This window comes from Streptomyces albireticuli (assembly GCF_002192455.1).
Classification (GTDB): domain Bacteria; phylum Actinomycetota; class Actinomycetes; order Streptomycetales; family Streptomycetaceae; genus Streptomyces; species Streptomyces albireticuli_B.
In genome coordinates this window covers 1,315,962-1,371,533 of record NZ_CP021744.1, presented here as the reverse complement: position 1 = coordinate 1,371,533, position 55,572 = coordinate 1,315,962, and the positions used below count along the sequence as shown (strand labels likewise).

Sequence of the window (55,572 nt, the reverse complement as noted above, 5' to 3'; positions counted from 1 at the left end):
TCCGCTCCGACCTGAAGTTTTTCGCTCAGGCCGTGGACCAGGCCGCCGTCGAGTACGCCAACGAGCTGCGCATCCCCGTACCGGTCAAGAAGCGCGTGATCGCCCCCACCGGCACCACGAGCAAGCTGGCCTCCGCCTCGGGGGAGGGTATCCACGCTCCGTTCGCCGGATACTTCCTGCGCCGAATTCGCTTCTCGGATCTGGAGCCCTCGGAGAAGGCCCAAGTCGAGGAGTACCGGAACAAGGGCTATCGGGTCGAGCCGTGCGTCTACGGCGCGAACACGTCCGTGGTTGAGATCCCGACCGTGGACCCGCTCCTGGTCGAGTACCCGGAGCACGCGGCTGCGTTCGAGCACGCAGGCGAGCTGACGCTTGAACAGATGCTTGCCGTGCAGCGGCTCTATCAGGAGTTGTGGGCAGACCAGGCCGTCTCCTATACGGCGTCGGTTGACCCGGAGAAGTATGACCTGAACGACGTTGCCCGCGTGATGGAGTCCTTCATGCCGGACCTGAAGGGGACCACCATCTTCCCGGAGACGTCCCGCCCCCAGACTCCGTACGAGCGCATCTCGGAGGATCACTACCTTGCTCGAATGGCTGAGCTGGAAGGCGCGTCGATGATTTCGGATACGGGTTACGACGAGGTTTGCGCTTCTGGCGCTTGCCCCATCTGAGACTCTACTCACAGCATCTCAAGTTGAGATGTGACACTCAAATCTGAGAGGATTTACTTATGAGCGAGAACCCCTTCGGAAACTCCCCCTGGGACACGCCGAATAACGGGAACACCACTACCGCCGAGACCCCCAAGGAGTCGCCCATGACCACTCCCACCGCCACCACTCAGGAAGGCGTCACGCTGAGCTTCAAGGGTGGCGAGGGGTACGACGCCTCGCTCCTGGTCCTGCGCGCCGCGACCATCGCCGACATGGATGCCATGCTCGATGAAGAGGCCGGCGCCCTCGCCTCCCTCATGAAGCGCATGGCGAAGATTCAGACCTTCAACACGGAGCTGAACTTCAAGGACAAGGGGGCGAAGGTTAAGCCCGCAGGCAAGGCCAGCTTCTCCGGCGGCAAGGTTCAGAATGCCGGTGACGGCGACCATCAGGGCGTCACCGACTGCGAGCATGGCCGGACTCACGTCGCTAAGAACGGCTGGGAGGCGTACTTCTGCAACGCCGACGAGCGTAAGGGCGAGGACAAGTGCCCGCCAGCCTTCTTCAACAAGAAGTCTGGCAAGTTTGAGCTGAAGAACTAGTTAGTTCGTTCGCTTCCCAAGTTGGGATGTGACATACGGGGCCGGGTGGCAGGCCCGGCCCCCGGCATCAAGGAGAACGGTGTTCTGCACCTAATGCGAGGAGATCCAGTGGTTCAGCTCCGATCCGACATGAAGGTGGATCTCATTGACCACCTTGGCGGAGACCACAGCATTGTCCGAGCGGCACGAGTTTCCTCCGGAACCTCTAGCGACCCGGTCAAGGACCGCGGCCTCCTCAACATGTTGGTTCGCGACCGACACGGCAGCCCGTTCGAGAGCGTCACGCTGCAATTCAAGGTAGAGGCCCCGGTCTTTGTGGCCCGCGAATGGTTCCGGCACAGGGTTAGTTCATTCAACGAGACCTCGGGGCGTTACAAGGTGATGGAGCCCGTCTTCTACAAGCCGAAGACTGGCCGACCGCTGCGCCAGATCGGCAAGCCAGGCGCGTACACGTTCGAGGCCGGCGACTACGAGCAGAACGCAGTCGTGGCCGGTGAGCACTACCGCATGGCCAAGGAAGCCTGGAACTCCTATCAGCGAATGCTCGACAAGGGTATTGCGCGAGAGGTGGCCCGAAACATCCTCCCCTTCAGCCTGTATACGTCCTTCTATTGGGCCGTCAACCTCCGTTCGGCAATGAACTTCCTCAGTCTGCGGTGGGCGCACGAGAACTCGACGGTGCCAACCTTCCTCTGTACGAGATCGAGCAGGCCGCTAAGCAGATCGAGAAGTACGCCACCGAAGTAGCCCCCGTGGCCATGGAGATGTTCAACAAGCACGGCCGTGTCGCCCCCTGATGGCCGGACTGGTTGACGTGCTCGCCTACTGCGAATGCGGATGCGGATTCTCGTTCGTGGACCAGTACGCCAAAGATGAAGAACTTCCCCTCCAGGCCGAATGCCCGGCCTGTGAAACACCTGGAGTAAACGAATGAGCTACATCTGGACCTCGAACGCCTACGAGGCCGGCAACTCTGAGATGGACCTCAAGAACGTACCGCTAGCCAAGGTGACGATCGAGGTCAAGGAAGAGAACAAGGCTCTCATCGAGACCCTGCGGAAGGACCTCGCCGAGAAGGCCCGGCAGCTCCGAGAGGTCAGGGACGCCAAGAAGTACTGGGTGCAGCGCTTCGAGGGCGAGCGCGCCGCGGTCCTCGAAGCTCAGGAGGGAATCAAGGTGCTCAAGGATCGACTTACGGCTAAGGCCATCGAAGCCGACACGCAGCGCTCCAAGGCTACGGCACTGCGACAGAAGGTCACCGACCAGGCCAGCCAGCTCCGTGAAGCCGAGAAGCAGGCATCAGCTGGTGATGGACACCGGTACGTGCGCCTGGTGAAGCATCTGACGGACCGGGAGTACCACCTGAAGGCCATCAAGTCTGATGCGGCCCGAGAGATGGCTTGGGAAGAGGGCCTGGGTGCCGAGGCGCGACTGAACGAGGTCGAAGCGGCCCTTGGAGCAGCCGGTGTTCGATAACTGGAACGAAGTCCCGATCTGGGTCTACGACCACAACAACATGACGGTCGAAAGGCGGGTCGGCCCCGCCGCTCCTGAGCCGGAGTTCCCTTCGATCCTTGAAGGAACTTACTGATGTTCAGGCGGAAGACAGAGCAGATCCGCCTCCTCCGCCTGGAGGTCGAGTTGGCCAATCAGCGGTCAGGTCACTGGCAGAAGGCGAACGGGCGGCTCAACGACTACATCGACGGTCTAGAAGCCGAGCTGGACATAGCTGTCCAGGAATACACGGAGCTGGAAGGCAAGTACACCGCTCTCATTGCAGAGCGCGAGGCTACGCAAGCCGCGGAGCCTCCTTTTTGAGCCCACGAAGTTGGGATGTGACACGGAGGAAGTGAATGAAGGCCATCAACTACGACATCAACGGCTCCGAGGTCCGCATCAACGTAGTTGAGAGTGAAGACGACCTTCCCGAGTTTCGCCGCTTCGTGGTCAACAACCGTCGAGCCCTGGGATTCGACACCGAGACCGACGGCCTCTCCTGGTGGGAGGACGGATTCCGAATCAGGCTCGCCCAGTTCGGGAACGCTCACGAGAGCTACGTCCTCCCCGTGGAGCGGGGCGGCCTCTTCCAAGAAGACGCCATCAAGGCCGTGGGCTGGGTCGAAACGCTGGCCATGCAGAACGGGACTTTTGACGTGCTCTGCATGGATCGAGTCTGGGGGGTGCCAGCCGAGACGGTCTTCCCCCGGCTCATTGACTCCCGCATCGTCGCCCACCTCGTAGACAGCCGGGGCCGCAAGGACGGCGGGATAGGTCACTCGCTCGAAGAACTCACCCGCCACTACGTCTCCGCGACTGTGGCCGATGAGGTGAAGGCGAGCATGACCGTCATCGCCAAGGAATTGGGAGTCAGGAAGTCCGAGATCTGGCCGGTGATCCCGCTGGAGCACGAGGGCTTCAACCTCTACGCCGGCATGGACCCGATCCTCGCCTACCGCCTGGTGAAGCTCCTCCAGCCCAAGATTCCGACCACGGCCCGCAAGATCCTCCGCTACGAACATGATCTGGCTGCCGCCTGCGCCTACATGGTGCGCCGCGGCATCAAGGCCGACGTGCCGTACATCGAGGAGTGCGCAGCCGAGCTGGCTTCGACGGAGCACCAGTACAAGAACATCGCGGCGAAGCTCGGACTGGAGAACATCAACAGCCCCAAGCAGGTCGGAGCGGCAGTCATCAGCCGGGGCATCATCCCGACTGAGACGACGCCAACCGGACAGCCCAAGGTGGACGACCACCTTCTCAAGGCCCACCTGGACGACCCGCTGTGCGAGGCCATCTACCGAGGTAAGAAGGCGGCAAAGGCCCGCGCCACATGGTTCGACAACGCTTTGGCCAACCGAGATGCGGAAGACCGGCTGCACGCCGATATCCGCTCGATGGGCGCAAGGACGGCTCGGATGGCGATTTCTGGAGCTATACCGGCGCAGACTTTTCCCTCCGGAGACTCGTTGGTCAGGCGCGGGTTCATAGCCGATCCGGGAATGGTCATCTGCGCGGTGGACTACAAGGCGCAGGAGCTTCGAGTTCTGGCAGCCCTGTCAGGAGACAAGGCGATGAAGAAGGCTTTCCGCGAGGAAGCCGACTTGCATCAGATCACCGCGGATGCCGCCGAGGTGGACCGTAAGACGGGGAAGATGACCAACTTCCTCACGGTGTACGGGGGAGGGCCGGCCGCGCTGATGAGCCAGGCTGGCGTCACCCGGGAAGTCGCTGAACGAGCCATCAAGGGCTTCTTCAAGGTCTTCCCCGGCGTCGAGCAGTACTCCGAGGAACTCCAACGTGAAGCGCGCCGGAAGGGCTACATCACCACGAACACGGGCCGACGCCTGTACGTAGACAAGCGGCGCCCATATGCGGCCCTGAATTATGCCGTGCAAAGCGCTTCAAGGGATGTCACCGGTCGAGCCATCCTCCGACTTATGGAAGCCGGGTTCGGAGAATTCATGCTCCTCCCGGTTCACGATGAGGTGATCTTCCAGTTCCCGGAGGAGCACGCACTGAGGGCCACAGAAAAGGCCGCTCAGATTATGAAGGAAACCCTGAGCGGCGTACTCATCGACACGGATGTGTCGGTGTACGGAAAGAGCTGGGGTTGCGGATATATGGCCGTAGGTCAGGTCTGCGACCTCTGCGGAGTCATCCACAACGAAATGGAGTTGGCGGCATGAGCGAGATGGACGGCTTCGAGGAACTGATCGGCGATTTCGCCAAGGAGATGGAGAACAAGGCCCTGGAGCAGGTTGCGAGCACGGCCTTCAAGGCTGCCCGCCTCTGCGGCCTGGTCATGAAGGAAGCCAAGGAATGGGGGGTCCCGAAGGGTCTAGCCGAAGGCATGGCCGCCGACCTGTGGCAGATCGTCATGATTCCGGCCGAGTCCGAGAGCGTGGAGGCCGGCGAGTGAGCTACGCGGACTACTACGTTGAAGGCGATGAGTGTGGATACACCGCCCTCATTCATGACCCCTCCGGAGAAACCGTGGCCGAAGGCGGCTGCACCTGCTGTGCGGGCAACGAGGTCACTCTTCAGGCGCTAATCGACTCTGCTGACTACGACCAGAAGAAGCGGGAGGCCACCAAGTGATCCGATACCTGCGTTTCACGTCTCCGGTCTGCGTCACCTGTAAACGCATGAAGCTTCTGGTAGCGCAGGAAGCGATTACGGCCGATCTGCATAACCAGGTCAGCTTGTAAAGACTGCCTGAAGCTCATCAAGTCTGCTGGGGTCCGTCGGATCGTGCACCCGGGTCGCGAAAAGGTTGTCGAGGTTCATCTTCGGTCGGTAGGCTAGGCCCTAGTTGGGCTGTGACACTACAGCTATGGTCTGCCTCATCGCTTGGAGCGCTCGTGGAAATCGTGCAGGTCGTCCGGCTTACAGTCGAGGGTGACACCTACGAGGGCGAGGTCGATGACCTCGAAAAGGTGAAGCGCCTCACCGAGCTGGAAGAGGCATACAGCCAGAGTAGGGAGGCCCTCTTGGAAGCCCTCCAGGAGTACGGGATCGGCGTGGCGAGCTCCGCAGGCCCCTCGTTCACCGCTAGGCCGGCCTCCCCGAAGAAGGGCGGAGCATCATCCGGCCCTGACGCCGCAGACGTGAGGGCCTGGGCCGCGACGCTTACCAACCCGGTGCTCCCCCTGTCTGCGCAGGGCCGCATCCCCGCTTGGGTCAACGTGGCGTACGAGCAGAAGCTCAAGGGCGCTGTGCTCGAAGAGGCCGTTCAGCAGCACGCCTCCCCTGACTTCCTGAAGAAGTACCAGGAGGCGAACAAGAAGAAGAAGTGATCTTGGCAGTTCGAAGGCCCCCTCTCCGGAGGGGGCCTTCGCCATGTCCAGCATGACTTACAGGACCCTCAGCGCCGGGCGTACTCTGCGGATATGAGTACCGCAGGCGAGCGTTTGAAGGCTGCCCGCAAGTGGCGGGGGCTGGGACAGGAAGCGTTGGCGCGAGAGTCCGGTGTCAGCGTTTCAGTGATTCGACAACTCGAACAGGGGGCGCGAGAGACGGCCCGCACGGAGACGTGGCGCAAGCTGGCTTTTGTGCTGCAAGTGCCCACCATGCGTCTGTCTGACGGACTAGACGAGCAGGGTCCGCACGAGGACACCGTGGAAGAGTGGACGGCCGTTAGCGAGGCCCTGCACGCCCCTCCAGGTCGTCTGACTGCCGAGGAAGGCGAGCCGCCGACGGTCGCCGGCGTCAGGGCCGTCGTAGACGAGGCTCTGCCCTATTTCTCTGGTCAGTTCGGGAAGCTGGCCCGAGTCCTGCCCGGGATCCTTCGCGACGCGGCGGACCTTGGGGAGGAGGGCCAGGCGCTACGTATCCGAGTGCTCCAGCTTGCTGGCTGGTCCTTGACGGCAACCCGGCAGTGGGACTTGGCCGAGGACGCGCTAGAGAGGTCCCTGGACCTGGCGACGGACCGCATCCAGGCCGCTGAGACGGTTGACTGCCTGACGTGGCTATACCTTCGCAGGGGCGAGCTGGACCGATCGCGGGACGTCGCGATCCGGTGGGCCGATGACCTGGAACCGGTAAAGATGCGGAAGGCGACACCGGACGAACTCTGTGCTTGGGGCCGGATGTTGCTGCGGGTATCAGCGTCGGCGATCCGGGACAACCGGGGTGGCGAAGCATCGTCGGCCATGAAGTGGGCGGGGGTCGCAGCCAAGGCCCTGGGCGAGGAGCACAAGCCGTCGCCCTATGTCTCGCTGAAGACCTTCGGCCCAACGACGGTGGCGTTGAAGGTGATCGAGAACGCTGCGGTCACCGACCATCCGGACCAGGTGCTGCGGATGGCCAAGCGAGTGCCCCGCGGCGCTGTCATGCCGACTGCGAGCAACATGAACCGTCATCAGCTCGACGTGGTGGACGCGCAGGCTAAGACCGGCGACTACTCGGGCGCGGTACAACGCTTGCTGAAGGTCAAGAAGAAGTACCCGGAGTGGCTAGGGAACCAGCGCTACGCGAGTGACGTGGTGACACGCATCGCGGAGAACCGGCGACTGATTACCCCAGAGCTGCGAGAGGTCGCGACCGTCGTCCGTGTGAACCTCTAAACGATCACTCGTGGTAGTTCCGCGCGGCGGGGTGCGGAACTACCACAGACACGCAACTCCCACCTCCCTAACCTCGTGGCCACGCTGACGATTCGAGGGACGGCGAGGCGTCATGAACGGCACGACTAGCACTGCCGAGTACAAGGTGGACCGCGCGGGGAACGTCGGGGCGGTCAAGCGCCACGACGATGGGACGCTGTGGATGCGCCCGCCGCAGGGCGGGGTCGAGTGGCACGTGGAGGCCGGGGAGCTGCGCGACCCGACGCCCAGGGAACTGCACCGCGCTCGTGTGCTCGGTTCCCCGGTCGGGACGGTGCAGCCGTGATGGGTTTCCCGCCCGCAATCGACTTAGGGCTTCGGCCGGCACCCGTGCACGGCTGCCAGATCTGCATACGTGCCGCCGCGTGGCGGGCCGCGTATGAGACCGGCCGGGGGGCACCCCACGGGTACGCGGACCTGGCGGCGGCCTCCGGCTGCTCCCAGGAGATCCGCAACCACCCCCACGAGCCTCGTGTGTTCGCGCTGCCGATCGCACCCCCTACGGCGGTGACGGAATGAGCGTGCGCGCACAGGTGCGTCGGGTCTGGTACAAGATCACGTCTCACCCGGACGTGCCGGCCCGCGTGTCGGGGTCCTGCCTCGGGGAGAACTGTAAGTGGTCGCTGGCACCGACCGCCGAGACTATGGCGGCCGGTGAGGAAATGATGAAGCATACCGCCGCGACCGGTCACAACCGGTTTCAGCGCTTCATCGAGGACGAGGCGGTTGTCTCCCTCACGGAAACGGGCGAGAGGATGCGCCGCACTCTGCGCAACGACCGCGAGCTGGTGGAGAAGCCCTACGCGAAGTCGGTCCTGGCGGCCAGGGCCAGAACCCAGCAGCGGGCCGCGGAAGTGGCCGCCGAGCACGCGAGGGCCGAGTGATGAAGGTCGCCGCCGCAATGCTGTGGGTGACGTTGTGGGCCTTCCTGGCCCTGTGGGCGATCATGCCGAGGCGCAACGGCCCCTGATCTCCTGGCCCCCGGTGAGGCCCGCGTGGGCCCGCCTCTGCTTCGGAGTGCAGGCGGGTGCGACAGCGGTCCCGTCCCAGCCGGGGGTCAGGTGCAAGTCTCTGCTCCGCAGCGCATCTATGACTTCCTGCTCCCGGCCGGTGAAGCGGCCCGGTAAGGAGCGGGAGACAACGGCCCGGCCGGCCGCACGCCCCGTGAAGCGGAGACGGTCGGTCGGGTCCACCACCGCTCTTCCGGCTGCACGAGGGACAGCCGGAAGGCCCCAAGACTCCGCCCGGTCGGATGGGACGTCACAATCTCGGCCGGGCGGGCCAAGAAAGGACGCAAGTGCACCACCTGATCTCGATCATCACCGGCAGCTGCGAGCGGTGCGGGGCCGACATCCTCAGCCCCGAGCCGGGGCAACGCTTCTGTGGCGGGTCGTACTGCCTCACCCCTGGCGGCGCCCACCCCTACTAGCCCCCAGCAAGGCACCTACTAGTGAGAAGGGACCACACGCGGGCGCCCGTTGCGGAACGATGCCTCATCAAGAGCGGGCGTGACGGACGGAGAAGGTGACCATGACGGAGTACGAGTACGAGATCCCCCGAAGGGGCCAGGTGCCCAACAAGATCGACGCACGCGCAAGGGCCCACCTGGGGGCGCAAGGCAAGCTGATCTGCAAGGTGTGCCACTCACGGCGGGTGTCCGTCCATGACCAGGGCACGTTGGGTGTGCTGATCATGTGCGAGGAAGATTCCTGCCAAGCGGCGCACACGATCTTTCGATCGTGAGGAGAAGGCATGACCTGCACTGCCTGCAACAGTAGCAACGTGACTGTCTACCCGCAGGAAGACGGCTCGGCATACTGCGAGTGTGGCGACTGCGGTGTTTCGTTCACGATCAACCCGTAAAGACGGCCCCGGTCGGCGTTCAGGAGAACGCCGACCGGGGCTTCGTCTAGGGGGTTAGTTCATTTCACGCAAGTTGGGATGTGACTTGCACGCCCTTCGGGGCGGGCTGCTGGATGATGCCAGTCTCGTAGAGCGACTTCGGGATCTTGGTTGAGCCGAACTGGGCCTCGACGACCTTGGCCATGTCCGGATCATCGAGCAACGCAGGCTTGGTCCAGTGCGGTGGGACGTTGTACGAGACCGTCACCCAATCGTCTGTGTCGGCGCCCGCGACGCCAGCCGTCTTCGCCAGCTCTTGCAAGTTTCCGAGGTGGACCACGACTCCCATCTCTTCCATGCCGGTCAGGGCAGGATGGAAGACCAGGATCTTGACATGGTTGTCCAAGAGGTACTGACGTCGTTCACCCTGCTTCATGCCATTCCACACGTCCAGCCATCCTCGGCCGGTCTCTCGGATCTCGACCTTGGCCGGGACAGAGGGCTTCTCGCCCAGGGCCTTCTTGCGGGCCTTGAGCGTCTTCAGGCGCTCGCGGTACTCGTCCTCTTCGTCATCCCAGTCGCCTGCCTCGAACTGCCGACGGAGGCGCGTGATGCGCTTCTCCACGTCGGCTATCTCTGCCGCGTGGTCCTCGCCAGCGATGGTTACCTTCTCGTACTCCTTGTGGTCTGCGAACCGGTCCTTGATCGTGTCCGTGAAGAACTCCTCGAAGAACTCGGAGTCGATCTTCGACTTGTACTCGCACTTCTCGCCGTAGTGCTGCGTCTTGCCTCGGCACCGGTAGTGGTCGTACCGATAGACCTTGCCCCGGCTGTGAACCGTGTCCCGGTTCCGGTACTGAGGCCCGAGGCAGTTTCCGCAGGCGGAGACGGTGGACAGCAGGGCGGCATCACCCCGCTCCCGCGTCGTCTTCTTCTCCTTGCCCTTCAGGATCTCCAGGACGGCCGACCATTCCCCGTAGGACAGGTGAGCCGTGTCCGTGAATAGCTTGTACTCGCCCGTGTCGTGGTCTTCCACAGGTTTACCTTTGTGTATCTGAATGCCAGCCATGGTCGGGCTCATCAGCATCCGCTTGAGCGGCGTGACATGCCAGGCCGAAGATTCCTGGTCGGCCCGCATGGAAACCGAGCCGAGCTGGTTCTCACGTACGTAGGCGGACCAGGACGGGATCTCCTGCTCACGCAGCTCACGAACCGCCTGGGAAATTGAGTACCGGGGAGCGCCAAGGAAGTTCATCGCCACGTTCCGCAGGATCGGGCTGAAGTAACCCTCCCCTTGCAGCGTCTTGTGTGCCGATGCCGCGTCCAGGACGGGTATGTACCCGGCCGGCAGCCAGCCACCCCCGTAGAAACCCTTCTCGCGGAGGTACTGCTGAGAGTCCATGATCCGCTTCGTGATCCTCTCCAGTTCCTTGGTCGCCATCGTCGCCTTCGCGTAGGCGATCATGCGGCCTTCAGGGGAGAGGATGTCGAACGAGGGGTCATCAATGATGATGAGGTTCTTGCCCCAGTCCATGATCTTCTGCACGAAGGCCATGAACTGAAGATCGTTACGGGACATGCGGTCCTGCGTCGAGACTGCTATTAGGTCCCACTGCTCGATGGCCTCCGGCTTGAGCCACTGTCCGAGCTTCGGTCGCTTCCAGGGTGCCATGCCACCGGAAACGGACCGATCCTCCACCTCTGCTACGACGTGATGGTTGCAATCGATGGCCCAGGTCCGGAGAACGTTCAGCTGTCGCTCGATGGAGGTGGACTTGTCTCCATCACGGCTCAGGCGCGCTGACAAGATCACGCGCTGTGGGGCAGGTGGTGTTGCATGGAACATGCTGACCATCTTCCTGCCCAAACCTCCATGACCAGGAGGTTCGGGCCTTAGTGACAGTAGGTGTGTTCCGAAACACGTTGGCTAGGTCCGGCGCCGAATCTCCGTTCGGGACCATCCGTGGAGCGAATGATCTAGCGCTCGCGCGGTGTCACGCGAGAGGATTCACGGCAACTTGAGCCAGGAGCGCGAGTCACGGACCATGTGCAGGCGTCCGGCACCTATCGGACGATCGGCACCACGAGAGGCACCACCCCGCCATGCTCACGAGGCGATCCACGACGCCCGAAACGGCCCCTGACCTGCAAGTTTCCAAGCCGCACACGTTTCGGATGTCCCTCCCAGTGGCGACAGCCCTGGTCATGGGCAACATCATCGGCGGCGGCATCTTTCTGCTGCCGGCTTCCGTCGCGCCCTTCGGCACGGTGAGCCTGCTGGCGTTCGGCGTCCTCACGGTCGGCGCCATCGCCCTGGCGCTGGTCTTCGGCCGGCTCGCCGAGCGCCATCCGCGCACCGGCGGCCCGTACGTCTACGCCCGTGAGGCCTTCGGCGACTTCGCCGGCTTCCTCTCCGCGTGGTCGTTCTGGACCATGACCTGGGTCAGCAACGCCGCCCTCGCCGTCGCGGGCGTCGGCTACTTCCACGTGCTGACCGGCGGCGGCTCGAAGTCCCAGGACCTGCTGGTGGCGCTGGCCATGCTCTGGCTGCCGGCCCTGGCGAACCTGGCGGGCACGCGCTGGGTGGGCGCCGTGCAGATGGTCTCCACGGTGATGAAGTTCGTCCCGCTGCTGTTCGTCGCGGTCATCGGGCTGTTCTTCTTCGACCCCGGCAACCTCGGCTCCTTCACCACCGGCGACGGCAACTGGACCGGCGGGCTGACCGCCTCCGCGGCGATCCTGCTGTACAGCTACGTGGGCGTCGAGTCCGCCGCGATGAGCGCCGGCGAGGTCCGCGACCCGGAGCGCAACGTCGGACGGGCCAGCGTGCTCGGCACCATCGGCGCGGCCGTCGTCTACCTCCTGGGCACCCTCTCGGTCTTCGGTTCCGTCCCGCACGACAAGCTGGTCACGTCCACCGCCCCGTTCTCCGACGCGGTCAACGTGATGTTCGGTGGCGAGTGGGGCGGCACGCTGATCGCCGCCTGCGCCGTGATCTCCATCGTGGGCGCGCTCAACGGCTGGACGCTGATGAGCGCCCAGGCCCCGTACGCCGCCGCCGAGGACGGGCTGTTCCCGGCCGTCTTCGCCAGGAAGCGGCGCGGGGTGCCGACGTTCGGCGTGCTGACCGCCACGGTCCTCGCCACGCTGCTGACGGTCTTCAACTACACCACCGGGGTGGCCGGGGTCTTCGAGATCCTCGTCCTGATCACGACCTTCTCGGCGACCGTCCCGTACCTGCTGGCCGCCGCCGCGCAGATGTACTTCCTGCTGACCGGCCGGCGCGACAAGGTCCGCCCGGCCCGGTTCACCCGGGACATGGTGCTCGCGCTCGGCGCGTTCGCCTTCTCCTTCTGGCTGGTCGCCGGTGCCGGTTACGCGGCGGTCTACCAGGGCGTGCTCTTCCTCTTCACCGGCATCATCGTCTACGTCTGGCTGGCGGCCCGCCGCCCGGCGGGGGAGACCGCCGGGGCTGCGGAGACCGCCGGGGCTGCGGAGACCGCCGGGGCGGCGGAGCCCGGAGCGCCGGCCGCGGCCGCCGTGACCGCCGCCGAAACCGCCGAGCCCGCCGGGGCCGTCAAGCGGTGATGCCACCGTCGAGGACGAGGTCGGCGCCCACGGTGTAGCCGGCCTCGTCCGAGGCGAGGTGGAGCACGGCCGCGGCGATCTCGTCCGGCGTGCCCGCCCGGCCGACCGGCACCTCTCGGCTCATCCGGTCGGCCTTGTCCAGGGAGGACTCGCCGGGCCGGGTGGACATCGGGGTCTCCACGGGCCCGGGGCTGACGGCGTTGATCCGGACCCCGTCGCCGATGTGGTCCAGCGCGGCGTTGCGGGTGAGCGCGGAGACCGCGGCCTTGCTGGTCGCGTACGCGCCGAGCCGGCTCAGCCGCATGTGCGCGCCGAGGTTCGACGAGATGTTCACGATCGCCCCGCCGCCGTGCTCCCGCATGTGGCCGATCTCGTACTTCATGGACAGCCAGATCCCCTTGAGGTTGGTGCCCATGAGCAGGTCCCAGTCCTCCTCGTCCATGTCGGCGACCTTGGCCGGGGTGGTGAGCATGCCGACGTTGTTGACCGCCACGTCGAGCCCGCCGAAGCGCGCGACGGTCCGCTCGACGAGGTTCCGTACGTCCTCCGCCCGCGTCACGTCCGCGGTGATCGCGACGGCCTCGCCGCCCTCGGCCTCCACGTGAGCGACGGTCTCCTTCAGGGGCCCTTCCCGGCGGCCGGCGACGACGACCTTGGCGCCCTCGCGGGCGAAGGCGAGCGCGATGGCCTGGCCGATGCCGGTGCCGCCGCCGGTGACGAGGACGGTCTTGCCGGTGAAGCGTGCGGTCATGGGGACGACTCCTCGAAGATGACGAAAACGATGAATAAAAAGAACAGTCGTTCTTGAATAAGGGCATGGAGAGTCCGGCCGATGACGAGCGTCGGTGGACGCCGGTCGTCGCCGGCCGCTCCCGCCCCGGGTGGGTCAGTCCAGCAGGGACAGCGCCTGGTCGGCCGCGTCCCGCAGCCGGGGGGATCCGGCGGGCGCCGCCTTCCCCACGACCCGCATGCCCTGCATGAGTACGAACAGCATCCGCGCGAGCCCCGCGGGGTCCCGCCCGGCGGGCAGCTCGCCCTGGGCCCGGGCCCGCAGCAGCGCCGAGGTCAGCGCCGTCTCCATGCCGTCCCAGCTCCGCTCCACACGCCGGCCCGCGTCCGGGTCGCGCGGCGCCAGCTCCACCGCCGTGTTGGTGATGAAGCAGCCGCGCCGCAGCTCGTCGCAGGCCGACTCGTCGGCGAAGCGGCGGATCAGCGCCCGTACCGCGGGCAGCGCCGGGCCGGGCCGCGACAGCTCCTCCAGGACGGTGGACTGCTCGCCGTAACGCTCCAGCGCCTTCAGGTACAGCTCGTGCTTGTTCCCGAACGTCGCGTAGAGGCTCGCCCGCGCCACGCCGAGGTGTTCGACGAGGTCCGCCATGGACGTCGCCTCGTAGCCGCGCTCCCAGAACAGCTCCAGGGCCGACTGAAGGGCGGCGTCGGGGTCGAATTCCTTTGTCCTGGCCACGTGATCAAGGTAGCGGTATCTGGAACGGTCGGTCAAGAAAGAATCCGCCGAGAGGCCGAGAGGGATCCTGGTCATGTGTGGTGAATCCACTCGAACAGGCTCATGTGGTCAATGCGTGTATGGGGAATGAATCCGGGCAGGAGCCCGTTGTTCCCCCGAGTAAGGCGAATGAGCGCACGCATCGCGTCATGACGGCCGTAAGGCGACGTGACGTCCGTAAGAACCGCAAGAATCGAGTGTTCGTGAGCATGGTCCCCACCATCACCCTCAACAACGGCGTCGAGATGCCCCAGCTCGGCTTCGGCGTCTGGCAGGTCCCGGACGCCGAGGCGACCGCGGCCGTCGCGACCGCCCTGGAAGCCGGATACCGCAGCATCGACACGGCGGCCGTGTACGGGAACGAGGAGGGCACGGGCAAGGCCCTCGCCGCGTCGGGCATCCCCCGCGCCGAACTGTTCGTCACGACGAAGCTGTGGAACAGCGCCTCCGAGACCTGGACGCGCGACAACGTCCTGCGGGAGTTCGACGCCTCGCTGGACAAGCTCGGCCTCGACCAGGTCGACCTCTACCTGCTGCACTGGCCGCGCGCCTTCCGCGACGACTACCTGACGATCCTGCGGACCTTCGCGGAGATCGCCGCGAGCGGCCGGGCCCGGGCGATCGGCGTCTCCAACTTCCAGGTCCCGCACCTGGAGCGGCTGCTGGACGAGACCTCCGTCGTCCCCGCGGTCAACCAGATCGAGCTGCACCCCAACCTCGCCCAGGCCGAGCTGCGCGCCTTCCACGCGCGCCACGGCATCACCACCGAGGCGTGGTCGCCCCTCGGCCAGGGCAAGGGCCTGCTGGAGGACGCCACGATCGCGGGCATCGCCGCCAAGCACGGCCGGACGCCCGCACAGATCGTGCTCCGCTGGCACCTCCAGCTCGGGAACGTGGCCATCCCGAAGTCCGTGACCCCCTCGCGGATCCGCGAGAACCTCGACGTCTTCGGCTTCGAGCTGGACGCCGACGACCTCCGGGTGATCGCCGGTCTCGACAACGGCACCCGGCTGGGCCCGGACCCGGACGAGTTCGACCAGTACTGATCCGCTCCGGCGGTGGATCCGCCGGGCCGTCACCGGTCCGGCGGGTCCGTCATGGGCCCGCCCGGGGCACGCGGTGATCCGGCGGGTCCGCCATGAGACCGGCGCGCCTGCCACGGGTCCACCCCGTCCACCCTCTCCGTCACATCCGTCACGGATCCGCCAGGTTCCGTCGAACGGGCGCGTACCGGCCGCGGGTACCCCGGGCCCAGAGCCCCGGGCCCCGCGACCGACGCCGCACCGCCCCCTCCCTAGACTCCAGGTCATGCAGTTCGCACCTCCCTGGACACCGCCGACCGACATCGAGCGGAGGCTCTACGAGTCGACGGCGCGCGGGGACTGGGACGGCCAGATCGGCGCGCTCGCCGAGGCCGGCCTGTTCGTGGGAGTGGCGAGGGCCGAGGCGGACGGCCTCGTACCGCCCGCGCCGCTCGCCCCCTACCGCGACCCGGTCAGCGGCAAGCGCGCGCTGCCGGTGCTGACCCGCGGCGCGCTGCCGCCCTGGCGCCCCGACTGGGTCTTCCAGCGGACCTCGCTGGCCGAGCTCGCCCAGGAGTGGCCCCACGACAAATGGTGGCTGGCCGTGAACCCCGGCCTGCCCGGCGGCACGGCCGTACCGGCCACCCCGCTGGACCGCGAGGCCTGGCTGGAGGTGTGCGCGGAGACCCCGCGCCCCGCCGGGGGACGGCTGGTGACGAGCCTCGCCGGGCCCCTGCACGGACCGCTCGCCCGGGGCCTGGCCTGCGGCGCGCCCCTCGCCGTGGCCGAGGCGGTGCCCTGGAACGTCCTCGGCGCGGTCCACCACGACTACGACGCCGACCGCGCGGCCCTGCGCGACACCTGGGGCGTCACCGACCCCACCGGCTGGCGATGGCTGACGGACCGTCTGCTCGCCGGGGAGGGCCCGGGGCGCGAGGCGGAGTTCGCGCTGCGGGCTCGCGAAGGCATGGCGGAGCACGAGGGCCGGGTGCCGGACACGGACCGGTGGCGGCAGTCCGTCACGCACGTCCTGCTGCACCGCGCCGCCTCCCGCGAGGAGGTACGCGCCCTGGACGACGTCGTCGTCCGCGTCGCCGGGTTCGAGGAGCGCCTCCGCCGGGACGGGCTGCTGCCGCCGGACGGCCGGGCCTGTTCGGCGGTGGCGTACGACCACGGGTGCGCGGTCGCCGTCGCCCGGCTGGGCCTGGCCGCCCGCTACTGCGACCCGGCGGAGGCCGAACGGATCGTCGTGGAGGCGGGCGTCCGCAGCGCTGCGGCGTACCCGTCGTGGCAGGCGTTCTCCGCCGGCTTCCTGCTGGGCCGGGCGCTGCGCTCCGGCGAGGAGGAGCCCGGCCGGACGGCGCTGCTCGCCCACCGGGCGCTCGCCGCCGACCCGGGCAGCCCCTGGCTCAACATCACCTGGTCGTGACGGCCCCGCGAACGGGCGCGCGGGCCGGCGGGCGCGCACAATCGGCGGGTGGATGCAGCGATCGCCCTGTTCACCGCGGATCTGCGGCTGCGTGACAACCCCGTACTGCGCGGCGCCGTGCGCGCCGGGCGGCGGGTCGTGCCCCTCTTCGTCGTCGACGACTACCTCGCCGCGACGGGCTTCGCCGTGCCCAACCGCGCCGCGTTCCTGGCCGGCTGCCTCGCCGACCTGGACGCGGGGCTGCGCGAACGGGGCGGCCGGCTGGTGGTGCGGCGCGGGGACGTGGCCGAGGAGACCTGCCGGGTGGCCGCCGAGACGGGCGCCGGGGAGGTGCACCTCGCGGGCGGCGTCAGCGGCTTCGCCCTGCGCCGCGAGGAGCGGCTGCGGGCCGCGCTGGAGGCGGACGGGCGCGGGCTGCGCGTGCACGACGCCGTGATCACGGCGGTCGCCCCGGGCGCCGTGCTGCCCGCGGGCCGGGACCACTTCGCCGTGTTCACCCCGTACTTCCGCCGCTGGTCCGCCGAGGCGCTGCGGCCGGTGGCCGACGCCCCGCGCGCCCTGCGGGTGCCCGAGGTGCGCTCGGACCCGCTGCCCTCGGCGGCCGCCCTGACCGGCCGGGAGGGCCCGCGCTCACCTGCCCTGCCCGAGGGCGGCGAGCGGGCGGGCCGCCGCCGCTTCGACGCCTGGCGGCGTGGCGGGATGGCGCGCTACGCCGACCGCCACGACGATCTGGCGGGCGACGCCACGTCCCGGCTCTCGCCGTACCTCCACTTCGGCTGCCTGTCGCCGGTGGAGCTGGTCACCCGGGCGCGGGCGGCGGCTCCGGGGGAGGGCGCCGAGGCGTTCGTACGGCAGCTGGCCTGGCGCGACTTCCACCACCAGCTGCTGGCCGCCCGCCCGGACGCGTCCTGGCACGACTACCGCCCCCGGCACGACCGCTGGCACGAGGACGCCCGCGAGCTCGCGGCGTGGCGGGAGGGCCGTACCGGCTACCCGGTGGTCGACGCGGCGATGCGGCAGCTGGCCCACGAGGGCTGGATGCACAACCGGGCCCGGCTGCTCGCGGCGAGCTTCCTCACCAAGACCCTGTACCTCGACTGGCGCGCCGGCGCCCGCCACTTCCTCGACCTCCTCGTCGACGGGGACGTGGCGAACAACCAGCTCAACTGGCAGTGGGTGGCCGGCACCGGCAGCGACACCCGGCCCAACCGTGTCCTCAACCCACTGACCCAGGCGAAGAGGTTCGACCCGCGGGGGGAGTACGTGCGCCGGTGGGTGCCGGAGCTCCGCGGGGTGGAGGGCCGGGCGGTCCACGAGCCGTGGCGGCTGCCGGACGGGGGTGGCGGCGGATACCCGGGGCCGGTGGTGGATCCGGGGGAGGGGGCGGGGCGGTTCCGGAGGGGGCGGGGGCTGGTGTGAGGGGGGTTGTTCCCCGCCCCGCCCCTTCCCGAATGTCCTCAAACGCCGGACGGGCTGAAATCAGCCCGTCCGGCGTTTGAGGACACCGCGCGGAGCGCGGAAAGAGGGGGCCCGGGGGCTTGCCCCCGGTTACGGGAAGGGGCGGGTAGGGGACTAGGCCCCGCGCGGCGGCACCCCCGTCAGGGATAAGCCGCCCCCACGCGGACAGAAGTCGAGAAGCGCGCGCCCGACCATCCGTACAGCCGAAGGAGACGGCGATGACGACGGAAACGACGAACCCATCCCTCCCCGCCGGACCGGCCGGCAAGAGCGACAGCACCACCGGCGTGGGCACAGGGACAGGCACAGGCACACGCACCGGCACCACCGTCCAAGCCAGCACCCCCGGCGTGCACACCCCCGCCGCCACCCGCGGCCGGACCACCATCGCCGACGGCGTCGTGGAGAAGATCGCCGGCCTGGCCGCCCGCGAGGTGCCCGGCGTGTACGCGCTCGGCGGCGGCTTCGCCCGCACGCTGGGCGCGGTGCGGGAGCGGGTGCCGGGCGGCCGGTCGAACGTCACGCGCGGGGTGAAGGTCGAGGTGGGGGAGCGGCAGACGGCCGTGGACCTCGACCTGGTGGTGGCCTACGGGGTGCCGATCACGGAGGTCGCGGGCGAGGTGCGGGAGAACGTGATCTCGGCCGTGGAGCGGATGACGGGCCTGGAGGTGGTGGAGGTCAACGTCGCGGTGGTGGACGTGCGCCTGCCGGACGACGAGGAGCCGCAGGAGAGCGAGGCGCGCGTGCGGTAGGTGGGCCCGTAACCGGGGGCTCCGCCCCCGGGCCCCCTTCCGCGCTGACGCACGGTGTCCTCAAGCGCCGGACGGGCTGAAATTCAGCCCGTCCGGGGGCACCTCCCAGCGGTAGCCGGGGCAGCTTGAGGGCCGGGCCCGGGGCGACGCCCCGTCGCGCGGCGCGGCCGCACGTCGGCCGCGGCGGAAGGGGCGGGGCCGGGGAGAGCCCCGCCCGGCCGCCGCCTCACCTCACGGCCGAGCGCTCAGCGCCCTCCATGCCCCGCCGCGATCGCCTCGATCCGCCGCGCCAGTTCCACGTCCAGACCGGTCACCTTGCCGCCCGCGCTGTGCGTGTTCACCGTCAGCCGCACCGTGTTGTAACCGAGCATCAGATCCGAGTGGTGCCCCAACTCCTCCTGGATCTGGGCGATATGGATCACCATGGCCGCCGCCTGGAAGTGGCCCTCGAAGGAGTACGCACGGCTGATGGCGTCGCCGTCCGTGGTCCAGCCGGGCAGTTCCTGGAGGCGGTCCTCCACGTCCTTCTGGGAGAGCGGTTCGACGGCCATGGGTGTCCCCTTCGTCGTGGATGCCGGTGGCTCCAGCGTCCCACGCGGCGGGGGCGCTTTCGCGCCATTGTGCGCGGCGCCGGGTCGCGCGTCGGATGCGCTCTTCCGGGCTCAGGGTGACACTCCTATGCTCCTGCGGCCGGAAGGGCAGGCGTTACCGACGGTAGGGGTTGGTATGAGCGGTACGGGCAGCACGCGCAGAGGATTCATCGGCGGGGCCGCGGCCGTCGCGGGCACGACCGCGCTCGGCACGACGGCACTCGGCGGCAGGGCCGCCGCCGCACCCCGCGGAGCGTCCGGCGGCCGGACCGTCGCGGTGCTCGGCGGCGGCGTCGCGGGGCTCACGGCAGCGCACGAACTGGCCGAGCGCGGCTTCCAGGTGACGGTGTACGAGAAGAAGTCGCCGGGCGGCAAGGCCCGCAGCATGGACGTGCCCGGCAGCGCCCGGGGCGGCCGCAGACCGCTGCCCGGCGAGCACGGCTTCCGCTTCATCCCCGGCTTCTACCGCAACCTGCCGGACACCCTGCGCCGCATCCCGTTCCCCGGCAACCCCAACGGCTGCCACGACAACCTCGTGGCCTCCAGCGAGGTCCTGTTCTCCCGCATCGGCCACGAGGACATCCGCCTGCCCTTCCGCAGCATCGGCAAGCCGCCGCCCGTCCTCACCCCGGACGCCCTGCTCCGCGCGCTGACCGGTTTCCTCGACGCCTTCGGGAACATCCCGGCCCACGAGGTCGCCTACTTCGCGAACCGGCTGCTCGTCTGGTTCACCAGCTGCGACGCGCGCCGGCTCGACCGCTGGGAGCGGGTTCCCTGGTGGGACTTCATCAAGGCCGCCCGGATGTCACCGAACTACCAGCGGCTGCTCGCGATCGGCATCACCCGCAACATCGTGGCGACCAAGGCGGAGGTGGCCAGCACCAGGACGGTCTGCAACGTCACCGAGGCGTTCCTCTACAACATCCTGGGCCGCGGCGCCGACGGCGAACCCGACCGGGTGCTCAACGCCCCCACCAACGAGGCCTGGATCGACCCCTGGGTCACCCACCTGAAGTCGCTGGGCGTCACCTTCCGCGTCGGCTGGCCCGTACGGGACCTGGGGATCGACGGCGGCCGGATCACCGCGGCCGTCGTCCAGGACCCCTCCGGCGCCCGCCACTCGGTGACCGCCGACCACTTCGTCTCGGCGATGCCGGTCGAGCACGCCCGTACGACCTGGAACGCGTCCGTACGGGCCGCGGACCCACGCCTGGCCCGCTGCGACGACCTCCAGACGGACTGGATGACGGGCATCCAGTTCTATCTGACCGAGCCCACGCCCATCGTCCACGGGCACATCAACCACATCGACTCGCCCTGGTCGCTCACCGCCGTGGGACAGGCCCAGTACTGGTCCGGGCGGAACTTCCGCGCGGACTACGGCGACGGCGCGGCCGCCGACTGCCTCTCGGTGGACGTCTCCGAGTGGGACAAGCCCGGCATCCTCTACGGCAAGAAGGCCAAGGACTGCACCCGCGAGGAGGTCGCCCGCGAGGTGTGGGCGCAGCTGAAGGCCGGCTTCAACGACACGGGCCGGACGGTCATCAGCGACTCCAAGCTGCACTCCTGGTTCCTGGACCCGGCGGTCGAGATCGGCGTCCCCCGGCCGACCAACGACGAGCAACTGCTCATCCACCCCGTGGGAACCTGGTTCAACCGCCCCGACGCCGCCACCGCGATCCCCAACCTCTTCCTCTGCGGCGACTACGTGACCACGGACGTCGACCTGGCGACCATGGAAGGCGCCAACGCCTCGGCCCGCGCCGCCGTGAACGCCCTCCTGGACGCCGTGGGCTCGCGGGCCGAACGGTGCACGGTCACCCCGCTCTACCGCGCCCCGGAGCTGGAGGCGGTCAAGGCGCAGGACGCCGTGCGGTACAGGTTGGGGCTGCGGAACGCGTTCGATCTGGGGTAGACGCTCTACTGTCCAGGCGTCGAGAAGGCGGTCTGGGCGTCCAGAAAGAGGCGTACGACCTTGGCTTCGGGGTCGTCCTCGGAACCGTAGAGGGACAGTGCCTCCTGCCAGACGATCCGGGCGCGGCCCGTCTCGCCCATGCCGTCCAGGGCGCGGCCGAGGAGGGCGAGCACGTCGGCTCGGCGCCGGTCACCGCTGGTGAGGGTGCCGAGCGCCTGTTCCGCGAGGTCGGCCGCGTCCGCCGGACACTTCTGCGCGAGCCGGATCCTGGTCATCCGGAACAGCGCCAGGCCCTCCCGCAGCCGCTGGTGCCATGTCTGAAAGAGGACCCGGGCCTCGTTGAGCGCGCGGAAGGCGTGCTCGGCGTCCCCGGCCCGTTCCAGGGCCAGCCCCAGGGCGTTGAGGGCGCTGCCCAGCTCCGGAGTGCCGCCTGGCTCCCGCAGGAGCACCACGCTGCGCCGGGCCTCCTCCACCGCGCGGTCGACCGTGCCCCCGGCAAGCAGCAGCCGGGAGAGGCTCGCTAGGGTGACGGCCTCACCCATCCGGTTCTCGTCGCGGCGGAACGCGTCGGCGGCCCTGCCGAGGAATTTCCCGGCCCGGTCCCGGTTGTGGTCGCGGCGGGCCAGCGAGCCCATCAGACGCAGAGTGTGCCCCAGCGAGAAGAGGTCCTGGACCGAGGCGGCGCACTTCTCGGCGCGTGCCGCCTCGACCGCCGCCCGCTCGATCCGCCCGGCGATCTCGTGCCCCCTGGCGAACAGATACCGCGCCCGCGCCTCGACGAGCTCCGCACCGCGCTCACCGGCGACGGTCGCGACGCTCCCGGCAGCCTCCGTGTGCCGCTCGGTGAACTCCCCGCCCTCCAGGACGTCACTGATCGCCCACAGCGTGTCCACCGCCCGGCGCAGGTCCGCGTCGGAGACCCCCGACGGGTCCGCCATGACGTCCTCCACGGCGGCGAGCACGTTCCCCGCCTCGGAGAAGAGCCACTCCAGAGCCTCCGCGCCGTCGTCGAAGGACAGCCCGAACCCGACCCCCGACGCCAAATGCTTCGGGCTCCGGTCCCCCGGACGCAACGTCATCTGTGCGACGGTCGCCGTGCACAGCTGGAAGCCGAGCAGCCGGGTGGCGGCCGCCCGCCGCTCCTCCGGGGGCTCGTCGCGCTCGGCGCAGGCACGGGCGTAGAGCCGGACCAGGTCGTGGAACCGGTAGCGGAGAGGCGCGGGGGACTCCAGGAGGCTGCTGTCGACCAGTGATTCGAGCAGGTCCTCGGTCTCGGCCAGGTCGTCCTCGGCCGACCCGGAGCCGAGCAGGGCAGCCGCTGCGTGCAGGGAGACGTCCGCCCCGGACGTGGTGCCCAGCAGCCGGAACGCGCGCGCCTGCGACGGCGTCAGCCGGCCGTACCCCAGCTCGAACGTGGCCTTCACGGCCGCATCGCCGGCCCGCAGTTCGTCGAGGCGCCTGCGCTCGTTCACCAGCTTCGCGGCCAGGGTGTCCACGGACCAGGAGGGGCGGGCCGCGAGTCGTGCCCCGGCGATCCGGACGGCCAGCGGCAGCCCGCCGCACGCCTCCACCACCTCCAGGGCCTCCTCGCGCTCGGCCGCCACCCGTTCCTCGCCCACGATCCAGGTGAAGAGGCCCAGTCCCTCCTCACGGTCCATCACCGGCACGTCGATCTGACGCGCCCCCGAGAGGCCGCCGAGCCGCGCCCGGCTCGTCACGATCGCGGCGCTGCCGGGCGCTCCCGGCAGCAGCGGCCGGACCTGCCGGTCGTCGCGGGCGTTGTCCAGGACGACGAGCGTGCGCTTACGGTCCAGCAGTGACCGGTACAGCGCGGACCGGGCGGCGAGTCCGCCGGGGACGCGGGCGGGGGCCACCCCCAGGGCCGGCAGGAAGTCGCCCAGCACCGCCGCCGGGTCCAGCGGGTCGGGGCCCGCGCCCTGGAGGTCGACGTACAGCTGCCCGTCGGGGAAGTGCTCGCCCACGGCGTGGGCGACGTGCAGGGCGAGCGTGGTCTTGCCCACCCCGCCGACGCCCGCCAGCACCGAGACGGCCGTCGCCGGGCGCTCCTCCGCCACCAGGACCCGGGTCAGCTCGCCGACCAGGTCGCCCCGCCCGCTGAAGTCCGGTACGTCCGCCGGGAGCTGCGCGGGGCGCACGGGGACGGGGCCGGGCTCGGGGGCGGCGGCCTCCTCGGCGGGCGGGTCGTGGTCCAGCCGGGTGTCGGCGTGCAGGATCCGCTGCTGGAGCTCCGACAGCGCGGGGCCCGGGTCCACGCCCAGCTCGTCGGCCAGCAGCCGCCGTGTGTCCGCGTAGACGGCGAGCGCCTCGGCCTGCCGCCCGCTCCGGTACAGGGCGAGCATGAGCAGCTCGCGCAGCCGCTCGCGCAAGGGGTGCTGGGCGGTGAGGGCCGTCAGCTCGGAGACGACCTCCGCGTGCCGGCCCAGCTCCATCCGCAGCTCGACGCGGGACTCGGTCAGCTGGAGCCGCCACTCCTCCAGACGGCTGCGCTGCGTCTCGGCGAACGGGCCGGGCAGGCCGGCGAGCGGCTCGCCGTCCCAGACGGCCAGCGCCTCGTCGAGCCGGGCCAGGGCCCGGACGGGGTCGCCCGAGGCGCGGGCGCGCTCGGAGTCCGCGACGAGGCCCTCCACGATGTCGAGGTCGAACCAGGCGTCCTGGAGGTGCAGGGCGTAGCCGCCGGACTCGCTGACGAGGATGTCCCCGTCGGCCCCGAAGGCCTTGCGCAGCCGTGAGGCGTAGGTGCGCAGGGCCGCCAGCGCCGCGTGCGGGGGTTCGTCCCCCCAGAGGTCCTCCAGTAACTCGGCGGCGGTGGCCGTGCGGTGGCCGCGCAGCAGCAGCGCGGCGAGCAGGCCGCGCTGCTGGGGGGACCCGGTGTGCAGGGGCTCCTCGCCGCGCCAGGCCCGCACGGGGCCGAGCACCGAGAAGCGCAGGCGGTCCCCGGCCGGCGGACGGCGGTGCGCCGGGACGCGCGCGGCGGCCGGGTGGCCTTCCCCGGTGCCGCCCGCGCCCTGCCGCACCGGGCCCGCGACCTCGCGGCCGACGCTCCGCAACGAGCTGTGGAGTGCCGCCCGCGCCCCCGGCGGCAGCTCCGCGGACGCCTCCAGGGCCTCCGCCGTACGGCCCGCGTGGTACAGGGCGAAGGACAGCTGGGTGCGGAAGCCCTCGTGCTCCGGGTACTCCTGGACCAGGGCGCGGAGTTCGGGGACGACCTCGGTGTGCCGGCCCAGGCGCAGGCGCGCGTCGATGCGCAGGGCCAGGGCCGCGCACCGGTGCCCCTCGATGTCCCGCAGCCGGTCCGCCATGCGGCGGCTGTGGCGCGGCACCCCGGCGAAGGCGGGCCCCCGGTACAGCAGCAGCGCCTGCCCGACCGCTTCCTGGCAGCGCTCGTACGCGCCGGCGTGGAGCTCCTCGCGGGCCGTGCCGAGCAGGTCGACGAACCGCTCGTGGTCGGTCGTCGTCACGTGCAGCACATAGCCGACCGGGTGCCGCTCCAGCGTGGCCATGCCCGAGCCGGGGCCGCCGGCCCGCTCGATCCTCTTGCGCAGCAGATGGACGTAGTTCTGCAACTGGGCACCGGCGTTGGCCGGCGGGCTGTCCCCCCACATGTCCTCGACGAGGGTCTCCGGAGGGACGACCCTGTGCGGCTCCAGCAGGAGGGCGGCGAGCAGGCTGCGCTGCCGGCCCGCCGAGGGCGTGACGTCGACCGCGTCGACGGTCAGGACGGGCGGGCCGAGGATGCTCGCCTCAGTCCTCATCGTGCCACCCGCCGCCGGTGACGAGCCGCTCCCGCTGCCTCAGCAGGGCGGGTGGCCGGAGGCCGTAGTCGCTCTGCCAGCGGTCGAGTTCGCCCGTGACCAGGTCGAGGGCGCGGGCGCGGGCGCCGGAGCGGCAGAGCGCCGTCGCCAGCAGGACGACGAGCGCCTCGTCGCCCGGGTGCTCGGCGTGCAGGTCCAGCAGATCGGCCGTCACCCGCGCCGTGGACCCCGCCGCCAGCAGGGCGCTCGCCCGGCGTTTGCCCGCGTCCAGGCGGAGGTCGGCGAGGCCGCGCCGGGCGCTCGTGAAGTACGCGGAGGGCGGGAGGTCCATGAACGGCTCACCCCGCCACAGGGACAGCGCGGTGTCGAAGAGCGCGGCCGCGCCCGCCGGGTCGCCGTCCGCCGCCGCGGCCTCCGCCCGCCGGCAGAGCTCCTGGAAGCGGGTGGCGTCGACGGCTTCGGGGTCCGTGTGCAGGACGTAGCTGACGCGGTCGGAGGGCTGTCCCGGATGGGTGACCAGGCGGGGCTCGGGTCCGTACGCGCCGAACAGCCGCCGGAGGTGGTGCACATGGACCTGGATGGCGGCGACGGCGGACGCCGGCGGTGGTCCCGTCCAGATCCGGTCGCGCAGGGCCGCGACCGTCACCGCCCGGCCCCGGGCGAGCAGCAGGGCGGCGAGGACCGCGCGCCGCTGGGGCGGGCCGAGGGGGACGGGACGGCCCGCGTGCTCCGCCGTCACCGGACCCAGCAGCCCGAACCGAAGTTCCGTCACTTTCGCCCCCCTTGGCCCTCGGCCCCCTGGCCGGCCGTCCGGCGCGCGGACGCGCCCGGCCCGCTCCCAAGGTAGCAGTCCGTTCAGCCGCCGTTAAGTGAGCGCAGAGCAAAGACAGAGCGCCGGGCGATCGCGCGTTTCTCAAGTGTTTATCGCGGCGTGGCACCATCACGGGAAAGCCTTCCGTGACGTGCCAGTCCGCGATGGCTCGGGCAGGGACCTTCCGGGGGTGGTAGCCCGGGGTCCCGCCTGTCCGTATGGGAATCGCACATCCACGCGCAAGAACTCCCGTTCGGGGCCGTGGTGTTGTGTGCGCTCTTTACGTACTGCCAACTCTGGTCCGCAGGTGCCCATTTGAGCTACCGTCGAATCACTCGCCGCGTCGTGGTGCGTGGATCCGGGACCTCCTACCAAGGCCCCTCCACGGATGCGCGCGCCTCTCGCGCCGAGTCGCAGGAAACCCGTCGGACTGGCACCGTCGCAAGGAGAGCGCTGACATGCATCCGAATCCAACCGTGTGGTGGCTGATGGCCGGGGTCGTCGTGGCCCTGGCCTTCTTCGTACTCGTGGGCTATCTGGCCAGGGTGCTGCGGGCGACACGTCGCCTGCCCGTCGTGATCGCCGCCATCGGCGGACTGATCGCGGCCCTGCCCGGAGTGCTGTACGCCCTGTACTACGTGGTGAACGCGACCACGGTGTGAGGCTGTAGCGCCTGGCGGCCGGCCGGGCCCCGTGCCCGGCCGGCCCGCCCTTGGGCGTCGTCGCTCCCGCCGCCGTCGTAGGCTCCGCGAGGCCGAAGTGGGCGCCGGCCACCCGGCGTTCGACGGCATCGCACGGGCGGTGCGTCCGGGACCGACGCCGATCGGACGGGTCAGCCGTTCGCCCCGCCCGGCGGCACGCCCTCGACCGACACCTCGTTCGCGCAGAGGACCCTGAAGTCCAGCCCGCCGAACGCCACATGCTGGCAGGCGCCGTCCGCCACCGCGTCCGTCAGGTCCAGCGGCCGCTCGTCGGCCACCGCCGCGGGCACGGCCGTCAGGACGACCGATCCGGCGAGCACACAACCTGCCATCACCTTGGCCCAAGGCTTCACGGTGCTTCCTCACGTCGAAGTCCAAGAGTGTCGGCCACCCTAACGACCGACCCGGGCGGTGGTTCCGCGAACGCGTGCGGACGGGGGAACGGCCCGGTGCGACGCCCTACCCCCGGCTCCGGTACAGCTCCTCCACCTCCCGCGCGTACACCTCCTCGACCACCTTCCGCCGCAGCTTCAGCGACGGCGTCAGCAGTCCCCGCCCCTCCGTGAACTGCCCGCCCAGTATCCGGAAGGCCCGGATCGACTCCGCCTGCGAGACCATCGTGTTGGCGGCCACCACGGCCCGCCGCACCTCGGCCTCCACGTCCGGGTCGCGGACCAGCGCCGACCACTCCGGCGCGGGCCTGCCGCGCATCCGCATCCAGTGCGTGACCGCCTCCTGGTCCAGGGTGATCAGCGCGCCGACGTACGGGCGGTCGTTGCCGACGACCACGCAGTGCGAGACCAGGGGGTGCGCCCGTACCCGCTCCTCCAGCGGGAGCGGGGAGACGCTCTTGCCGCCGGAGGTCACCAGGATCTCCTTCTTCCGCCCGGTGATGGTCAGATAGCCCTCCGCGTCCAGCGCGCCGAGGTCACCGGTGGCGAGCCAGCCGTCCCGCAGGACCGCCTCCGTCGCCTTCGGGTCGTCGAGGTAGCCGGCGAAGACCTGCCCGCCGCGCAGCCACACCTCGCCGTCGTCCGCCAGCCGCACGGACGTGCCCGGCACGGGCTGTCCGACGGTCCCGAAGCGGGTCCGCCCGGGCGGGTTGGCGACCGCGGCCCCGGTGGTCTCCGTCAGGCCGTACCCCTCCAGGACGGTGACCCCGGCGCCCGCGAAGAACAGCCCCAGCCGCCGGTCCATCGCCGAGCCGCCCGACATCGCGTGCCGCACCCGGCCCCCCAGCGCCTCGCGCACCTTCGCGTAGACGATCCGGTCGTAGAGCCGGTGCCGGCCGCGCAGCGCGGCGCCCGGCCCGGGGCCCAGGCCGAAGGCGCGCCGCTCCCGGGCCTCCGCGTAGCGCACCGCGACGTCGACGGCCTTCTCGAACGGCTCGCCGCGGCCCGCGCTCTCGGCCGTCCGCCGGGCCTCGGCGAACAGCCTCTCGAAGACGTACGGCACGGCGAGGACGAACGTGGGCCGGAACCCCCGCAGGGCCGGCAGCAGCTCGGCGGCCGTGAGCTCCGGCTGGTGACCCAGCTTCACCCGGCCGCGCACCGCCGCCACCTGCACCATCCGCCCGAAGACATGGGCCAGCGGCAGGAACAGCAGCGTGCCGGCCTCGTCGCCGGGACGGGAGCGGAAGACGGACCCGTAGCGCGCGACGACGTTGTCCGCCTCGGCCATGAAGTTGGCGTGCGTGAGCACACAGCCCCTCGGGCGGCCCGTGGTGCCCGAGGTGTGCACGACCGTGGCCGGGGACGCGGGCGTCACCGCCCTCCGGTGCCGGTGCACGACCTCGTCGCCGATCCGCTCGCCCGCGGCGGTCAGCGCCGCGACGGCCCCCGCGTCCAGCTGCCACAGCCGGGTCAGCCGCGGCAGCCGGTCGACGACCGAGCCGACGGTCATGGCGTGGTCCTCGTGCTCGACCACACAGGCGGTGACGCCCGCGTCGCGCAGGATCCAGAAGACCTGCTCGGCGGAGGCCGTCGGGTACAGCGGCACCGGCTGCGCGCCGATCGACCAGAGCGCGAAGTCGAAGAGGGTCCACTCGTAGCGCGTACGGGACATGACGGCGACCCGGTCGCCGAACCGCACACCCTCCGCGAGCAGGCCCTTGGCCAGCGCCAGGACCTCGTCCCGGAAGGCCGCCGCGGTCACGTCACGCCAGGCGCCGCCGGCGTCCCGGCGGCCCAGCGCGACCCCGCCGGGGTCCCGCTCCGCGCGCTCGAAGACGGTGTCCGCCAGGCCGCCGACGTGGGGGGACGTCACCAGGGGTGGGACGGTGAACTCGCGCAACTGGCCGCTCCTCCGTGCTCCTGGCGGCGTTCCGCACACGCCGCTCCGCACAGCGCGGTGACCGTACCCGATCCGGAACCACCCCGAACCCTTTTCGGCACCGCGCCCGTTCCGCTTCCGTGCGGATCCGGTGCCGCTCCCGCGTCGATTCCGTGCCGCTCCCGGCCCGGCCCCGCCGCTCGCGGCTCCTCGGCTCCTTCCGTCCCCCTTCCTACCCGCGTTCCGGCTCCGCCCCGCGTCCGTCCGGGAACTCCGGGCTCCCGGACCCGGCGGCCCCGGCCGCGGGGACGTGCAGCCGGTCGCCCGCGGCCAGGATCGCCTCCGCGAGCGCCTCGGCCGGTCCCCGCGCGGCGCCGTCGGGCGCGGCGCCGTGCAGCAGCACGACATCGACGGCGCCCAGGTCCGGCAGACCGGCCCGGGCCGGGACCCGCACCAGGCCCGGAGGGATCATGCCCCGGGTGTGGGCCATCACGCCCAGCCCGGCGCGGGCGGCCGCCACCAGGCCGTTGAGGCTGCCGCTGGTGCACGTCACCCGCCAGGCGCGGCCGTGCCGCTCCAGCACCTCCAGGGCGCGGGCCCGGGTCACCGCGGGCGGCGGGAAGACGACCAGCGGCAGCGGACGGTGGGGCTCCAGGCGCAGCCGCTCGCTCCCGATCCACACCAGCCTGTCCCGCCAGACCAGGCGCCCGTGCGGCTGGTCCGGGTGGCGCTTGGCGAGGACGAGGTCGAGGCGGCCGGCCGTGAGCTGCTGCTGGAGCGTCTCGGAGAGGTCGACGGTGAGCTCCAGGTCCACCTCCGGGTGCTCGCGCCGGAAGCCCTCCAGGATCTCCGGCAGCCGCGTCAGCACGAAGTCCTCGGAGGCGCCGAACCGCAGTCTGCCGCGCAGCCGGGTGCCCGCGAACCAGCCGGCCGCCCGCTCGTTCGCCTCCAGGATCGTCCGGGCGAAGCCGAGCATCGCCTCGCCGTCCTCCGTCAGCGCCACGCCGTGCGTGTCGCGCGCGAAGAGCTGCCGCCCGGCGGCCTCCTCCAGCCTGCGGACCTGCTGGCTCACGGTCGACTGCCGGAGCCCCAGCCGGTGCGCGGCCTGGGTGAAGCTCAGGGTCTGGGCGACGGCCAGGAAGGTGCGCAGCTGCGTCGGATCGAACACATGTCGAGCCTAACGTCATATCGTCATACGTGATAACAGTCAGTGTGGTGAACGGGGTTCCCGATGTGCCTGGTCAGAGGGAGGCTGGAGCCATGCGACGCCCCTTCCTCCCCGGCTTCCTCGCGCGCGTACGCGTGCCGCGCGTGCCCTTCGACCCCTACATAGCCGCCCTGCTCGGCACGGTGCTGCTGGCCGCGCTGCTGCCCGCGCGGGGCGCCGCCGCGCCCGTGGCGAACGGCGCCTCCACCGGTGCGGTCGCCCTGCTGTTCTTCCTCTACGGTGCCCGGCTCTCCACCCGCGAGGCGATGGACGGCGTCCGCCACTGGCGGCTGCACCTGACGGTCCTCGCCTGTACCTTCGTCCTCTTCCCCCTCCTCGGCCTCGCCGCCCGCGGCCTCGTCCCGTACGTCCTGACGCCCCAGCTCCACGCCGGCCTGCTGTTCCTGTGCCTGGTGCCGTCGACGATCCAGTCCTCGATCGCCTTCACCTCCATCGCGCGCGGCAACGTCGCGGCGGCGGTCTGCGCGGGCTCCTTCTCCAGCGTCGTCGGCATCGTCCTCACCCCGCTGCTCGTGGCGCTGCTGCTGGGCGGACACGGGGGAGGCTTCTCCGCGCACTCGCTGGTCTCGATCGTCACCCAGCTGCTGGTGCCCTTCGCCGCGGGCCAGCTGCTGCGCCGCTGGGTCGGCGGCTTCCTCACCCGGCACAAGAAGGTGCTGGGTTACGTGGACCGGGGCTCGATCCTCCTCGTCGTCTACGCCGCCTTCAGCCAGGGCGTCGTCCGCGGCATCTGGCACCAGGTCACGCCCCTGAGGCTGCTGGCCCTGGTCGGCGTCGAGGCGGTGCTCCTGGGTCTGATGCTCACCCTCACCACGTACGGCGCGCGCCGGCTGGGCTTCGGCCGGGAGGACCGCATCACGATCGTCTTCTGCGGGTCGAAGAAGAGCCTGGCCGGCGGCCTGCCGATGGCGGGGGTCCTCTTCGGCGCCCAGGCGAGCCTGGCGGTCCTGCCGCTGATGCTCTTCCACCAGATGCAGCTGATGGTCTGCGCGGTCCTGGCGAAGAGGTACGCGCGGCGGGCGCCGGAGGCGGTGGAGGCGCCCGGGGCGGTGCCCGCGCCCGCGGCTGCCGGGACGGCGCCCCGGCAGGGGCAGGTCCGGCCGGCCTTGGAGGACACCGCGAGGTAGCGCGGACGGGGGCCCGCGGCGTCGGCCCCGGTCACGGCAACGGCCGGGTGGAGGAGGACGCCCGCACCCCGTCCAGCGGCAGCCACACCACCGCCCGCCCCGCTCCCCGCCCGGCCCGGACCGCCGCGACCTCCCCTTCCGGCAGCCCCCGCCCGAACACCCGCACGTCGTCGAGCTCCCCGGCGAGATACGCCCGGCCGTCCGGCTTCTGCCCCAGATACGCCCCGAACGTCGACCCGCGGCTCACCGACCCCGGCACGTCGGCCACCCACGAGGCGGCGTCGTCGACGGTGAGCGTCAGCCGCCCGCCCGCGCGCCGCAGGGCCACGAAGTGCCACCGGCCGTCGCCCGGCGGGGCGACAGCGGTCCGGAGGGTCGCCGTCCGGGCGGGGCCCGGCCCGGACACGGCCGTGACCTGCGCGGACACCCTTCGCACGGCCGCCTCCCAGCGCACGGCCACCTGTGGCGCGCCGCCTACCCCGCCCAGCCACAGCAGGGGCTGCTCGCCACGCGGCGTGCCGCCGCCGCGGAACCACAAGGTCGCCGTGAAGTCCTTCTCGCCGAGCGGCAGCGAGTCGCGGTAGGGGAGCCGTACGGCGTCGTCCACGCCGTCGAAGGCGAGCGCGCCGCCCCACCGGCCGGCGACCGGCCGGGCGCCCCCGAGGACGTACGCGCCCGGCGCGGCCTGCCCGTCGGCCCCGTTCCGGCCGCCCGTCCCGCGGTCCGCTGTGGTGGTGCCGGGCCCGGTGCGCGGCCCCAGCCACTCCTCGGTGAAGCGGGCGAAGCGGATCTCGTCGCGGGCGTTGCCCTTGCCGGCCTCGTAGAGCAGGCCGGCCGTGCCCGGGGAGACGACCGCGAGGTCGGAGTAACCGGACCAGTCGGTGGTGACGCGCGCGCCGTGCTCGGCGCTCTCCCAGGTGTGCCCCTGGTCGTAGGAGGAGCGGATCGTCATCGTGCGGCGCCGGTCGGGGTCGGCGGGCACGGAGAGCAGCCAGCGGCCGGGGCGCAGCGCCGTGACCGAGCCCTGGACCATGGGTGCGGCGAGGTCGGGGAGGGCGCGGAAGGGTGCGGTGAAGCTCTCGCCGCCGTCGCGGCTGACCGCGTCGTCGCGGTGGCCGAGGTCGGTGCCGTTCTGCTCGCGCCCGTTGACGTAGACCGTGCCGTCGGTGCGCTCGGCGAGGGTCAGTTCGGAGGGCATCTGGCGGAAGGTGCCGTCGGGGGCGATGGGGTGGGTGTCGACGGCGCCGAGCCGCCAGTGCCGGCCGCCGTCGTCGCTGAGGGCGAGGGCGGCGTGGTTGGCGGTGCCGCGCGTGCCGTCGTGGCTCTCGGCGTTGACGCCGACGACCAGCCGGCCGCTGTCGGGTCCGCGGGTGAGCTGGATGCCGTGGCCGGGTCCGGTGGCGTACCAGGAGTTCCAGCCGGGCGGGCGCAGCGACCTGGTGAGGTCGCGCGGCCGGGACCAGCGGCCGCCGGCGTCGTCGCTGTACTGCACGTGCGGGGTGCGGTCGCAGGGCACGTCGCAGTTGGCGGCGTCCTGCCGGCCCTTGTTGTAGGTGGTGACCAGCACGACCCGGCCGGTGGCGCGGTCGACGACGGGGGCGGGGTTGCCGTGGGTGTCGCCGTCGCCCTCGTCGACCAGCTGGAGCGGCCCCCAGGTGCGGCCGCCGTCGGCGGACCGCTTGAGGACGACGTCGATGTCGGTGGCGTCGCCGCAGTTGCCCTTCCGGCCCTCGGCGAAGGCGAGCACCGTGCCGGGGGCGGGCCCGGCCACGAGGGCCGGGATCCGGAAGCAGGAGTACTCGCCGGGCGGGCCGTCCTGCGCCGCGCTGAACAGGACCCGCTCCTCGAAGCCGGTACGGGCCGGGGGAGCGGGGTCCGCCGTGGCGCGGGCGGGTACGGGGTGGGCGGCGAGGGCCAGCGCGGCGGCGGTGACGCCGGCGGCGGTGAGGGCGCGGGCGTAAGGGACCCTGACGGTGCGTCGGGGACCCGGGAGCCCGGGGGCGTGGCGGAGGGGAGGAGCCGGGACAGCCCGGGCGGGAGCCGGCGGGATCGGTGGTGTCGGGGACCCGGTGGGGGGTGCGGCGCCATGGCCCGGCCCTTTCGCGTCGAGGCACGTGGTGGCATGTCGTGACACGTAAAAACCGGACGCTCTGACTCCAGGCCCGGCGAGGCCGAACGTACGGTGCCCCCGGCAACCCCACAAGGCGGGTTCCGCCAAAGAGCTCACACGGGTCGCAGCACCACCTTGCCCAGGTTGACGCGGGACTCGATGATCTCGTGCGCCCGCGCGGCCTGCTCCAGCGGCAGCTCGGCGTGCACGCGCGGGCGCAGCCGCCCGGCGGCGAACTCCTCCCACAGCTCCCGTCGCCACCGTTCCATCAGCGCGGGGTGGTGACGGGCTATCAGGGCCATCTGGAAGCCGATGACGGACTTGGCCCCGACGAGCAGGTCGTACGCCTCGAAGGTGCCGCCGCCCGAGCTGTAGGCCACCAGGCGGCCCCCGGGTGCGAGGGCGGCCAGGGCGGGGGAGAGGAGCTCGCCGCCGACGGCGTCGAGGATGATGTCGACGGGGGCGAAGGGCAGCGGCGCCGGGCCGGCCAGCTCCTCGTACGTCACGACCTCGTCCGCGCCCAGCGACCGTACGAAGTCCGCCTTCGCGGCCGAGCCGACCGCGGCGACGACCCGGCTCGCGCCGCGCGCCGCGGCGAGTTGCACGGCGAGGTGCCCCACGCCGCTCGCCGCGGCCGTCACCAGCACGGACTCGCCCTCGGCGGGGCGGGCGGCCGCGTAGGCGCCGCGGGCGACCAGGCCGGAGCGCACCAGTGCGACGGCGGCGGTGGCGCTCGCGCCCTCGGGGACGTGCGAGGCCATGGAGGAGAGCAGGAGGGAGTGGTCGGCGTAGCCGTCGCCGAAGCACAGCCCCGTGACGCGGTCGCCGGCCGCGAAGCCCGTCACGTCCGGCCCGACCGCGACGATCCGGCCGGCCACCTCGCCCCCGAGGCCGGCGGGCAGCGGCAGCCCGCCCTCCCGCACCTTCCGGACGGCCGGCAGGGTCACGCCCACGGCCTCGGTGCGCAGCAGCAGTTCGCCGGGGCCGGGGGCGGGCACGTCGGCCTCCTCGACCCGCAGGACCTCGGGGCCGCCGTTCTCGAAATACCGGACGCGACGCACGCGCACCTCCCAGATGTCGTTGGTGGTCCCAACGGTATGTGAATTTCATTGGGAGGTCCAATGGTTTTGTGGGTAGGGTCGGGGCATGGAGAACGAGACCGCCGGGGCCGCACCCGTTTCCCGGACCGGGGCTGCCCGTACTTCCCAGGCCGCAGTTGCCCGTACTTCCCAGGCCGGGGCCGACCCCGCTTCCCAGGCCGGGGCCGACCCCGCTTCCCAGGCCGGGGCCGACCCCGCTTCCCCGGCCGGGGCCGACCGGGACGCACCGGCGCTGACCCGGATCCGCGCCCTCCCCAGCTGGCAGCTCAACCGCGCCTCCGCGCGCGGCCGCCGCCTGGTGAGCGAGGCCCTCGCCCGGGAGGGCATGCGGATGCCGCACCACGCGGTGCTGTCGGCCGTGTCGGACCTGGGCCCCGTCGCCCAGGCCGAGCTGGGCCGTACGACCGGCTTCGACCCCAAGGACATGGTCGGCATCCTCAACGACCTCCAGGCCGCGGGGCTGATCACGCGCGCGCCGGACCCGGCGGACCGGCGCAAGAACGCCATCTCGCTCACGGACGAGGGCGGGCGGCGGCTGGTACGGCTGGCGGAGCTGGGGGACGAGGCGAACGAGGAACTGCTGGCGGGGCTGACGCCGGGGGAGCGGGAGCGGTTCCTGGAGCTGCTGGGGAAGGTGGCGGAGGGGTGAGGGCCGGGCCGGGGCGGCCGCCCCGGGCCTGAGCGGCCGGGGTGGCCGGGACTAGGCGCCGTCGTCCGCCGCGCCCCCGTCCAGCACCACCCGCTCCTCCCCCGCGTAGACGTTCATCGACGCGCCGCGCAGGAACCCCACCAGCGTCAGCCCCGTCTCCGCCGCCAGGTCCACCGCCAGCGAGGACGGCGCCGACACCGCCGCGAGCACCGGGATCCCGGCCATCACGGCCTTCTGCGCCAGCTCGAACGACGCGCGCCCCGACACCAGCAGCACCGTGCCCGACAGCGGCAGCAGCCCCTGTTGCAGGGCCCGTCCGACGATCTTGTCGACCGCGTTGTGCCGCCCCACGTCCTCGCGGACGTCCAGCAGCTCGCCGTCCGCCGAGAACAGCGCGGCGCCGTGCAGCCCGCCCGTGGTCTCGAAGACGCGCTGCGCCTCCCGCAGCCGGTCGGGGAGGGTGGCCAGCAGTTCCGGGGTGAGCCGCATCGGTGACGGGCCGTCGGAGACCGGGTGCCGCGCGGTGGTCCGTACGGCGTCCAGGCTGGCCTTGCCGCACAGGCCGCAGGACGAGGTGGTGTAGACGTTGCGTTCGAGCGCGATGTCGGGGAGCGGCACGCCGGGGGCGAGGCGCACGTCGACGACGTTGTACGTGTTCGAGCCGTCCTCCGTGGCGCCCGCGCAGTAGACGATGCGTTCGAGCTCGTCGGCGGTGGCCAGGACGCCCTCGCTGACCAGGAAGCCGGCCGCGAGCGCGAAGTCGTCGCCCGGGGTGCGCATGGTGATGGCGAGCGGCTTGCCGTTGAGCCGGATCTCCATCGGCTCCTCGGCCACGAGGGTGTCCGGGCGCGTGCCGACCGCTCCGTCGCGGATGCGGATGACGCGGCGTCGTGAGGTGACCCGTCCCATGGCGATCAGTCCCGTGGTGGTGAGGAGAGCGGACAAAGCGAACGAAGCGGAGCGAACGGCCGGGGCGGACCGCTCGGGCCCTCGGACGGTCTGCCCGCAAACGGTCTCACGTGACGTGGGCCTCATCGCAGCCGGGCACCCCTCCGGCGGCCCCGCACCCTGGCTACTGTTCGGTAGCAGTACGCGACAGTCGTACGTGTGAGCACCGCGCGCCACCTCCTTGCCTCGACCGTGCACCGAGAGCGGAGACCTGCGATGGCACCGAGCACCGACCTCACCCGCACCGACCTCACCCTCAAGCCCGGCACCGAATGGGCCACGGCCTGGCAGCGCTGCCTCGCCGCGGCACCCGAGGCGTTCCGGGGCGAGCGCGTCCTCAACCTCTGGAACGGCACCTGGCGGCCCGACGGCCGCCCGCTCCCCGCCACGACCCCGGTCGACGGCACCCCGATCGCGGGCCCGCCCCGCCTCGACGCCGCCACCGCCCACCGGGCCGTACGGGCCTCCCTGGACCAGCACCGCGCCTGGCGGAACGTACCGCTCGCCGACCGCAAGGCGCGCGTGCGCGCCACCCTCGACGCGCTCGCCGGGCACCGCGACCTCCTCGCCCTCCTCCTCGTCTGGGAGATCGGCAAGCCCTGGCGGGCGGCGCGGGCGGACGTGGACCGGGCGATCGACGGCGTGCGCTGGTACGCCGGGGAGATCGACCGCATGACGGAGGGCCGCGGGCCGCTGCCCGGCCCGGTCAGCAACATCGCCAGCTGGAACTACCCGATGAGCGTGCTCGTCCACGCCATGCTCGTCCAGGTGCTGGCCGGCAACGCCGTCGTGGCGAAGACGCCGACGGACGGCGGCCTGGCCTGCCTGACCCTGGCGAGCGCCCTCGCCGCCCGCGAGGGGCTGCCGGTGACGCTCGTCAGCGGCAGTGGCGGCGAGCTCTCCGAGGCCCTGGTACGCGCCCCCGAGATCGGCTGTGTGTCCTTCGTGGGCGGCCGGGACACCGGCGCGCGGGTCGCCACGGCCGTCGCGGACCTGGGCAAGCGCCACATCCTGGAGCAGGAGGGCCTTAATACCTGGGGCGTGTGGGACTTCACGGACTGGGAGGCGTTCGGCTCGCGGATCCGCAAGACCTTCGAGTACGGGAAGCAGCGCTGCACGGCGTACCCGCGGTTCGTGGTGCAGCGGTCGGCCTTCGCGGACTTCCTGGCCGTCTACCTGCCGGCCGTGCGGGCGCTGACCCTGGGGCACCCGCTGGCCGTGGCGTCACCGGACGACGACCTCCCCGAGCTGGACCTCGGCCCGCTGATCAACGCGGCCAAGGCCAAGGAGCTGACGGACCAGGTGGCGGAGGCGATGAACCGCGGCGCGATACCCCTGCACCGCGGCGAGCTCGCCGCCGGCCGCTTCCTGCCGGGCCAGGACACGAGCGCGTACGTGGCACCGGTCGCGCTCCTCAGCCCGCCGCCGGCGTCACCGCTGCACCACGCGGAGCCGTTCGGCCCGGTGGACACGATCGTCCTGGTGGACACGGAGGCCGAGCTGCTCGCGGCGATGAACGCGAGCAACGGCGCGCTGGTGGCCACGCTGTCCTGTGATGACCGGGCGACGTACGAACGCCTGGCGCCGCAGATCCGGGCGTTCAAGGTGGGCCACGGCGTACCGCGCTCGCGCGGGGACCGGGAGGAGCTGTTCGGAGGCTTCGGGGCGTCGTGGCGCGGGGCGTTCGTGGGCGGGGAGCTGCTGGTGAGGGCGGTGACGGAGGGGGAGTCGGCGGAGGAGCGGGTGCCGGGGAACTTCCCGGACTACCACTTGATGCCGTAGGAGACCGGGGGCCGGGGCCTCATCCGATGCCCTGCCGGTCGGGAAGCAGGGCGAACTCCCGGTCGGCGGGCTCGGGCACCGCGAGGTCGACGGCCTGCCGCAGGAGCGTCCGGTGCCGTACGAGCGGTGGGTGCCGGTCTTCGGGGGCGAGCCGCAGCAGGTCGTCGAGGGCGGCCATGAGCCGGCGGGTCACCTGCGGGGCGCCGATGGCGCAGCCGCGGATCTCGGCGAGGCCGAGGTCGACGAGGTCCTCCCAGCCGGGCAGGTCCTGCACCAGCCGGACCGCGCCCTTCCGGTCGTAGTGGCGCAGGGCGCCGAGCGGCCGGCCGGCGACCGCCGCGAGGATCTGCACGATGCGGTCCAGGCACTGCACGGCGGTCGTCGGATCGTTGACGGCGGGGGAGAGGGCCCGCTGGGCGATGTCGGAGAGCTGCCGCAGGCCGAAGCCCAGGTCCTGGTGGAAGGTCCGCTCCACCCCGACGGAGACGGTGTACCGCAGGGCCCGCCGGCCGGGCGCGGGCCCGCCGTGCACGGCCAGCACGGGCGTGCCGGGGACGACGAAGTCCCCGATGCGCGGGATCAGCCGCAGCACCAGGCCGTGCCGCCGCGCGACGCGCACCAGCCGGGCGATGTGCACGTCGCGCAGCACCCCGGCCCGCCCCCGGTGCGCCACCTCGCCCGTGACCTCACCCGGCACGACGGACTCGTCGTCCGCCCGCCCTCCGGCTTTCTCCAGCATCCGGAAGGTCTCGCGGGTGATCCGGTCGATGACGTGGCTGACCCGCATCAGGCGCAGCGTGGAGTTCACATACACGACGAACAGCACCAGGCTCACCAGCACCATGACCACACAGGTCACGCTGGAGAACACCGGCACCGTCTCGACGGTCCGCGGGTCGGTGTCCCCCTGGTAGGAGGCCTGCACCAGCAGCGCGAACAGGAAGGTCGCCAGGAAGACGGCGAACGTGCACTTGGTGATCCGGCTGCGCACGTAGAGCCGCACCACGCGCGGTGAGAACTGCCCGCTGGCCATCTGGAGCGCGACGAGCGAGATCGAGAACACCACACCGATGAAGGTCAGCATCGCCGAGCCCACGGTCGTGATGATCGTCTTGGTGTCGTCCGCGAGCTCGATCAGCGTGGAGACCGCGCCGTAGTCCCCGTCGTCCTGAAGCGTCCGGATCAACAACCCGTCGAGCTCCAGCACCCCCACCGCCGCCACCGCGGCCCCCACCAGCCCCACGGTCGGCGTGAACCAGAAGGTGTCCCGCAGGTGCTCCCGCAGCGGCGACAACGCCCGCGGCCGCCACCGCGCCCCACCCGGCGCTCCGAGATGTCCGTCATTGCCCATAAGAAGACCTTATGTCCGGCGCAGATACCCAGGTGAAAGGCACTCCGAAACCTTGGTATTGTTGTCCATGTCGCCGCGGGGAACGCCCCGCTGAGACAAACACCTGGTCCGGGTGGCGGAATGGCAGACGCGCTAGCTTGAGGTGCTAGTGCCCTTTATCGGGCGTGGGGGTTCAAGTCCCCCCTCGGACACAAGATGAAACCCCACTTCACGTGGGGTTTTTCTGCTTTTCCGGGTGATGGCGCGGCCGGCCGCGTGACCTACGGCGCGGTGACGGGCCGGGCGCCCGGCGATCTTGCCGACCGGCCCCTGCGCGGGCCGTGATCCCGGACGAAAGCCCTGGTCAACGGTGCTCCGAACCCTTGATAGAGTTGTCCATGTCGCCGCGGGGAACGCCCCGCAGAGTCAGACACCTGGTCCGGGTGGCGGAATGGCAGACGCGCTAGCTTGAGGTGCTAGTGCCCTTTATCGGGCGTGGGGGTTCAAGTCCCCCCTCGGACACCAGCAGGAACCCCAGTTGACCTGGGGTTTTTCTGTTTTTCCGGGCTGGATCGCACGTCCGCGTGACCAGTGCGTGACCAGTAGGATTCGGGTTTTTCTGCGACCGGCAGCGTGACCAACCACGAGACGACCGGCCGGGAATCTTGGATCAGGCCGCGAGGCGAGCCAGGCCGATCCGGCCGGCGCTACGTCCGGCCAGCGCCTTCGCCGCGTCCGGTCGACGCTTGCCGTAGCGTTCCATCGTGTAGCCGGGGCTGTGGTGCCGGGCGTTCGCGGAGACCTCGACCGGGCTTTCCTTGGCGTTGAGGTCGTTCGTGATCTTGCTTGCCCGCAAGTCGTGCAGCCGGAAGTCCTCGGGCAGGTGGAGCCGGTTTCGAAGGGTGCGCCACCGCGCCGTTACCTTCTCGGGGTCCTGGGGGGCCGCCGGCCTCGCCCCGGTACAGCTTGAAGCCGTCCCGGGCGTACACGAGGTCGTGATCGACCCAGAGGTCACCGAGTCTCTCCTTCTCGTACTGCTGGCGCTCCCACTGCCACCGCAGCACCCTCATGAAGGCTTGATCCACGTAGATGATCGCGCCCTTGTCGCCGTCCTTGGTCAGCTTCCGCAGTCGGTAGGTGTTGCCTTCCTCGACCACGACCCACGCCAGCTCGATGGAGCACTCTTCCCAGTTGATGAGTGACCACTTCCACCCCAGGATTTCGCCGCGGCAGCATCCCGTGACGGCGTACGACGTCCACAGCGGGGCATCGCGGAGGCAGTGGTGCGTCAGGCCCCCGTCACACTTCGAGTTCCCGCATGGCGTCCAAATGTCGTCGAGAAACTTGCTCGTCTCGCTGTCGGACAGTGTGGGGAAATCCGGTTCCGCTGCTCGGATCATCCGCTCCGTCGGAGGGTGAGCCTCCTTGCAAGGGTTGTGCTGGAGCAGCTTCCGCGGCCCCGTGACCGAGTCGAAGGCAGCACTTAGGATGTTGTGGACATGGCGGGCGCCCTTGACCCCGAGCGGCTTGCCCTTGTTGGTAGGGCGGGGTTCGCTCTGGAGGTAGGCGTACAGCGCGTCCAGGCCCTCGTCAGTCACCTGCGCCACCAGCGCATCACCGAGGAGAGGCTTGATGTGCAGCCTGATCTTCGGCTCATAGCCTTGCTTGGTGGTGCCCTCGACCTGATGCTTCTTCAGCCACCGGTCCAGCAGCTCCCCGACCGTGAGATCGGGGCGGTAGAGGGTCTCAGCGGCCTTGATCGGGAGCTTGGGAGCTCCCCGAGGGAGGGTCTCGGAGTTGCCCGCGCGGGGGTGGCCAGCTAACAGGGCCCCTGCTGTCGCGCAGGATTCCGCACCGAGTGCCGACCCGCCTTGAATGTGCGTTCACCTGCTTGAGGGGCAGCCAAGAAGCCGGGTGACATCAAGTCACGCCTTGAGCAGGGCGATGTCAGCAATGCGTGCAGACATCCTTCGCACAGCCTGGGAACTCTTGAACGGCTTCAGCCGGAGCCGCATCGTGTCAAAGTGCGCGTCCCCCCTGGCAGATGAGACATGTTCATAGTCCTCCAGGAAACGTGTCCACGATTCGCAGGCTGCTTCGAGGTGGCCGTACTCAAGCTGGCGTTGTGCGAGCACTCCGTAGAAATGAACCCGACCTTGCCGCTCTTGGGGAGGTTGTACCTTTAGGGCCTGTTGCAGCGCTTTGATCGAGCCTGGTAGATCCTTACTCTCGTACAGCACATGAGAGACGTGAAAGGCGTAAGAAGACTGGTCGTATCCACCGATTGACTCGCGCCGATTGTCAGCCTTCATCAGGGCGGTTTCAGTGGCGGCCAGCAGCCGCCGCGCGCGGCGGTGGTCGCCCACCATCGCAGTGGCATGGGCCTGTTGCCCTGCGAGGAAGGCCTGAAGTCGCGGCCCAGTTTTCGGGGCGGCTTCAGCCGCCGAATCAGCAAACTTTAGGGCTAGGGGCCCGTACCCAAGGTTGGAAGCCTGAAGGCTCATACCGCGTAGGGTGCGGCAGTACGTCACGTGATCCTCTGCACGGTTCGCCAGCTTCAATGCCTTGACGTAGTAGTTCTGGGCAGTTCCGTGGTCCCGCTCGTACATGGCCATCCAGCCAGTCAGATAGACGAGGTCCGAGGCCGCTGCCCAGAAGTCTTTCCTCACTGCATCTGTGGCTTCGGCTCGAAGCCACGGAACCACCGTGTTGACGAGGAATGCCGCCGCCATTGGCCTTGCGTGTGCCCCGCCAAGCTCGTCCAGAATATCCGCGATTTTGTCAGTCATCTTCCGAACAGCCGCGACCTGCCCAGCGCCGATCCTCACAGTCTGCTTCCCTGGGACCGCAGGGAGGGCTTCCACAGCGCGCGCAGGCCCCGCGAACGACGGCACCACTAAAGCCGCGGAGAACAAGCCGGCTGTGGCTACGAGCCCTCGGCGAGATGGATCCATGTCGGCCCTCCCGAGGTCGACGATTTCTTCCACAGTGTCAAGGCCAGCCGGCACCTCGTCCTCAGCGGCGCGCGGCAATCCAGCCTCCGCGTGAGTCACAGTACGACGTAGCTTGCGCGAGAGAGCTTCAACGATCAGCCGTCTGACCGGGGGCTTGGGGACAGTTCCCCCAATCCAGTGTGAAACAGCCGATTGGTCGTAGTGCAACGTCAACCCTGCCTCAGCGCCCATGCGGTTGATGATCAGCGCGAACTGCGAGCGGGACCATTTGGCCTGCACAAGCAGCCGTCCCAGGCCCTCATTGGGTGTACGCGCGGAGGTCGCCATGCCTCTGACTCCCCACAGATTGCGTTGCGTTCATGGCTTTCATGCTCTGGCCGTCTCTTCACAGTACCGCCGTGCGTAGCTGTGCGGTTGCGTAGTGCGCAGGTCGGACAACCCACGGAAGCAGCTCGCTGGGAGCGGTGCAGTTGGCTGAAGCGCCGGGATGGCTGAGGCAGTACGCGACCGTCCGACGCGGGATACGCGGAGGCTCGAACAGATGATGAACGCAGCGCAGGAACCCCCCGTTTGGGTGGTGGACACGCGAAAGGGGTGCTTGGGGCAGCGCATGGACAAGGTGGGCCCGTACGTGCAACTGCGAGCGCCCGGAGGCGGCCGGGAGTGGGACGCCGACCCGGAGGCACTCAGGCCGGCCAGCGCAAGGGAAATGCGGCAGGCAGGCGTGACGGAAGCGCCGACGAACGGGGCCGGCACGGCGACGAGACGTGCGTTTACGACCGGAAGCGGCGGCATCATCCAGCGGCCGGAGGGCGAGCCCATTCCGTACCCGCTGGTGGGTGACACGTCGATAAAGGCGCTGGAGCCGGTACGCAGAAGGGGCCGGTTGTGCTGATGCTTCGGCGGATCTTCGGGCTGCCGGTGGTTCCCGTAGCACACACCAGCGGACGCCCGTCCATGCCGCGTGAGCCGGAGAAGCCGCCCTGCTCGGAATGCATCGAGCTGGGCATCGCCCTCACCGCGGCACGCGGGCTTGGCGACCGCGTGGCGGAAAAGCGCATTCAGGAGCAGATCGTCAGCCACTTCGACGAGGCGCACTGCACCTAGACCGCCTGCCCCTCTGCCGGATGGACCCATCGGATTCCTATGGGTTGCCCTTCCTCCCCCCTACTGGCACAGGGGCGGGCTCCAAGCCCCCGTCCAGACGTCAGATGTCGCGTCCAGCGCCCGGACGGGGTTCCAGACGGAACTACGAAGAGGGTGATGCCCCTATGGGTGGTTGGGCAAGTGGCTCCGGACATCCGGCCGACCAGGAAGAGGGCGACGGTATCGAGCACGACATCAACAATGGTGACGGGAACAACGAGGACCCCACCAAGTGGGGGAAGTAGCCATGTCGAGAACGACGACGCAGAAGCGACAGGCGCGCGAACGAGCCCGAGCCGCTCAGGCGGACATCATCAAGCGGTACCGCGCCGGCGAGTCCATGAACAGGCTGGCCACGCAATACGAGGTCAGCGAGCCGTGGCTGTGCGACCGGTTGGACGAGTGGAAGGAACCGCGCCGCGACAGGGCCGCAGCTCTTGAACTGCGCCGTGATCCCTCCTTGGGTAAGCCCACCGGCCAGTAAGCCTCACACTTCCGCCATCGGCGGGGACGTCCCGGGGCGTCGGCATCTCCATCAGCCGGTGGCCCACCCGATGACGGGTGCTCGTCCCGACGTAGGGAAGCGGACGAGCAACCCCGCGCCCAGCCGGGCCGGGACCTGACGAGAGAGAGGAGGCCGCGGAATGCCCGCGACCACCAACCCCAACACCGAGACCGCCGACCCCGAGGTCATCGGAAGCGACACCGAAACCGCCGACAACGAGCCCACCGTTCCCGACGACCAGAGCGAGCAGCCCGAGGCCATCGACCTGGTAGGCGCGGTGCTCGCCAACTAAGTCGGAGCTCCGCGCACACGGTACCGGCGGGGAAGTGCCACCTTCCCCGCCGGGCCGAACACCCAGTAACCCCCAGACAGAGGAGAGGATCACCCATGGGCGATCCCAGGTTACGCACGTGTCCGAGCCCGCGGAAGCTCGGATTCGCCTGGCTCGAAGTGACGGGATTCTGCAACGAGTCCTGTGACCACTGCTATGCCGATTCGGGTCCCAAAGGGACTCACGGCATCATGACCGTTTCGGACTGGCAGCGCGTCATCGATGAGTTCGCCGCAATCGGCGGACGCGACGTTCAGTTCATCGGCGGGGAGCCGACCCTGTACCCCCACCTGGCCAGGCTGATCGGTCACGCGCACGGCGCGGGACTCGGCATCGAAGTGTTTTCCAACATGACCGTCATCCGAGACCCGCTCTGGGAGGCGTTCAAGTCCTACGGCGTCAAGCTGGCGACGTCGTACTACTCCGACGATGCAACCGAGCACGACAAAGTGACGAACCTTCGCGGCGCGCACAAGATGACCCGGGCGAACATCCGCAAGGCCGTGGAGCTCGGCATCCCCATTCGCGGGGGCGTCGTCGCGGTGAGCACACAACAGCGCGTCCGCGAGGCGGTCACCGACCTTCAGGAGATCGGGGTTGACCACGTCGGCGGTGACAGGACACGAGCCTTCGGGCGGGCCAGCAAGGGAGCCACCCCTTCAGTCAACGATCTCTGCGGACACTGCGCACTCGGACAGGTGGCCATCGGCCCCGACGGGGCAGTGTGGCCGTGCGTGCTGGGACGCTTCATCACCCTGGGCAACGTGCGCACGACCCCGCTTACCGAGGTGTGGAACAGCCCTCGGACGATCGATGCTCGCGCAGAGATCGCGGCAGCTCACGGGCTGAAGCCAGCCCAAAGCTGTACCCCGCCGCAGTTCCTCCCGAGCTGCGGCCCCTGCGGCCCCTGTGTCCCCTCTGTGGCGCACTGTGACCCGAGGGAGGCCGACAGCCAGCTGGCCACAGCTACGATCGGCGCACCCGCGTGAAGCTGATCCAGTAGGAGCACGCCATGGTTGATCACGGAGACGACTTCGGTGCCTGGCTCGGGCAGAGCCATGGCCGTGCCGTCGAGCGTTCGGACGAGGAATGGCTCACCGTCGCCCGATACGTGCGGCACGCCGCCAACAAGCTCAGCCGCACCGATCTCCCCCTCTGCCTTCCCGGGGAGCCTCAGGAGTGCGGGCGCCCTGCCCAGCAACACGTAGTGGCCTGGTCAGCGCATCTCAAAGCGTTGGCGCACCACCTCATCGAGGAGGCCGCGCCCACACCCGCAGAGGTGTCGTTCTCCACGGGACCCCTCTACCAGCGACGGCTCTCGGAATTGCGGACTGCGTCCGTACCGCGGCCAACTGGTTCCTGAGAACTACCCCGGCCGGCCCCGCCTGCGCCTCCCGCAAGGAGGCACAGGCGGGGCCGTTCTTCTTAGGGCTGCTCACGCTGACGCACATAGGTCCCGCGCTTCGGGACCGTGTAGACGTACCCCCGCTCCCGGAGGTGAGCCACGACGTTCCGCACCGTGTTCCGGGCCACGCCGCACCTCACCACCAGCTCGTTTTCGGATGGCAGAGGGCTGCCCACTTCCAGCGAGCCAGCCTCGATGTCCCGAATGAGATCCGCAGCGATCTGCCGGTAGGGCGGCTCCGGGGCCCGGTGATTGATCTTGCTCGCTGTCATGCAGCCAGAGTAGTTGGCTGGTCATGCCTGACTGAATCTGAGTAAGGGTGGATGAGCCTATACAAGACCGCCAGCGTCAGGACACAGAAAAACCCCGACAGTCGGGCCAACGACCGTTGGGGTTCTGACGCCACCAGCTATTCAGGAGCTGAGACGCATGCGTGACCTTATCGCGCGCATCCACATGTGGGTGCTTCGAGCTGGACCGGTACGTAGAGCGGCCCAGCGGGGTCGGGGTCATCGTCCCCGTCCGGCACTACTGCCCCATGAAGATCGGTGACGACACGGGCCCTGAGGCCCGCTGAGCCCCCCCAACCGCCCCGTCCGGCCTACGCCGGGCGGGGCTTCGCTATGCCCCGACTCGCTGCCCGAAGCGCAGGTTCCTCACGGCCTGGACGGCCATCGGTGACAGCGCGATGACAGTGTTCTGCCTGTCGATGAGGACCCATCCCTTGTCACGTAGCGAGGCAACGTCAGGGTGGGCGTCGTGCCCCGCTTCGGCGGACAGCTCCTCGACCGTCGGTGCGCTGCCGGAGTCCAGGTGAGCGACGATCACGAAGAGTAGCTGTTCTTCCCCGGCTGTGATCCGGAAGTCCACGGTTCGACCGTAGGACGACCCTGGCCTCCGCGCTTCTCCGAGCGTGGCGCCCAAGGCGTTGCGCTGTCGTCCGTTCCTGGATGTTAGTGGGCCTGAAGTGGCCCTGGATGCAGTGCAGCGCGCCCAATCGGGTGAAGCACTTGCAGCAGGTCTATCCCCTGCTGACGGACCGCGCTCTTCTGTCAATCACAGAAGCAGGGAGCCACCCAGCAAGGGGGACGATCGTGGATCGGAAGAGGAGATCGACCAGGTGTAGGTCCGCCGCAGTCGCGGTTCTGAGCGCAGCGGCCCTGATGCTCTCGCAGGGAACGTCGTTTGCGGCCACCGGCAACTGGGGGTTCGGGGTCGCCGCCCAAACGGTGTCGCCGGGCTCCAATGTCTCATGGACGCCCTATGTCCTCTGCGACCCCAATCCAGGTCCAGGGACAGACCCAAGCCCGTGCAGCTACAGCACTACGTGGCGATTCAAGATGGGCGCCAGTAACGACGGGGAGTTCGTCAACGTGGGTTCTTCCTTCAGCCTGGTCAAGAGGAAGGTCACCGGCGAGACCGACGTGAAGGTAGGCACCTGCAACGTGGTCAGTTCAGACGAGGTCACATGCGCTGCCAGCGGAAGTGGCTCTGTCAACCCCGGGGAGGGTTTCCAGCCCGCGAGCCCCATCCTGCTTCGCACCGCGTCTAGCAGTTGCACCGAGACCGCCTACGCCACATGGTTCGACACTGCCAGCGAACCGCAGAGGCCGCCGAACCCGGGAGACAACGACGACTGGCAGTCCCTGCGAACGGGCGGGCAGTGCGCTTAGACGTCGTTTCTTTTGGCTGTCAGAGCGGCATGAGAGCCTCCTGACATGAGCTACGACCTTGCTGTCTGGGAAGGCGAGAGGCCGGCGGATGACAAGACCGCGGGCCGGGTCTTCAACGACCTGTACGACCGCTACATCGACAGCGAGGTGGAAGAGCCTCCGTCCGAGCGCATCGCGGCTTACGTGGCCGCGTTGCTTGAGCGGTGGTGTGACCTCACTGAGGACGAGGAGGACACCTCGCCCTGGTCAACCGGGCCGCTGATCGGCGAGGCCAGTGGTCCGCTGATCTACTTCCCCACGCGGTGGAGCATGGCCGAGGAGGCGTCGGCCTACGCGGCGGCCGTCGCGGAGTCCATGGGCCTGATCTGCTTCGACGTACAGCAGAACCGGCTCAGGCCGTGAGCAGAGCCGCCAGTCGGCGGTAGCCGATGAGGGCTGCGGCTATGCCGACGAAGGCGAGGAAGTGTTCGGCCTTGCGTTCGTAGCGGCGGTGGAGGCGTCGGCAGCCGGCCAGCCAGGACACGGTTCTCTCGACCACCCACCGATGCCGGCCCAGCCGCTGCGAGGACTCGACACCCTTGCGGGTAATGCGATGGCGGATACCGCGCTTGCGAAGCCATCGGCGCAGGTGGTCGTAGTCATAGCCCTTGTCTGCATGCAGCTTCGCCGGCCGCCGACGCCGGGGACCACGGCGGGACCGGATCGGCGGGATGCCGCGCACAAGCGGCTCCAGGCCCAGACTGTCATGCATGTTCGCGCCGGAGATGCCCAAGGACAGCGGCAGTCCGTTCCGGTCGCAGATCAGATGAATCTTCGATCCCAGCTTGCCGCGGTCGGTCGGATTCGGTCCCGTCAAAGGCCCCCCTTTGCAGCCCGCAGGCTGACCGAGTCGATCGCGCACCGCGACCAGTCCAGCTCGCCCCGCGCTCCGAGTTCGTCAAGGATGACACGGTAGAGCCGGGCCCAGACCCGGTCCCGGCTCCACTGGGCGAAGCGTCGGTAGACCGTTTGCCAGGCCGGGCCGAACACCGGCGGCAGCTGCCGCCAGGTGCAGCCCGACGTCGCCACGAAGATGATCGCCGCCAGGGCTTCGCGGTCACCGGCCCGACGCCGGCCACCGCCCTGCGGACGTATCACCTCAGTCGGTGGCACCACCCGCCGGAACAGCACCCACAACTCGTCCGGCACCAGTCGCTCCACGAGATCCGCCATGCACGGCTCAACGAACGATCACGCCATAAGAAACGACGTCTTAGTCAGACAGCGCACCGAAGGCCGTTGATCCCTCGGTACGCTGCTTGATCGCAGGCCACACTTCGCCACTTCATCGCCACACAATCGCACACTGGCGCACCTTGGGTGGCTGCTTGGCCTTCGTCCCCCCGCCATGACCAGCGCGTGACCAGTAGCGGCCGGGAGCACCCGGAAAAGCCCAGGAAAACCCAGGTGACATGAGGGCGCGGATAGACCCTTCAGACTGGTGTTTCCGCAGGTCAGAGACCTGACGGGTTGGTGCCCGAGAGGAGAGTCCAAGTCCCCCTCGGACACCAGCAGGAACCCCAGTTCATCTGGGGTTTTTCTGTTTTTCCGGTCTGATGACGCTCCGCGTGACCCACGGAAGCGGGCTCGCCCTGAACCTCGGCCACAGGAGACGCGGGCCCGGCGTCGCCGCCTTCGACGGTGATCTTGCGTACCCGTCCGGCAGGTGACCATGCCCGGCGTGCTCGCGGAATGAGTAGTGATTTTCCTGAGTAACCCCTGCCACCGTAAGGGCGCTGAGTGACCGTTGTGGCACTGGAAGAAATGGGCAGGGCAGGCGAGAAACCGTTCACTGGATGGCGTCGGTCCGCCTCATTTCCATGACGCGGCGGTGCCCGTCTGGTGATCGACTCCCGGCGTGCTGCCATTGCGGTCGGTACAGCCGTGTTTTCAGCGTCTATCAAGGAGAGCTGAGATGGTCGTAAGACGTGGGTTACGGCGGCGGACCGCCGTGGCGTTGGCGGTGGCGTCCGGAGTGCTGGGGGGCTTCCTGCCGGTGGGGGAGGCGTTCGCGGCTCCTGCGGGTGGGAAGACCACCCTGACGTTCAGTGAGGCGAAGACGACGCGGATGACGGTCCCGGACGGGGTCACGAAGATCGTGATGACGGCCGTGGGCCCCGGGGGCGGCGGCGGGGGCGGGGGCGGCGGCCTGGTGGTCTTCCCCACGGAGAACAGCGCGATCATGCTCGGCGGCGGAGGCGGTGCGGGCGGCGCCGCAGGCGGCTACTTCCAGTGCACCCTGAACGTCACCCCCGGTGAGACCCTGTCGATCGACGTCGCCGGGGGCGGTGCGGGTGGCGCGGGCGGCACTCTGAACTGGTCCAACCCGACCGACGGCGAAGCCGGCAAGGACACGGGCGGGTCCACGGTCCACTTCCCCGGCGGGCAGCAGACGGCCGGGGCTCCGCGCGGTGCCGGCGGTGCCGCCGGTATCCGGGGGCAGCTGGATGTCGGGCCGGGAGCCGGGGGTACGGGCTCCGGCGCCACCAGCGGTCTCGGCAAGGGCCGCTGCGTCGGTGAGCCCACGACGAGGCCGGGTGCCGTTCCGGCCTCCGGCCTGGCCGGGACCAGGGTGGCGGGCGGTGCGGGAGGCGCGGGCGCGCGACCGTACGCCGTGCCGCCGACCTGTCCGGCCGTCGCGGGCCGCGGTGGGGACGGTGGCGAGGGTGGCGGTGCCAGCTTCGACCCCCTGCCCGCCCCTCCGGGGACCTTGGGACGCCTCAAGGGCAAGCCGGGCCAGGCCGGAAACCTGGGCTGTGTGGTCCTGACGTACTGACGGTCGTAAGCGCTGGTCCCGCCGCGGGGCCTGTCAGGCGACAGCCGGCGGTGGGGCCGGTGCGGCTGGGCCCGCCTCGATTCCGGGGCGGGCCCGTGAGGGAGACGGCGGGTCAGCGGCTACGCCGCGACGCGATCATCAGCCCTTGACGATCCGGCCGTGGAAAATGCTCTGTGGACCCGGCCCGTCCCGCCGCACCCTCCACCGCCGGTCCACCCGCCCTCCAGACCGGTCGGCGAGCGTGAACGGCCGGATCACTCGGAGAAGACCGGCCGGAGGCGGGAGCGGCATGGCAGTGGACGCGGCGCGGTTTCGCGCGTTGTTCGGATCCTTCCCGACGGCGGTCACCGTCGTCACCGCGACGGACGCGAACGGCAGACCGCGGGGCCTGACCTGCAACGCGGTGTCGGCGGTCTCCGTGGAACCGCCGTTGCTCCTGGTGTGCGTGCACCGGAACGCGCGGACCCTGGCGGCGCTGCGGCACTCGGGGGCCTTCGTGGTCAACGTCCTCGCCGACGGGGGGCAGGACGCGGCGCGGGTCTTCACCGACCGCTCCGAGCACAAGTTCGCCGGTGTCGAGTGGGTGCCCTCCGCCCACGCCCGGGGCGCGCCCGTGCTGGTGGACGTCGCCCTGGCGCACGCCGAGTGCGTGGTGGTGCGGACGGTGGAGGCCGGCGACCACTGGATCTTCATCGGACGGGTGGAGCACGCCGAGTCCTATCCGCGGCCGCCGGTGCTCTACCACCGGGGGACGTTCACCGTCTGGGACGCTCAGGCCCGGCAGGTCGGCAGCCCACCGTGAAACTCCACCATCTCCCGGAACAACTCGCCGATGTCGAGCGGGACGCCGGGCGCGGCGCCGCGCTCCTCCGCGTAGGCCCGGTGGAGGTTGGGCACCAGCCGTTCGGAGTCGATCAGGTGCGCGTACGGGCCGGGGCCCGCCGCCCGCGCGGCCTCCAGTGGGGTGAGCCCCGCGGCGAGTCCCTCGCGGGCCAGCTCCTGGACCCACCGTAGGTAGCCCTCGGTGACGTCGAAGACCTCGGGGCCGGCCACGGGCCCGTGGCCGGTGATGACGGTGCGCGCGTCGAGGGCGCGCAGCCGGGCCACCGCGTCGAGCGTCCCGGTGACCGACCCCATCGGGCAGAAGGGCGTGACGCCGCTCATCACCAGGTCCCCGGTGATGAGCACCCGCTTGACCGGGCAGCCGGACGACGGTGTCGCGGGTGGTGTGGGCGGGACCGAGGTGGATCAACTCGGCCTCCACGTCGCCCACATGGAGGGTCAGCCGGTCGCGGTAGGTGACCTCGGGCAGGGTGAGGGTGAGCTCGCCCCACTCCACCTCGGGCCAGAGCCCCGTCAGATGGAGGCCCGCTTCCGCCATCTCGCCGCGGGCCCGCTCGTGGCCGATGACCAGGGCCTCGGGGAAGAGGAAGTTGCCGAAGGTGTGGTCCCCGTGGGAGTGGGTGCCGACCAGGACCCGCGGCGGCGCCGGGCAGACGCCGAGCGCCGCCGTCCGCAGCGCGCGGGCGCGGGCCTCGGTCGCCGCCGTGTCCACCAGGGCGGAGTGCCCCCGGGACACCACCAGCGCCGCGTTGTTCAGGCACCACCCGCCGTCCGGCTGCACATAGGCGAAGACGCCGTCGGCCACCTCGGCGAGCCTGCCCGCCGACCCTTTCCGCCGTACCTGGGACACCGTGCCTCCTGACCGATCGGAACACCGGGCCGCCATGCTCGTACCGGCGGATCGAGGACGGATCGATCGGACGGCCGGCGGACCGCCGGCGCGGAAGCGGACAGAGGGAGGACGCGCGAAAACAGTTACGGGTCTCCTGGCGGTGGCGACGTAGGCTTGAGGTGAAGTCACCTGCCGGGTCAGCCTGTTGGGGATACGGGTCACCGGCGAAAGTCTGACGGGGGACGACCGGTGATCCGGATCTTGCTGGCCGAGGACATGCACATGGTCCGGGGGGCGCTGGTGGCGCTCCTCGAACTGGAGCCCGACTTCCGTGTGGTCGCGGAGGTCGCGGACGGCCGGGGCATCCTGCCGTCCGTGATCAAGTTCCGGCCCGATGTGGCGATCCTCGACATCGACCTGCCCGGCGTCAACGGCCTGGACGCGGCCGGGCTGCTGTGGGAGCAGGCTCCCGAGTGCCGGGTGATCATCCTGACCGCGCTGGAGCAGCGGGGTACGGTCCGCCGGGCGATCGACGCCCACGTCCGGGGGTTCCTGCCCAAGAACGCCCCGCCCGCCGAGCTCGCCACCGCCATCCGCCTGGTGCACTCGGGGCGGCGGGTGATCGATTCGCGGATCCCGCCCACCGCCTGGGAGGCCGAGGACTGCCCGATCGCCGGCCGCCCCACGGACAGCCCGCTCACCCGGCGTGAGACCGATGTCCTCAAGCGGGCCGCCGACGGCAACTCCGCGCGGGAGACCGCCCGGGAGATGCACCTCTCCACGGGAACGGTGCGCAATTACCTGACCTCCGCCGTCACCAAACTCACCGCACGGAATCAGCTGGACGCCGTCCGGATCGCCAAGGAGAAGGGCTGGATCCGCTGACGTCCCGCGGCGGCCCGGCCGCGTCGGCCGGGCACTCGGCGAAGATCCGGAACCACCCGTCCTCGCCGGCGCACGCGCGGAACGTCCCGCCGATCCCTTCCAGCCGCCGGGCGAGATTGTCCAGGCCGCCGCCCGAACGGCGCGCCATCCTCTCCCCGGTGTCGCCGGGGATGCCGTCCCCCGCCATGTCGAGCGCGAGCGTGCCGGCGGTGCGGGAGACGGTGATGCGGCAGTTCTGCGCGGCGCTGTGGCGCAGGATGTTGGTCACCCCCTCGCGGACGACGGTCGCCAGGACCGTGCCGGCCTCCTCGCGCAGCGGCAGCCGCTCGTCGTGCACCTCCACCGTGATGCCCGCGGTGCTCAATATCCGGGCGGCGGAGTCCAGTTCGGCGGTGAGCGAGAGCTGACGGTAGCCGTGGGCGACACAGCGGACGTCGGCGAGGGCCTGCCGGGAGATGTCCAGCACCTCCCGCAGCTCCCCGTGCGCCCGCTCGGGGTCCTTGTCGACCAGCCGGGCCACCAGCTCCCCCTTGAGGGTGATGGCGGACAGGCTGTAGCCCAGCAGGTCGTGCAGATCGCGGGCGACCCGCAGCCGTTCGCCTTCCACGGCCAGCCGGGCGACCTCGTCACGGGCCCGCCGCACCTCCGCGCTCCAGGAGGCGATGCGCGTGACCCCGTACACCATCAGGCCGTTCACCCCGCAGGACAGCACTCCTATGGCGACGCCCAGCGGCTGCTGGCCGGCCAGCAGGGTGCAGGTGCCGGTGAGGACCGCGGCGGCGGCGAAGGCGGCGACGGACAGCGGGGGTTCGAGGATGAGCAGCGCGGACCCGGCCAGGAAGCCCGGCATGCCGGCCCAGGTGAGGCCCAGGGCGAACAGCGGGGCGTAGGTCAGCAGGGCCTGGAGTGCCAGCGTCCGGCGTCCGTGGCGGGCGCGGAACCGGCCGGCCCGCGGGGCGCAGTGAATCCCCTGGAGCACGAACACCGCGACGAAGGCGGCCAGGAAGAGGCAGATGTGACCGGCGGAAGGACGGCGCGACGCCAGGAGGTTGAGGAAACCCAGCACGGCCACCGCGGACTGCACGGCGAGAACGATGCCTGTGGCGAGCCAGGGGGGCGGCTCACCCTTGGATAACACCACCATGCGACCTGCCGATCGAGGGAGTTCCGAAGGGCCAACTGCTCAGTCAAGCAGAGAACCACTCGTGAAGAGGATTCCTGTAGTCAACCTCACATGACGCCCGTGACGGTCCCCTGGTTGGCAGCAATAAATGGAGCTGTGAATTCCTCACACGGGGCGTGCCGATCTCACCGTTGCTCTGGTGACGGCCTCACTGGGCGGTGGCCGCTCCTCGGTGCGAGCCTCGAGTCAAGTCGAAGGACGACATCGTGAACCGAGTGGAGGACACTCATGGACATCGAGGTGCTGGGAGAACTCGCGGTCTACGAGAACGGGGTCTCCATCGTGCCCAGCGCGGGAAAGCCGCGCCAGATCCTCGCCCTGCTCTCCCTGTGGGCCGGCCGCGTGGTGCCGGTGCCGACGCTGATGGAGGAGCTGTGGGGCGACGCCATCCCCCGCAGCGCGGCGACCACCCTCCAGACCTACATCCTCCAGCTGCGGCGCCGCATGGCCGTCGCGCTGCGCGACGCGCCGGAGTCCCCGGCCCGCACCCCGAAGGACGTCCTGGCCACGGCCTTCGGCGGCTACCGCGTCGCCGTCACGCCCGAGAGCTGCGACTGGTCCCAGTTCCGCCGCCTGGCCGGCCAGGGGCACGACGCGCTGCTCGCCGGCGACGCCCGGTCGGCCTCGGCGCACCTGACCCGCGCGCTCGCCCTGTGGCGCGGCCCGGCGCTGGTCGACGTGCCGGTCGGACGCGTCCTGGGGCTGGAGACCCTGTACATGGAGGAGACCCGTATGCAGGCGCTGGAGGAGCGCATCGAGGCCGACCTCCGCCTGGGCTACCACGCGGCCCTGCTGGGCGAGTTGCGCACGCTGGTGGCCCGGCACCCCCTGCACGAGAACCTCTGCGCGCAGCTGATGACGGCGCTGTGCCGCTCGGGCAGCCCCTGGCGGGCGCTCCAGGAGTTCCGGCAGCTGCGCGAGCGGCTGCGCCGCGAGCTGGGCGTCGAGCCGTCGCCGCGGCTCCAGCGGCTGCATCAGGCCGTGCTGTCGGGCGCCCCGGAACTGGACGGCGGGGAAGCGTTCGTACAGGCCCGGTCGGCGTAGCGCGGCGGCCCCGGCGGTCCGGCCGGCTCAGCCGAGGTGGTCGTGGGTGATGCTCCGGGACCGGGTGCGGATCCCGTCCCCGTCCGTCTCCAGGACGTCGTGCACCACACAGCTCGGCGCGATCTCCGGCTCCCGGCGGCCCGGCCGGACCGTGAGCACGAGCGTGTACACCGTGGAGCGGACGCTGCCGTCGGGCCGCGGGGTCAGCGCGATGTGGTTGAACCAGTGCCGCCGCTGTACCGGGGCTTCGGCGAACCTCTCGTGGAACCTCACCAGTTCGGCGACGATCGCGGCCCGTCCCCGGACCGGTTCGACCGACGGCGAGTGCTGGAACGTGCCGGTCTCGGTGAAGGTCAGGGCGTACTCCTCGAACCGGCCGCCGTCCAGGGCCTGCATCTGATGGGCGTAGAAGTGCTGGACGCGAGCGTAGAGGCCGGTCTCCGTGGCGGTGTCGTTCATGACGCTCCTTCGGGCGGTACGGGCGCGGGCGGGCAGGGCGCGGGCGCGGGCAGGGCGACGATGCCGCAGGCCGGCGGAGGCCGGCGGAGGCCGACGGACGCCGGGGCGGCCCGGGAGGCCCCACCTTCGCCGCCCCGCCTCGAAGCGGGCTCGAAGCGCTACAGGCCGCCGCTCCAGCCGCCGTCCACGTCGGCTCGAGGCCGGG

56 protein-coding genes, 2 tRNA genes and 2 pseudogenes (1 of these 60 cut by a window edge) are annotated in these 55,572 nt (G+C 70.3%); 37 read left to right on the top strand and 23 right to left on the bottom strand.

Annotation, left to right across the window (positions count from 1 at the left end; translation table 11 throughout):
* The 14 genes from nrdJ to SMD11_RS05860 all read left to right on the top strand — a co-directional run.
* Nucleotides 1-674, top strand: partial view of a ribonucleoside-triphosphate reductase, adenosylcobalamin-dependent gene (nrdJ, locus tag SMD11_RS05930; RefSeq protein ID WP_087925427.1) — the end only. 1,336 nt of this gene lie to the left of the window's left edge; only the last 674 of its 2,010 coding nucleotides appear in the window; its start codon lies off the left edge, out of view; its stop codon occupies nt 672-674.
* A gap of 146 nt (nt 675-820) precedes the next feature.
* Nucleotides 821-1,258, top strand: a complete 438-nt coding sequence (locus SMD11_RS05925) for a hypothetical protein (RefSeq protein ID WP_087925426.1) — start codon at nt 821-823, stop codon at nt 1,256-1,258.
* Between the two features lie 108 nt (nt 1,259-1,366).
* Nucleotides 1,367-2,005: an FAD-dependent thymidylate synthase gene (thyX, locus tag SMD11_RS05920; RefSeq protein WP_159395232.1), complete on the top strand. Its 639-nt coding sequence runs from the start codon at nt 1,367-1,369 to the stop codon at nt 2,003-2,005.
* Between the two features lie 183 nt (nt 2,006-2,188).
* Entirely contained in the window at nt 2,189-2,734 is a 546-nt protein-coding gene (locus SMD11_RS05915; RefSeq protein WP_087925425.1) for a hypothetical protein, read from the top strand.
* A 114-nt stretch (nt 2,735-2,848) separates the two neighbouring features.
* Nucleotides 2,849-3,076, top strand: a complete 228-nt coding sequence (locus tag SMD11_RS05910) for a hypothetical protein (RefSeq protein ID WP_087925424.1) — start codon at nt 2,849-2,851, stop codon at nt 3,074-3,076.
* 35 nt (nt 3,077-3,111) lie between these two features.
* Nucleotides 3,112-4,944, top strand: coding sequence for a DNA polymerase (locus SMD11_RS05905; RefSeq protein WP_087925423.1), 1,833 nt, complete (start codon nt 3,112-3,114; stop codon nt 4,942-4,944).
* Nucleotides 4,941-5,177: a hypothetical protein gene (locus SMD11_RS05900; protein ID WP_087925422.1), complete on the top strand. Its 237-nt coding sequence runs from the start codon at nt 4,941-4,943 to the stop codon at nt 5,175-5,177. The genes SMD11_RS05905 and SMD11_RS05900 overlap by 4 nt, the downstream gene beginning before the upstream one ends.
* A complete protein-coding gene (locus tag SMD11_RS05895; protein WP_087925421.1) occupies nt 5,174-5,356 on the top strand; it encodes a hypothetical protein in 183 nt (60 codons plus the stop codon). The genes SMD11_RS05900 and SMD11_RS05895 overlap by 4 nt, the downstream gene beginning before the upstream one ends.
* Before the next feature lie 263 nt (nt 5,357-5,619).
* Entirely contained in the window at nt 5,620-6,054 is a 435-nt protein-coding gene (locus tag SMD11_RS05890; protein WP_159395231.1) for an Lsr2 family protein, read from the top strand.
* 93 nt (nt 6,055-6,147) lie between these two features.
* Complete coding sequence (locus tag SMD11_RS05885) at nt 6,148-7,323, top strand: helix-turn-helix domain-containing protein (RefSeq protein ID WP_087925419.1); 1,176 nt, start codon at nt 6,148-6,150, stop codon at nt 7,321-7,323.
* Nucleotides 7,324-7,435: 112 nt separating this feature from the next.
* Entirely contained in the window at nt 7,436-7,648 is a 213-nt protein-coding gene (locus SMD11_RS05880; RefSeq protein ID WP_087925418.1) for a hypothetical protein, read from the top strand.
* Nucleotides 7,649-7,877: 229 nt separating this feature from the next.
* Complete coding sequence (locus SMD11_RS05870) at nt 7,878-8,246, top strand: hypothetical protein (RefSeq protein WP_159395230.1); 369 nt, start codon at nt 7,878-7,880, stop codon at nt 8,244-8,246.
* A gap of 413 nt (nt 8,247-8,659) precedes the next feature.
* Nucleotides 8,660-8,791, top strand: a complete 132-nt coding sequence (locus SMD11_RS36810) for a hypothetical protein (protein ID WP_267896806.1) — start codon at nt 8,660-8,662, stop codon at nt 8,789-8,791.
* Between the two features lie 101 nt (nt 8,792-8,892).
* Nucleotides 8,893-9,105, top strand: a complete 213-nt coding sequence (locus SMD11_RS05860; RefSeq protein WP_087925414.1) for a hypothetical protein — start codon at nt 8,893-8,895, stop codon at nt 9,103-9,105.
* 184 nt (nt 9,106-9,289) lie between these two features.
* Here SMD11_RS05860 and SMD11_RS05855 read toward each other — a convergent pair whose 3' ends face one another.
* The gene (locus SMD11_RS05855; RefSeq protein ID WP_159395229.1) at nt 9,290-11,050 is read right to left on the bottom strand and encodes a recombinase family protein; all 1,761 of its coding nucleotides are present in this window, start codon (nt 11,048-11,050) and stop codon (nt 9,290-9,292) included.
* A 329-nt stretch (nt 11,051-11,379) separates the two neighbouring features.
* Between SMD11_RS05855 and SMD11_RS05850 the strand changes: the two genes are divergently transcribed.
* Nucleotides 11,380-12,792 carry an amino acid permease gene (locus tag SMD11_RS05850; protein ID WP_199843804.1) on the top strand — a complete coding sequence of 471 codons (1,413 nt, stop codon included), beginning with the start codon at nt 11,380-11,382 and terminating at the stop codon, nt 12,790-12,792.
* On the opposite strand, the gene SMD11_RS05845 is transcribed toward SMD11_RS05850, so the two are convergent.
* A complete protein-coding gene (locus tag SMD11_RS05845) occupies nt 12,782-13,543 on the bottom strand; it encodes an SDR family NAD(P)-dependent oxidoreductase (RefSeq protein WP_087925411.1) in 762 nt (253 codons plus the stop codon). The two genes, SMD11_RS05850 and SMD11_RS05845, sit on opposite strands and share 11 nt — an antisense overlap.
* 135 nt (nt 13,544-13,678) lie before the next feature.
* The gene (locus SMD11_RS05840; RefSeq protein WP_087925410.1) at nt 13,679-14,257 is read right to left on the bottom strand and encodes a TetR/AcrR family transcriptional regulator; all 579 of its coding nucleotides are present in this window, start codon (nt 14,255-14,257) and stop codon (nt 13,679-13,681) included.
* 242 nt (nt 14,258-14,499) lie between these two features.
* Here SMD11_RS05840 and SMD11_RS05835 point away from each other — a divergent pair, with 242 nt between their 5' ends.
* The 4 genes from SMD11_RS05835 to SMD11_RS05820 all read left to right on the top strand — a co-directional run bounded on the left by SMD11_RS05835 (nt 14,500) and on the right by SMD11_RS05820 (nt 18,957).
* On the top strand, nt 14,500-15,342 hold the full coding sequence (locus tag SMD11_RS05835; RefSeq protein WP_087930307.1) for an aldo/keto reductase: 843 nt from the start codon (nt 14,500-14,502) through the stop codon (nt 15,340-15,342).
* Nucleotides 15,343-15,604: 262 nt separating this feature from the next.
* Nucleotides 15,605-16,747: a DUF1266 domain-containing protein gene (locus tag SMD11_RS05830; protein ID WP_087925409.1), complete on the top strand. Its 1,143-nt coding sequence runs from the start codon at nt 15,605-15,607 to the stop codon at nt 16,745-16,747.
* A gap of 48 nt (nt 16,748-16,795) precedes the next feature.
* Nucleotides 16,796-18,166 carry a cryptochrome/photolyase family protein gene (locus SMD11_RS05825; RefSeq protein ID WP_087925408.1) on the top strand — a complete coding sequence of 457 codons (1,371 nt, stop codon included), beginning with the start codon at nt 16,796-16,798 and terminating at the stop codon, nt 18,164-18,166.
* A gap of 257 nt (nt 18,167-18,423) precedes the next feature.
* A complete protein-coding gene (locus tag SMD11_RS05820; protein ID WP_087925407.1) occupies nt 18,424-18,957 on the top strand; it encodes an Asp23/Gls24 family envelope stress response protein in 534 nt (177 codons plus the stop codon).
* Between the two features lie 245 nt (nt 18,958-19,202).
* On the opposite strand, the gene SMD11_RS05815 is transcribed toward SMD11_RS05820, so the two are convergent.
* Nucleotides 19,203-19,508: a 4a-hydroxytetrahydrobiopterin dehydratase gene (locus SMD11_RS05815; protein WP_087925406.1), complete on the bottom strand. Its 306-nt coding sequence runs from the start codon at nt 19,506-19,508 to the stop codon at nt 19,203-19,205.
* Nucleotides 19,509-19,683: 175 nt separating this feature from the next.
* On the opposite strand from SMD11_RS05815, the gene SMD11_RS05810 reads away from it, so the two are divergent.
* Complete coding sequence (locus SMD11_RS05810; RefSeq protein WP_087925405.1) at nt 19,684-21,462, top strand: hydroxysqualene dehydroxylase; 1,779 nt, start codon at nt 19,684-19,686, stop codon at nt 21,460-21,462.
* A 5-nt stretch (nt 21,463-21,467) separates the two neighbouring features.
* On the opposite strand, the gene SMD11_RS05805 is transcribed toward SMD11_RS05810, so the two are convergent.
* From SMD11_RS05805 to SMD11_RS05800, 3 genes and pseudogenes are all read right to left on the bottom strand, one after another.
* Entirely contained in the window at nt 21,468-24,497 is a 3,030-nt protein-coding gene (locus SMD11_RS05805; RefSeq protein WP_418952506.1) for a BTAD domain-containing putative transcriptional regulator, read from the bottom strand.
* A gap of 138 nt (nt 24,498-24,635) precedes the next feature.
* A pseudogene (locus SMD11_RS37215) lies at nt 24,636-25,235 on the bottom strand (AfsR/SARP family transcriptional regulator); the annotation flags it as partial.
* Complete coding sequence (locus SMD11_RS05800) at nt 25,225-26,007, bottom strand: AfsR/SARP family transcriptional regulator (RefSeq protein ID WP_087925403.1); 783 nt, start codon at nt 26,005-26,007, stop codon at nt 25,225-25,227. The pseudogene SMD11_RS37215 and the gene SMD11_RS05800, both read right to left, overlap by 11 nt.
* Nucleotides 26,008-26,504: 497 nt before the next feature.
* Here SMD11_RS05800 and SMD11_RS05795 point away from each other — a divergent pair, with 497 nt between their 5' ends.
* A complete protein-coding gene (locus SMD11_RS05795) occupies nt 26,505-26,708 on the top strand; it encodes a hypothetical protein (protein ID WP_087925402.1) in 204 nt (67 codons plus the stop codon).
* A gap of 170 nt (nt 26,709-26,878) precedes the next feature.
* Here SMD11_RS05795 and SMD11_RS05790 read toward each other — a convergent pair whose 3' ends face one another.
* From SMD11_RS05790 to SMD11_RS05780, 3 genes are all read right to left on the bottom strand, one after another.
* On the bottom strand, nt 26,879-27,067 hold the full coding sequence (locus SMD11_RS05790; protein WP_087925401.1) for a hypothetical protein: 189 nt from the start codon (nt 27,065-27,067) through the stop codon (nt 26,879-26,881).
* Between the two features lie 139 nt (nt 27,068-27,206).
* Nucleotides 27,207-29,039, bottom strand: a complete 1,833-nt coding sequence (locus SMD11_RS05785; protein ID WP_087925400.1) for an AMP-dependent synthetase/ligase — start codon at nt 29,037-29,039, stop codon at nt 27,207-27,209.
* A gap of 211 nt (nt 29,040-29,250) precedes the next feature.
* A complete protein-coding gene (locus SMD11_RS05780) occupies nt 29,251-30,186 on the bottom strand; it encodes a LysR family transcriptional regulator (RefSeq protein ID WP_087925399.1) in 936 nt (311 codons plus the stop codon).
* 92 nt (nt 30,187-30,278) lie between these two features.
* Between SMD11_RS05780 and SMD11_RS05775 the strand changes: the two genes are divergently transcribed.
* Entirely contained in the window at nt 30,279-31,373 is a 1,095-nt protein-coding gene (locus tag SMD11_RS05775) for a bile acid:sodium symporter family protein (RefSeq protein ID WP_087925398.1), read from the top strand.
* Nucleotides 31,374-31,404: 31 nt separating this feature from the next.
* On the opposite strand, the gene SMD11_RS05770 is transcribed toward SMD11_RS05775, so the two are convergent.
* Together SMD11_RS05770 and SMD11_RS05765 are read right to left on the bottom strand one after the other, a co-directional pair.
* Nucleotides 31,405-33,507, bottom strand: coding sequence for a sialidase family protein (locus SMD11_RS05770; protein WP_234365918.1), 2,103 nt, complete (start codon nt 33,505-33,507; stop codon nt 31,405-31,407).
* Nucleotides 33,508-33,596: 89 nt separating this feature from the next.
* A complete protein-coding gene (locus tag SMD11_RS05765) occupies nt 33,597-34,544 on the bottom strand; it encodes a quinone oxidoreductase family protein (RefSeq protein WP_087930305.1) in 948 nt (315 codons plus the stop codon).
* A gap of 271 nt (nt 34,545-34,815) precedes the next feature.
* Between SMD11_RS05765 and SMD11_RS05760 the strand changes: the two genes are divergently transcribed.
* Nucleotides 34,816-35,232 carry a MarR family winged helix-turn-helix transcriptional regulator gene (locus SMD11_RS05760; protein WP_234366351.1) on the top strand — a complete coding sequence of 139 codons (417 nt, stop codon included), beginning with the start codon at nt 34,816-34,818 and terminating at the stop codon, nt 35,230-35,232.
* A 51-nt stretch (nt 35,233-35,283) separates the two neighbouring features.
* Here the strand turns inward: SMD11_RS05760 and fdhD are convergent, their stop codons facing one another.
* A complete protein-coding gene (gene fdhD, locus SMD11_RS05755) occupies nt 35,284-36,141 on the bottom strand; it encodes a formate dehydrogenase accessory sulfurtransferase FdhD (protein ID WP_087925396.1) in 858 nt (285 codons plus the stop codon).
* 255 nt (nt 36,142-36,396) lie between these two features.
* On the opposite strand from fdhD, the gene SMD11_RS05750 reads away from it, so the two are divergent.
* A complete protein-coding gene (locus tag SMD11_RS05750; protein ID WP_087925395.1) occupies nt 36,397-37,962 on the top strand; it encodes an aldehyde dehydrogenase family protein in 1,566 nt (521 codons plus the stop codon).
* A gap of 19 nt (nt 37,963-37,981) precedes the next feature.
* On the opposite strand, the gene SMD11_RS05745 is transcribed toward SMD11_RS05750, so the two are convergent.
* Nucleotides 37,982-39,313 carry a DUF2254 domain-containing protein gene (locus tag SMD11_RS05745; protein WP_087925394.1) on the bottom strand — a complete coding sequence of 444 codons (1,332 nt, stop codon included), beginning with the start codon at nt 39,311-39,313 and terminating at the stop codon, nt 37,982-37,984.
* Between the two features lie 106 nt (nt 39,314-39,419).
* On the opposite strand from SMD11_RS05745, the gene SMD11_RS05740 reads away from it, so the two are divergent.
* A tRNA-Leu gene (locus SMD11_RS05740) sits at nt 39,420-39,504 on the top strand.
* Nucleotides 39,505-39,729: 225 nt separating this feature from the next.
* Nucleotides 39,730-39,817 (top strand) — tRNA-Leu (locus SMD11_RS05735).
* A gap of 145 nt (nt 39,818-39,962) precedes the next feature.
* On the opposite strand, the gene SMD11_RS05730 is transcribed toward SMD11_RS05735, so the two are convergent.
* Entirely contained in the window at nt 39,963-40,148 is a 186-nt protein-coding gene (locus tag SMD11_RS05730; RefSeq protein WP_087925393.1) for a hypothetical protein, read from the bottom strand.
* A 643-nt stretch (nt 40,149-40,791) separates the two neighbouring features.
* Between SMD11_RS05730 and SMD11_RS05720 the strand changes: the two genes are divergently transcribed.
* Nucleotides 40,792-41,115 carry a hypothetical protein gene (locus SMD11_RS05720; protein ID WP_159395228.1) on the top strand — a complete coding sequence of 108 codons (324 nt, stop codon included), beginning with the start codon at nt 40,792-40,794 and terminating at the stop codon, nt 41,113-41,115.
* 102 nt (nt 41,116-41,217) lie between these two features.
* Here the strand turns inward: SMD11_RS05720 and SMD11_RS05715 are convergent, their stop codons facing one another.
* A complete protein-coding gene (locus tag SMD11_RS05715) occupies nt 41,218-42,573 on the bottom strand; it encodes a hypothetical protein (RefSeq protein WP_087925390.1) in 1,356 nt (451 codons plus the stop codon).
* 561 nt (nt 42,574-43,134) lie between these two features.
* On the opposite strand from SMD11_RS05715, the gene SMD11_RS05705 reads away from it, so the two are divergent.
* From SMD11_RS05705 to SMD11_RS05695, 4 genes are all read left to right on the top strand, one after another.
* On the top strand, nt 43,135-43,353 hold the full coding sequence (locus SMD11_RS05705) for a hypothetical protein (protein ID WP_087925389.1): 219 nt from the start codon (nt 43,135-43,137) through the stop codon (nt 43,351-43,353).
* A 286-nt stretch (nt 43,354-43,639) separates the two neighbouring features.
* The gene (locus SMD11_RS05700; RefSeq protein WP_087925388.1) at nt 43,640-43,876 is read left to right on the top strand and encodes a hypothetical protein; all 237 of its coding nucleotides are present in this window, start codon (nt 43,640-43,642) and stop codon (nt 43,874-43,876) included.
* Between the two features lie 160 nt (nt 43,877-44,036).
* Complete coding sequence (locus SMD11_RS35315; protein WP_159395227.1) at nt 44,037-44,189, top strand: hypothetical protein; 153 nt, start codon at nt 44,037-44,039, stop codon at nt 44,187-44,189.
* A gap of 95 nt (nt 44,190-44,284) precedes the next feature.
* A complete protein-coding gene (locus SMD11_RS05695; RefSeq protein ID WP_087925387.1) occupies nt 44,285-45,217 on the top strand; it encodes a radical SAM/SPASM domain-containing protein in 933 nt (310 codons plus the stop codon).
* Nucleotides 45,218-45,653: 436 nt separating this feature from the next.
* On the opposite strand, the gene SMD11_RS05685 is transcribed toward SMD11_RS05695, so the two are convergent.
* Complete coding sequence (locus SMD11_RS05685) at nt 45,654-45,905, bottom strand: winged helix-turn-helix domain-containing protein (RefSeq protein ID WP_087925385.1); 252 nt, start codon at nt 45,903-45,905, stop codon at nt 45,654-45,656.
* Nucleotides 45,906-46,254: 349 nt separating this feature from the next.
* Nucleotides 46,255-46,503, bottom strand: a complete 249-nt coding sequence (locus SMD11_RS05680) for a hypothetical protein (protein ID WP_087925384.1) — start codon at nt 46,501-46,503, stop codon at nt 46,255-46,257.
* A 224-nt stretch (nt 46,504-46,727) separates the two neighbouring features.
* Between SMD11_RS05680 and SMD11_RS35310 the strand changes: the two genes are divergently transcribed.
* Together SMD11_RS35310 and SMD11_RS05675 are read left to right on the top strand one after the other, a co-directional pair.
* Nucleotides 46,728-47,306, top strand: coding sequence for a hypothetical protein (locus SMD11_RS35310; protein ID WP_159395226.1), 579 nt, complete (start codon nt 46,728-46,730; stop codon nt 47,304-47,306).
* A gap of 45 nt (nt 47,307-47,351) precedes the next feature.
* Entirely contained in the window at nt 47,352-47,708 is a 357-nt protein-coding gene (locus SMD11_RS05675) for a hypothetical protein (protein ID WP_087925383.1), read from the top strand.
* Here the strand turns inward: SMD11_RS05675 and SMD11_RS05670 are convergent.
* Nucleotides 47,698-48,518, bottom strand: a protein-coding gene (locus SMD11_RS05670) for an IS5 family transposase (RefSeq protein WP_372472114.1) whose coding sequence is annotated in 2 segments (ribosomal slippage) — nt 47,698-48,168 and nt 48,171-48,518 — 819 coding nt in all. Because the reading frame shifts where the segments join, the coding sequence is not laid out codon by codon here. The genes SMD11_RS05675 and SMD11_RS05670 overlap by 11 nt on opposite strands.
* Before the next feature lie 742 nt (nt 48,519-49,260).
* On the opposite strand from SMD11_RS05670, the gene SMD11_RS05665 reads away from it, so the two are divergent.
* Together SMD11_RS05665 and SMD11_RS05660 are read left to right on the top strand one after the other, a co-directional pair.
* Nucleotides 49,261-50,121, top strand: a complete 861-nt coding sequence (locus SMD11_RS05665) for a hypothetical protein (RefSeq protein WP_159395225.1) — start codon at nt 49,261-49,263, stop codon at nt 50,119-50,121.
* A 289-nt stretch (nt 50,122-50,410) separates the two neighbouring features.
* The gene (locus SMD11_RS05660) at nt 50,411-50,923 is read left to right on the top strand and encodes a flavin reductase family protein (protein ID WP_087925380.1); all 513 of its coding nucleotides are present in this window, start codon (nt 50,411-50,413) and stop codon (nt 50,921-50,923) included.
* Here the strand turns inward: SMD11_RS05660 and SMD11_RS36995 are convergent.
* Nucleotides 50,893-51,309 carry a hypothetical protein gene (locus SMD11_RS36995; protein WP_324614695.1) on the bottom strand — a complete coding sequence of 139 codons (417 nt, stop codon included), beginning with the start codon at nt 51,307-51,309 and terminating at the stop codon, nt 50,893-50,895. The two genes, SMD11_RS05660 and SMD11_RS36995, sit on opposite strands and share 31 nt — an antisense overlap.
* An 85-nt stretch (nt 51,310-51,394) precedes the next feature.
* Nucleotides 51,395-51,850 (bottom strand): annotated as a pseudogene (locus tag SMD11_RS36990) (MBL fold metallo-hydrolase); the annotation flags it as partial.
* 195 nt (nt 51,851-52,045) lie between these two features.
* On the opposite strand from SMD11_RS36990, the gene SMD11_RS05650 reads away from it, so the two are divergent.
* Nucleotides 52,046-52,681 carry a response regulator transcription factor gene (locus SMD11_RS05650; RefSeq protein ID WP_087925379.1) on the top strand — a complete coding sequence of 212 codons (636 nt, stop codon included), beginning with the start codon at nt 52,046-52,048 and terminating at the stop codon, nt 52,679-52,681.
* On the opposite strand, the gene SMD11_RS05645 is transcribed toward SMD11_RS05650, so the two are convergent.
* Entirely contained in the window at nt 52,620-53,825 is a 1,206-nt protein-coding gene (locus SMD11_RS05645; protein WP_087925378.1) for a sensor histidine kinase, read from the bottom strand. The genes SMD11_RS05650 and SMD11_RS05645 overlap by 62 nt on opposite strands.
* A 267-nt stretch (nt 53,826-54,092) precedes the next feature.
* Between SMD11_RS05645 and SMD11_RS05640 the strand changes: the two genes are divergently transcribed.
* A complete protein-coding gene (locus tag SMD11_RS05640; protein ID WP_087925377.1) occupies nt 54,093-54,908 on the top strand; it encodes an AfsR/SARP family transcriptional regulator in 816 nt (271 codons plus the stop codon).
* Nucleotides 54,909-54,935: 27 nt separating this feature from the next.
* Here the strand turns inward: SMD11_RS05640 and SMD11_RS05635 are convergent, their stop codons facing one another.
* A complete protein-coding gene (locus SMD11_RS05635; RefSeq protein ID WP_087925376.1) occupies nt 54,936-55,367 on the bottom strand; it encodes a nuclear transport factor 2 family protein in 432 nt (143 codons plus the stop codon).
* Nucleotides 55,368-55,572 lie beyond the last annotated feature (205 nt).

Bases quoted from the DNA above. Each gene is read 5' to 3' on its own strand.
- SMD11_RS05925 (WP_087925426.1), top strand. From the start codon at position 821: ATGACCACTCCCACCGCCACCACTCAGGAAGGCGTCACGCTGAGCTTC.
- SMD11_RS05915 (WP_087925425.1), top strand. From the start codon at position 2,189: ATGAGCTACATCTGGACCTCGAACGCCTACGAGGCCGGCAACTCTGAG.
- SMD11_RS05910 (WP_087925424.1), top strand. From the start codon at position 2,849: ATGTTCAGGCGGAAGACAGAGCAGATCCGCCTCCTCCGCCTGGAGGTC.
- SMD11_RS05905 (WP_087925423.1), top strand. From the start codon at position 3,112: ATGAAGGCCATCAACTACGACATCAACGGCTCCGAGGTCCGCATCAAC.
- SMD11_RS05900 (WP_087925422.1), top strand. From the start codon at position 4,941: ATGAGCGAGATGGACGGCTTCGAGGAACTGATCGGCGATTTCGCCAAG.
- SMD11_RS05885 (WP_087925419.1), top strand. From the start codon at position 6,148: ATGAGTACCGCAGGCGAGCGTTTGAAGGCTGCCCGCAAGTGGCGGGGG.
- SMD11_RS05880 (WP_087925418.1), top strand. From the start codon at position 7,436: ATGAACGGCACGACTAGCACTGCCGAGTACAAGGTGGACCGCGCGGGG.
- SMD11_RS05870 (WP_159395230.1), top strand. From the start codon at position 7,878: ATGAGCGTGCGCGCACAGGTGCGTCGGGTCTGGTACAAGATCACGTCT.
- SMD11_RS05860 (WP_087925414.1), top strand. From the start codon at position 8,893: ATGACGGAGTACGAGTACGAGATCCCCCGAAGGGGCCAGGTGCCCAAC.
- SMD11_RS05855 (WP_159395229.1), bottom strand. From the start codon at position 11,050: ATGTTCCATGCAACACCACCTGCCCCACAGCGCGTGATCTTGTCAGCG.
- SMD11_RS05850 (WP_199843804.1), top strand. From the start codon at position 11,380: ATGTCCCTCCCAGTGGCGACAGCCCTGGTCATGGGCAACATCATCGGC.
- SMD11_RS05845 (WP_087925411.1), bottom strand. From the start codon at position 13,543: ATGACCGCACGCTTCACCGGCAAGACCGTCCTCGTCACCGGCGGCGGC.
- SMD11_RS05830 (WP_087925409.1), top strand. From the start codon at position 15,605: ATGCAGTTCGCACCTCCCTGGACACCGCCGACCGACATCGAGCGGAGG.
- SMD11_RS05820 (WP_087925407.1), top strand. From the start codon at position 18,424: ATGACGACGGAAACGACGAACCCATCCCTCCCCGCCGGACCGGCCGGC.
- SMD11_RS05815 (WP_087925406.1), bottom strand. From the start codon at position 19,508: ATGGCCGTCGAACCGCTCTCCCAGAAGGACGTGGAGGACCGCCTCCAG.
- SMD11_RS05810 (WP_087925405.1), top strand. From the start codon at position 19,684: ATGAGCGGTACGGGCAGCACGCGCAGAGGATTCATCGGCGGGGCCGCG.
- SMD11_RS05795 (WP_087925402.1), top strand. From the start codon at position 26,505: ATGCATCCGAATCCAACCGTGTGGTGGCTGATGGCCGGGGTCGTCGTG.
- SMD11_RS05775 (WP_087925398.1), top strand. From the start codon at position 30,279: ATGCGACGCCCCTTCCTCCCCGGCTTCCTCGCGCGCGTACGCGTGCCG.
- fdhD (WP_087925396.1), bottom strand. From the start codon at position 36,141: ATGGGACGGGTCACCTCACGACGCCGCGTCATCCGCATCCGCGACGGA.
- SMD11_RS05750 (WP_087925395.1), top strand. From the start codon at position 36,397: ATGGCACCGAGCACCGACCTCACCCGCACCGACCTCACCCTCAAGCCC.
- SMD11_RS05745 (WP_087925394.1), bottom strand. From the start codon at position 39,313: ATGGGCAATGACGGACATCTCGGAGCGCCGGGTGGGGCGCGGTGGCGG.
- SMD11_RS05720 (WP_159395228.1), top strand. From the start codon at position 40,792: ATGGCGGGCGCCCTTGACCCCGAGCGGCTTGCCCTTGTTGGTAGGGCG.
- SMD11_RS05715 (WP_087925390.1), bottom strand. From the start codon at position 42,573: ATGGCGACCTCCGCGCGTACACCCAATGAGGGCCTGGGACGGCTGCTT.
- SMD11_RS05700 (WP_087925388.1), top strand. From the start codon at position 43,640: ATGTCGAGAACGACGACGCAGAAGCGACAGGCGCGCGAACGAGCCCGA.
- SMD11_RS35315 (WP_159395227.1), top strand. From the start codon at position 44,037: ATGCCCGCGACCACCAACCCCAACACCGAGACCGCCGACCCCGAGGTC.
- SMD11_RS05695 (WP_087925387.1), top strand. From the start codon at position 44,285: ATGGGCGATCCCAGGTTACGCACGTGTCCGAGCCCGCGGAAGCTCGGA.
- SMD11_RS05685 (WP_087925385.1), bottom strand. From the start codon at position 45,905: ATGACAGCGAGCAAGATCAATCACCGGGCCCCGGAGCCGCCCTACCGG.
- SMD11_RS05675 (WP_087925383.1), top strand. From the start codon at position 47,352: ATGAGCTACGACCTTGCTGTCTGGGAAGGCGAGAGGCCGGCGGATGAC.
- SMD11_RS05665 (WP_159395225.1), top strand. From the start codon at position 49,261: ATGGTCGTAAGACGTGGGTTACGGCGGCGGACCGCCGTGGCGTTGGCG.
- SMD11_RS05660 (WP_087925380.1), top strand. From the start codon at position 50,411: ATGGCAGTGGACGCGGCGCGGTTTCGCGCGTTGTTCGGATCCTTCCCG.
- SMD11_RS05645 (WP_087925378.1), bottom strand. From the start codon at position 53,825: ATGGTGGTGTTATCCAAGGGTGAGCCGCCCCCCTGGCTCGCCACAGGC.
- SMD11_RS05640 (WP_087925377.1), top strand. From the start codon at position 54,093: ATGGACATCGAGGTGCTGGGAGAACTCGCGGTCTACGAGAACGGGGTC.
- SMD11_RS05635 (WP_087925376.1), bottom strand. From the start codon at position 55,367: ATGAACGACACCGCCACGGAGACCGGCCTCTACGCTCGCGTCCAGCAC.